This window comes from Halobellus captivus (assembly GCF_003697845.1).
Lineage (GTDB): Archaea > Halobacteriota > Halobacteria > Halobacteriales > Haloferacaceae > Halorubrum > Halorubrum glutamatedens.
The window spans coordinates 55,774-111,938 of record NZ_RDQE01000010.1 but is presented as its reverse complement, the minus strand read 5'-3'; the positions used below and the strand labels follow the sequence as shown (position 1 = coordinate 111,938).

The window sequence follows — 56,165 nt, the reverse complement described above, 5'->3', positions numbered from 1 at the left end:
CCACATCAGCGCGAACATGACCGACCAGAGCCGCAGTGCGGGGTCTCCGAGCCAGTCCTGTCCGAGGAACCCCATCCCGACGATATCGAAGAGCGTGTTGATCGTTCCCATCTCGGGGTTGTACATCCATTGCCAGAACACGCCGGTCACGACGAAAGAGAGGGCGAACGGAAGCAGGAAGACGGTCCGGAACACCCCCTGACCCTTCAACAGGTTGTCCACGATGATGGCGAGACAGAGCCCGACGACCAGACAGACGAGCGTGAACACCACCAACAACACGATCGTGTTCCGCGCCGCGCTCCAGAAGGACGGGTCTTCCAGCATCCGGAAGTACATCTCGAAATCGAAGTTCGAGACCGAGTATTCGGGCCTGACGACCCCCGAGAAGTCCGTCAGCGAGAGGACGAAGTTCCAGAGTATTCCTCCGTACACGAACAGTCCCATCAGGAGGGTCGGTGGGAGCCAGAACGGCATCGATCGGAAGAAGTCGCTCTTCAGATACGATCTCATGCCGTCGTTTTCGGAACGGTAGTCCGGCGACGACGACCGTTCCATCGTGTTCCTGATTTTGGTTAACACACTCATTGATAGGTATATTCAAAGACCATGATAAAAATTCTTCGGAGACTGCTGACTGTCGCTGACGACTCCTACAGCGTCATCGCGTCCATGAGCGCGCCCGCGGTGGCCTCGACGTTTCGGTTATCCATGAACCGGGACATCGCGTTCTTCAGGGAGGTTCCCTGTTGTGGGGACACCCCGTCCCCGTGTGCGAGTGTCAAAACGCCGGTGTCGCTCTGGAAGTCCTCGAACTGCTCTTGCATGAGCGGACTGAACTCGCTGAGGTCGACGTCGGTCCGGCACGGGATCGCACCCTTGGGGTCACAGAAGACACGCTGCGCTTCCGCGCTTCCGACCCACTGCATCCACTTGTCGGTCGCGTCGGGCGTCGGATTCGGTTGGGGGTACGGGAAACCGTCGGTGTTGATGTTGTAGACCCCGTCGGTCCCCGGATACGGCATGTGCTGCCAGTGCTCGTCGTACTCGTACCCGTCCGCGGCGAACAGGTTTCCGGCCGCCCAGTCGCCCTCCATGAGCATCACACCGTTCCCCTCCGGGAGCTTGAGTCGAGCGGCGTCGGATCCGACCGATCCCGCGTCTGGGGTAACGTACTCGAACTGGTCGGCCGTGACTTCCAGGGCGGCCTCGACCTCCGACGTGATGTCCTCGCCGGCCCTGAAGTCCTGATACGTCTGTGCGTCGTACAGGCCGATCAGGTTCGAAGACCAGAGCTGGAGCACGGTCCACGGGGCTGCCATCGACAACGAGAGCGCCGGCGTCTCGATCTGGTCGTCGATCTGGGCGAGCACCTCCACGTACTCGTTCGGATCGGAGATGCTCCCCATGTCGACTCCCGCCTCTTCGACCGAGCTGATGTCCCAGAAGAGGTTGTTGACGCGGTGAATGTTCAAGGGAACGGCAACGTAGGGATTGTCCTCGTTCCCCGCCCGTGCAGAGAGCAGCGGCCCGTCCCGGTAGTTCTCTTCCATGTCGCCCTCGAAGATGTACCCGATGTCCTTGAGCACGCCCGCTTCGACGTAATCCGAGAGGTTCGCCCCCGGCCAGTCCTGCCATGTACTCGGCGGGTTCCCCTCTAGAACTCGGTTCCGAATCACAGCCTGAAGGTTCGTTCCTCCTCCACCGGCCACCGGATTGTCGTTGATCTCGATGTCCGGGTGCTTTTCCTGGAAGCCTTCCTGGAGCGCTTCCATCCCGACCGCCCCGCCGCCGTCGGTCCACCAGTGCTGGAGTTCGAGCGTCGTCGTGCCGCTTCCGTCGTCACCGCCGGAACCGTCGTCGCCGCTCGACCCGTCGTCGCCGCTCGACCCGTCGTCGCCACTTCCACCGTTACCCGTACAGCCTGCAACCGAGAGCGCCCCCGCGGAACCGGCGAGCGTAATATAGTGTCGACGCGACAGGTCAGGTTCGCTATCTTGATCTGACATTGTCTGCCACACTTGTCATGTATTATTCATCATTAATTAACGTTGTGTTCGACTATGGATGCCAACCCCGCCGTGAGATGGTGTTCGGGAGGGACACGCCGGCTACGGGGTGACCGTGTGGACGCTTCCTTCCCCAGTAAACTCCCCGTGAGATCCGGGGAAACTTTAATTCGATACCCATCGACCATACCGGGACGATGTCCACGGATCCATCGGTCGGCGTCGTACAGTGTTGCAAACGAAACGCGCCCGAAGACCTACGCGAGGTACTCGACTGTGACCGTTACTCCCTCCGCGAGACGCTCTGTCTTCAACGCTGTGGCGAGTGTTACGAGACGGGATTCGTCGTCGTGGACGGCACCAAAGTCGAGTTCGACGTCGATCGTCCCCGGGAGACGCTGCCAGCCGAACTACGGAGCGAAACTCGATCCTGATGAACGTCCTGTTCATTTCCATCGACAGCCTGAACCGACACTTTCTGAGATCGTATCGACCGAATTCACCGATCGACATCGAGACACCGAACCTGGACGAGTTCGCGGACCGGGCAGCAGTCTTTGATAACCACTACGCGGGAAGCCTCCCGTGCATGCCCGCCCGTCGTGAATGGCTGACCGGAACCCAAGAGTTCCTCTGGCGTCCATGGGGCCCGATCGAACCGTTCGATACCGTGTTACCGGAGGTCGTACGGAGTCAGAACGTTCTCACCCAGCTCGTCACCGACCACTTCCATTACTTTCAACACGGGAGCAACGGATACCACGAGAGCTTCAACGGGGTCGAGTTCATTCGGGGACAGGAGTACGACCGGTGGAGAACGTCTCCCCGGGATCCGGACGGTGAGTTGCTTTCCCAGCTCCGAAGGGACGGCTCCGGAGCGTCGGACGACCTCAACCTCGACGCGGGTACGGCGAGCGACGAGCCCGACGACCTACGCTTCATGAACCGGGCAGCGTACGCCCGTAACGCGGCGGGGTTCGACGTCGAGTCCGACTTCTTCGCCCCGAAGGTGTTCTCGCGCGCGGCGAATTGGTTGGAGACGAATGAGGAGTGGTCCGACTGGTTCTGTTACGTGGATAGCTTCGACGTACACGAACCGTTCCACGTTCCCGAACCGTATGCCTCGATGTACACCGACGAGGACCCGACGGACCCGGAGCTCCCGATCTGGCCGTACTACGGCCGAACCGACGAGGGTCAGAGCGAACTCTCGGATCGGGAGCTCGCGTTCATTGAGTCCCAGTACGCCGCCGAGCTGACGATGGTCGACGAATGGTTTGGGACCGTCCTTCGAACGCTCGACGACCGGAATCTCTGGGAGAAGACGGCGGTGATACTCACCTCGGATCACGGCTTCTATCTGGGCGAGAACGGGTACGTCGGGAAGCCGTTCGAGGCTCCCGTTCGGAACGAACTCGCACGAACGCCGTTGATGATCTGGCATCCGGGGAGCTCCCGCATGGGGGACCGCATCGACGAGCTCACGGCCGCCGTGGACCTCTTCGCCACGATGGCGGACGTTCTCGGTCTCGAGGTCGATGGGGCACCTCACAGCCGGAGCCTCCTCCCGCTGTTGACGGACGAAGTCGACGACCACCGGGAGTGGGCACTCTACGGATACTGGGGCTCGTCCGTCAACGTTACCGACGGAACGTACACGTATCACCGGCCATGTGACGAATCGACGTCGACCCACTGCTATTCGACGACGATGATGGATTCCGTAGGATGGTTCACGCCGACGAGGCCGAAACACGACGCGGAATCGGGTCGGTTCCTTCCGTACACCGACTGTCCGGTTTGGAAGTTCGAGGGGCCGTCACACGGGCGTCACGAGGAACCTCTCCTGTATGACGTCGAGTCGGACCCATGGCAACGACGGAACCTCGCGGGACGGGAGCCGGAACGGTCCGAGGAGATGCGGTCCCTCCTCGTCGATGCCCTCACGGAGCTGGACGCCCCGGCGAACCAGTTCGACAGGCTTGGATTGGAGAGGCCACGGCCATAGCGTCGGTCTCGGACTCGGTCCCCAAAGCGGCGATCGCTCCGCTCTTGTGTCCGCAACGCGGTGCCATCCCGGACCCCTTCGGGACCCGCGTGCCGGTTCGGTTCGAAACGGACGGGTTCCACCCTGAACAAAGAGCTTATTATTCGTCACTCTGAAAACTGGTTTCATGCCTCTGAACGAGGACGAAATACAGTCGAGACTCCGTGGTGTTTCCGCTGGCCTCCTGACGCCGTTCGACGACGATTCCCGTGTCGAGCACGGCAAGATACGATCCAACGCCCGTTCGCTCCACCAGCAGGGCATCGATTCGTTCCTTTCGGTCGCCAACATCAGCGAGTACCACTCGCTGTCGCGGTCCGAACGGGTCGATATCGCGGAAACGAGCGTTTCGGCGTTGCCGTCGGACGCCTGCGTGCTCGCCGGCGTCGGCGGAGGCACGGACGACGCCATCGAACTGATGGAGGCGTACGAGGAGGTCGGCGTGGACGCAATGATGATCATGCCGCCCCACCACACGTACCTCCACGAACGGGGACTCCTGGAGTACTACTCGGCGCTCGGCGAGGCGGCGGATCGCCCCCTCGTTCCGTACGTCAAGGGGTTCGAACCGTCCGTTGAGTACCTCGCCGATCTGGCCGACATCGACGAGATCGTCGGCATCAAGTACGCGCTAACCGATACGGCGAAACTCGGCGCGGCCGTTGAGGCCGGTCCGAACGACGTCGTCTGGGTGAACGGGCTCGCGGAACCGTTGGCACCCGCGACGTGGGTGGAAGGTGCCGAGGGGTTCTCGGCGGGCGTGAGCAACTTCCGGCCGGAAGTCGGTCTCGAACTGTTCGATGCCCTCTCGCGGGAGGACTGGTCTCGAGCGCGACGGCTCCGCAACGTTTGCCTGCCGTATCAGCAACTGCGCGGCGAGAAAGGAACGAGAAACGACATCCCCGCTGCGGTGAGCATTCCGGTCGTCAAGAAGGGTCTCGAACTCGCTGGCCTCCACGGAGGCGGCGTTCGGGAACCGCTACAGCCGCTCTCGCCGGCCGAGGAGGAGCGCGCGGAGACGCTATATCGCGAGCTGGATGAGGAGATCGGCGACCTGATCGACACGCAGGCCACCGCGTAACCGACCGTCGAGCGCGGGTGCGTCGCTTCTTAGAGATCTACGTGGTTCTCCGTGATTTCGAGGGACGGGTTATCCTCCGCGGTAGCATGGAGTCGGCTCTGTCCTGATCGCGGCGTCTTTGATCAGCGGGAAACGGCTGCTCGCAACCCTCCAGCGAGAAACGAGCCGGACTCCGGTTCCGATCAGGAGAACTTCGTGTTGAGCTCGATGACGTTCGCGGCGCGCGTGACTGCGTCCGCGAGCTCATCGTGGAGCTTATCGTGTGTAAAGCGGCTGGAAGGACCGGTCAGGCTGATGGCCCCGAGTACCGTATCGCCGCTCGTCACGGGCGCCGAGACACACCGTAACCCCTCGATGTTCTCCTCGTTGTCGATGCCATACCCCTGATCACGGATCCGTTCGAGCTCCTCGTACAGCTCGTCTGACGACGTGATCGTTCGCGTGGTCTTCGGTTCGAAGGACGCCTCGGCGACGATCTCCTCAACGCGATCCGCTGGGAGGAACGCGAGGATCGTCTTCCCGAGCGACGTCGAGTAGATGGGCTGTTGGGTGCCGACGCGCGAGGCGGTCTCAACGGAGTTGTTCCCCCGCTCCTTCTCGAAGTACGAGACCATGCCGTGCTCCTCGATGCCGAACTGCGCGATCTCGCCGGTCTCCTCGGCCAGCGTTTCCACCTCCTTGTTGATCACTTCGTAGTTACCCACCTGGCTCCGGACGCGATTCGCCATGTCGAGGAGTCGGAGACTGAGTCGGTAGCCGGTCTCGTCGCGCACGATCATCCGTCGCTGTTCGAGCGTCGACAGGTGATTGTGGATCGTGCTCTTCGAGTGATCAAGCGTCCGCGCCAGTTCACCGACCGTCAACCGATCCTCGTTCTGGAGACGATCGATGATGTTGAGGCTGATCTCGACCGAACGGATCTTTCGGCCCCCTTCGGAGTTCGGATCGGCGTTCATATACTATTCAACAGCCGATCCGTACTTATATGTTCGCCCCAGAGGAACGATCACCACGAATCGAGGACCTTATCGATCCACTCCCGTCTCGACGTTCGGGTGAGTGCGCGGGCCCGAGGCCGGTCCGGCGTCATCGTGTGCTACGGGATCCGTACGCGTTCCCGCCTTGCGAACGGTACGGTACGCGAACGCCGACTCACAGAACACGCCGTTCTTCCGGTATTTACCGTAGAGCTTTACATTCATACTACTGTGATGGATAGTGGCTGGAAGCTTCTGATTGGGTTCGCACGAGCGGAAGTCTACGGAACGGCCGTCGTCGTCGACATGCCGTTTTCCCTTCGGGAACGGCGAGTCAGTATTGACTCCCGAGATCCGGAGAGAGTCCCCCGATCGCCGCGATCCTCGTAGCAGGGGAACGGTCGGGGGCATCCGATCGGAAGCCCTGAACGGCATTCGCCCCGTGACGCTGCCGCTCGCCAGAATCTATTTACTGGTGGCCGATCCACTCGGAGCATGGACGTGCTAGTTACCGGTCCGTACGGGCGTGTCGGCACGGCGATAATCGATAATCTACACGACGAGCCGGAGTACGAGTTCACCTATCTGAACAGATCGGACCGGGATGCGGACCACCCCTACGGGCAGTACGAGACGGTCGTGGCCGATGTGGGCGACTTCGAGGCGATCCGTCCCGCGTTCGAGGACGTCGACGCGGTCATTCACCTCGCGGCTTATCCGTATACCGACGGGACGTGGGACGACATCCTCGAGCCGAACGTCGTCGGAACGTACAACGTCCTCGAAGCCGCCAGGGAAGCTGAGGTCGACTCGGTCGTGTTCGGGTCGACGAACCATGTCATGGGAATGTACGAGGAGGAGTTCGCTCCCGAACTGTACGAACTGGACTTCGACCTAGCGCTGTCTCACGAGGACCCCGTTCGGCCCGATTCCTACTACGGGACGAGCAAGGTCTTCGGCGAGGCCCTCTGCCGTCAATACGTCGAACGGTACGAGTACCCGAAACACTGTTACATGGTGCGAATCTGTTCCGTGAGACATCCCGAGTACGACCACCCGTACGGAGACGCGGAGCGGGCAGTCGACGAGGGAGAGCTCGAACGGGGCAGCGAGGAGTACGACCGTCAGGTACGGCGGATGAAGGCGATGTGGCAGTCCCGGCACGACTTCGCCCACCAGGTGGAGTGTTGTCTACGGGACGAGGATGTGGAATACGGCGTCTTCAACGGAGTCAGCGACAACGACCGGCGATGGTTCTCCATCGAGAACGCCCGACATGACCTCGGCTACGATCCGCAGGACAACGGGGAAGAGTGGGGGGAGCCGCCGAACTGATCGAAGGACGTACCCGCCCTTCCGGGCTGACCGAGAAAACGGTCCCATCGGGACGAAGGCTCCGTTCGAGATATCGGATCGCGTGTCGTCGGATCCACTATCGAAAGACCCATGTGGGTCGCCCAGATGTTCGTATCCATGTCGGAAACCAGTCGAAACTACATCGATGGGGAGTGGGTCGCGGCGTCAACGGGCGAGACGATCGCTGTCCGAAACCCGGCGGAGCCGGACGAAATCGTCGCCGAGTACCAGCAGTCCGGTGTGACGGATGCCGTGGAGGCGGTCGAGGCGGCCGCTGCCGCACAGACCGACTGGGCGGACACCCCCGGCCCCGAACGCGGGCGGATCCTCCGGGAGGCCGCGACGACCCTCGGCCGACGCAAGGAGGCCCTCACTGACCGGCTCATCGCGGAGGAGGGGAAGGCGCGTCCGGAGGCGGCCGGGGAGGTACAGAGGGCGATCGACATCTTCCACTACTTCGGCTCGAAGGCGGCCGACCTGGGCGGGACCCGAAAGGCGTCGAGCGGCCGCGACGTGAACCTCTACACCCGGGAGGAGCCCGTCGGCGTCGCGGCGCTCATCACGCCGTGGAACTATCCGATCGCGATCCCGGCGTGGAAGCTTGCCCCTGCCCTCGCGGCCGGCAACGCGGCCGTCCTCAAGCCGGCGTCGCTCGCGCCCGGGGTCGCGCTCGCCGTCACCGAGGCGCTCGACGAGGCGGGCCTCCCCGACGGCGTGTTGAACGTCGTCACCGGTCCCGGGAGCGTGCTCGGCGACGAACTCGTCGAACACGACGCGGTGGACGCCGTTTCCTTCACCGGCAGCAGCAGCGTCGGCGAGGCGGTGTACCGACAGGCGACGGCGGCCGGCAAGCGGGTCCAGACCGAACTCGGCGGCAAGAACCCGACGGTCGTGACGGCGTCCGCCGACCCCGCGGAGGCCGCCGAGATCGTCGCCGGCGGCGGATTCGGCACGACCGGACAGTCGTGTACGGCCTGCTCGCGCGCGATCGTCCACGAGGACGTCACGGACGACTTCGTCGACGAGTTGGTGAGCCGGGCCGAGTCGATCGACGTCGGCCCGGGCGGCGACCACGAGATGGGCCCGCAGGTCAGCGCCGCGGAGCTGGAGTCCACGCTGGAGTACGTTGACGTGGCCGTCGACGAGGGCGCGACGCTCGTCGCGGGCGGAGGCGTCCCCGACGGCGACGCGGTCGAGACCGGCCATTTCGTGGAACCGACCGTCTTCACCGACGTCTCCTCCGACATGCGGATCGCCCAGGAGGAGGTGTTCGGTCCGGTGATCGCGGTCATCGAGGTGACGGATTTCGAGGAGGCGATCGACGTTGCGAACGGGGTCGACTACGGCCTCTCCGCCAGCGTGGTCACCGACGACCACACCGAGGCCAATCGGTTCGTCGACGAGATCGAGGCCGGCGTCGTGAAGATAAACGAGAAGACGACCGGCGTCGAACTCCACGTCCCGTTCGGCGGCGTCAAACGGTCCTCCTCGGAGACGTGGCGCGAGCAGGGCGACGAGGGCCTCGAGTTCTACACGATCGAGCGGACCGTGTACGACAACTACTGAGCGCCACGACGACCGTCGCCGATCAGATATATAAGATATATATTTTGTGTTCTATTCGTACTGTTAGCCGACCGAAACCACTCTTCGCATCCGATCCATCGAGAAACGCGACCACGCTTCAACCCGATCACGATGGAACCGTGGACGGAGCCGACATCCGACCGGTATTCCATCTAGAGCGCCTGAAACGCCGCTATTTCGTCGAAAATCGAGCGGACGAGCCCTCGTGAATGACTCGGGACGTGGTCGGTAGCGAGCGTTCCCGTCCCACCTCCAAAAACGGAACAGATGCCGTATTAGTGGGTATTGAGACTACTCTAGCGTTCGATGTCATCAGTCGCCCGTTCGGCGACATCGTCGGACGGGATCGAGCGTCGTATCGGAACGAACGGGTACCGTTCTGTCCCCGCCAGAAGTGTGTTTTTTATTATGAATTCTACTATTATTCATTTTTCTTATAGTACTTCGGCGTGGAGGGTAGCCCCGACCACGCTAAGTCGTCCGCGGCCACCGTCGCTCCGCAAGCGAACGTGTCCGCGGCCGTCGGAGTTATGGATCGCACGTTCGATCCTCCGACGTGCCCGCCCTCCCTCTCCCGTCGAACTCGACCCGGTCCGAGACGGTCGCCGTCGCGATCGCGAACCTCCTGCCGCTCGTCGGCGTCGTCGCGCTCGGCTGGAACGCCGCGGCGCTCGTGACGCTCTACTGGTTCGAACTCGGGATCGCCGCGCTCTTCGCCGTCGTCCGCGGACTCTTCGCCGGTCGGCCGAGCGATCTCGACGGGAATGCGTTGGTGTTCGGCGCGCTGGCGTCGAAACCCCTCGCGCTTCCGATCCCTCGGACGGGCGTCCGGATCCACCTCTCCTCCGTCCTGTCGCTCGTCGTCATCGCGCCGATCCTCGCGGCGGCGTGGGTCGTCCTCGGCGGCGTCCTCCTGGGATTCGTCGGGGCCGACTCGCTCTCGTCAGACGCGCTCGAGACGGTCGCGCTCGCGGTCCTCGTCGTACTTCTCTCGGAGGTCGGAACGACCGCCGTCGACTACTTCCACCGCGGCGGCTACCGCGAGGAGAGCGCGGGAACGGCGGTTTCGGGGGTGTTCTTCCGGCTCGCGACGGTGCTCGTCGGCGGGATCCTCACGGTGACGGTCGTCGCGGAGGCGATCGGCGTCGACGGCGACGCGACCGCGACGGAGGCGGCGGATCCGGTCGCGTTCGGCGTGCCGGTCCTCGTCGGCGCGGTGTGCGTCAAGTTCGCGTTCGACCTCGCGGGACTGTACGGCGACCGCCTCGCCGCGATGGACGAGTCCTCCGGGGGACACTTCGGCTGGTCGCGTGAACCGCCCGTCCGCGATCCGATCGAGGACGACCTCGCCGACTCGGGCCGCCGGATCCGTCCGTCACCCGCCGGCCGGTTGTTCGGCGAGCGGATCTCGCCCGTCGCGCATCCCGGGCCGTGGTACCTCTCGGCCATCTGTCTCCTCGTGGGGTTCCTCTTCGCACTCGGGCGGGCGTGGGGAATGGTCGCCGGTCTCGTCGCCGTCGCCGCCGCGGTCCCGTTCGTCGCGGTCGCGGTCGACTCGCTGATCCGGTACGGCGCGGTCGAATACCGCGTCGCCGGCGGCGATGACGCTCACGTCGGCGAGGATGCCCTCGTCGGATACGACCGGGTATGCGGGACGGCCCTGTGGCGGATCGAATCCTGGGATGAGGAAGGTATACGCGTCGAGCACGACCGCCTCGACGATCGGTTCGACACCGCGACGGTCGTCCTCGAGCTGCGGGACCGCGAGGTTCGGCTCCCGCGACTCTCCGACGACGATGTGGACCGGATCCTCGACGTCTTCGACCGTCGACCCGAACGACGGGACGGACGATAACCCCGATATCGATTTTCGTATATCTCGGTTCCCGTATCCGTGGATAACCTATATAACGACCACCCCCGTGGATGGACGTATGACGGCAGGACCACCGATCGAGGAGATCCACTTCGACGACGCACCGAACGTCGACTCGGTTCCGGGCCCGAAGAGCCGGGAACTGCTCGAGAAACAGGAGCGCATCGACAGCAGCGCGGTCGCGTACCCCGAGGACATTCCCGTCGCGTTCGAGTCGGGGAAGGGGGCGACGATCCGCGACGCCGACGGCAACACCTACATCGACATGTTCGCCGGCATCGGCGTGTTGAACGTCGGTCACTCGAACCCGTACGTACTGGAGGCCGTCCGAGATCAGACCGAGAAGCTCGTCCACACGGTCGACTTCCCGACCGAGGCGCGGCTCGACCTCATCGAGAAGCTCGACGAGATCGCGCCGCCCGGGCTTCGCGGCGAGAACCGGGTCGTCTTCGGCGGCCCGACCGGCAGCGACGCGGTCGAGGCCGCGATCAAGCTCGCGAAGTACAACACCGGCGGCGACGGCCTGATCGCCTTCCGCGGGAGCTACCACGGCGCGACCTCCGGCGCGATGGCGCTCACCTCGAACAAGGGGTTCAAGGACGACTACACTCCGCTCCTGCCCGACGTGGTGCACGCGAAGTACCCCTCGCCGTTCATCGACCGCGACGAGTCGGGCGACGCCGCCTCGGTCTGTCCGGTCGACGACGGCGAGTGCTGCCAGTCCTTCTCGTGTGCCCGCGCGCTCAAGGAGGTCGAGGAGATCATCGAGGACCCCTACGGCGGGCTCGCGAACCCCGCCGGCATCTTCGTCGAGCCGATCCAGGGCGAGGGCGGCGTCATCGTCCCGCCCGAGGGCTTTTTGAAGGGGCTCCGCGAGATCGCCACCGAGAACGACGTTCCGCTGATGTTCGACGAGATCCAGAGCGGGATGGGTCGCTCGGGCCAGTGGTGGGCGAGCGAGTGGCACGGCGTCACGCCCGACATCATGACGACCGCGAAGGCGCTCGGCGGCGTCGGCTTCCCGCTGTCGGCGACGATCTACCACGAGGACCTCGACACGTGGGACGCGGGCGGCCACGCCGGCACCTACCGCGGCCACGTCGTCGCGATGCGCGCCGGGAGCCGTGCGATCGAGTACGTCCAGGAACACGACCTGCTGGCGCACGCCCGCGATCTCGGCGAGCACGTCCGCGGTCGGCTCCGGGCCGCGGGCGAGGAGAACGACCGCCTGGGCGAGGTCCGCGGCCGCGGGCTGTTCATCGGTGCGGAGTTCGTCGACGGGAACGGTGACCCCGACGGCGACGCGGTCGAGGCGATCCAGCAGTACTGCTTCGAGCACGGCGTCCTCGTCTGGACGGCCGGCCGCCACGGCAACGTCCTCCGGCTCCTGCCGCCGCTCGTGTTGACCCGTGACTTGGCCGACGCCGCCCTCGACGTGATCGAGGAGGCGATCGACCACGTCACGGCCGAGGCGGCCGCGTCGCGATAGACTCGGACCGTCGGCGAGGACCGATCTCCGACCACCCGATCCCCGACCATCCGATCTCCGACCATCCGATCTCCGACCATCCGATCCCCACTCCGGGCGAACGGTTTCGATCGGCCGAACCGCGGCCGTCGACTGAACCACTTAAGAATCACTTAACTACGTCCGCGGCATATCGCCCGTGAAACGATGTCACACGACGTGCGGAACAGGCTCTCGTCGATCCGTCGGGCGTTCCACAGACATCCGGAGCCCGGCTGGTGTGAGTTCCGCACGACCGCCCGGATCGTCGAGGAACTCGAGCGGATCGGCGTCGACGAACTGGCGATCGGGCGGGAGGCACTCTCCTCGGACCATCGGATGGCCGTCCCGCCGGAGGAGACGCTCACCGAGTGGCGCGACCGCGCGGCCGAGGCGGGCGTCGATCCCGCCCTGCTCGAGCGTCTCGACGGAGGCCACACGGGTGCCGTCGCGACCGTCCGGAACGGCGAGGGACCGACGGTCGGGCTGCGGGTCGACATGGACGGGGTCTCGATCCCGGAGTCGGACGCGGCGGGGCACCGACCGGCGGACGAGGGGTTCCGCTCGGAACACGAGGGGTACATGCACGCCTGCGGTCACGACGCACACGCCACGATCGCGCTCGGAACGCTCGAGGCGGTGAAGGAGAGCGACTTTCGGGGCACGTTCAGGGTCCTCTTCCAGCCGGCCGAGGAGATCGCCGGCGGGGGAAAGCCCCTGGCCGAGGGCGGGTACGTCGACGACGTCGACGAACTGCTCGCGTTCCACCTCGGACTCGGACGGCCGACGGGAACAGTCGTCGCGAACGCGACCCGGCCGCTCGCGATGGCACACATCAACGCGACCTTCGAGGGGGCGAGCGCGCACGCCGGCAAGGAGCCGAGCGGCGGGACGAACGCGATGCAGGCGATGACGACGGCGGTCCAGAACGCCTACGGGATCGCCCGCCACGGCGACGGGCTCACCCGGGTGAACTTCGGCCGCGTCGAGGGCGGGAGCGCGAGCAACGTGATAGCGGAGGAGATCACCCTCGACGGCGAGGTCCGCGGCGAGACCACCGCGCTGATGGAGTACATGCGGACCGAACTCGAACGGGTGTTGTACGCGGCCGCGGAGCTTCACGAGTGTGACGTGGTGATCCGCCGGATCAGCGAGTCGATCCGGGTCGACGGCGACCCGACGCTCGCGGAACTCGTCGAAAGCGTGGCTCGGACGGTGCCGTCCATCGACGAGGTGATCCCCGAGGCTCCGCTGGAGGCGAGCGAGGACGCGACGTTCCTCATGGACCGCGTCCACCGGAACGGCGGGCGGGCGCTGTACCTCATCGTCGGCGCGGACCACCCGACCAGCCACCACACGCCGACGTTCGACCTCGACGAGCGGGCGCTCGACGTCGGGGTCGAGCTCCTGACCGAGGTGGTCTCGACGCTGGGTACCGATCGGCCGTAGCGACCGTCGAGCCGCGAGGGACGGACGACTTCCCCGACCACAACCATTAATCCGCTGAGACCCCGGTTTTCGGGTATGTCCGAAGACGAGCTTCCCCCGTCGCTCGAAACGGCGGCGGACGCCGACCGACCTCGCGGGATCTTGACCCCCTCGGACCGCGATTTCCTCCTCGGTCGCAAGACCGACTACACCGAACACTCCCGGAAACAGAAGCGCAACCGGATCCGCCGGCGGGTTCGCAACGCGGTCCTCGATTTCAGCATCCTGTACGAGTGTCTGGAGGACCGCGACCGAAAGACCGTCTTCGACCCCGACGACGAGGACCGCGAGGCGTACACGCGAGGGATAACCGACATGCTCGCGTTCCTCCATCTGGGGACGATGGGATACGTCACCCCGTTCAAGGACATGCTCTCGGAGGGCGTCGCCAAGTCCGAACAGCGGCTCGCGGGGTCGGACTACCGGATGGTCCGGGTCGAGTTCAACGTCGATCCCGTCGGCCAGATCGACGTCGACGAGGTGATAGCGAAGATCGAAGCCGACGAGTTCGAACGGATAACCGACGAGGAGCTTCGGGCGTTCGTTCGGCTGCTGTCGATGTCCGACGAGTTCGCGCCCGACGACGTTCGCGACGGGATCAAAGCGCGCGTCGACGAGTTCGTCGCGGAGATACGCGAGAGCGAGGAGCGGCGCGACAGGGCCGTCGAGGAGCTGACGACGGGCAAGAGACGCTGAGATCGGCCGACGGACGCCGACGGTCGGCCGACGAACGCCGACGGTCGGCACCGTCCCATCGGGGGTCGTCTCTCGCAGGTTTCGGCTTCGCGTCCCGGGATCGATCCGCGAGGACGCGAGCCACCTGAACTTTTATCGCCTGGCCGTCGTAGGGATCGGTATGAAACACGCCCAAGGCGAACTCCTCTCGATCGACCTGACGGACAGGACGGTCACGACGGAGCCGATAGACGACGTGCTCTCGGAATTCATCGGCGGACGCGGGCTCAACACGCGGCTCGCCTACGAGCGGATCCCGTTCGACGCGGACCCGCTGGGTCCGGAGAACCGGATCTACTTCTCGACGGGGCCGATGCAGTACTCCACGACCTCGTACACGGGACGCATGGCGGCGACGAGCGTCTCGCCGCTCACGAACGGGATGTTCTCCTCGAACGCGGGCGGGTTCCTCTCGCGGAACTTCACCGGGGCGGGTTACGCCGCCGTCGAACTCGTCGGCGCGAGCGACGAGCTGCTCGCGATACACGTCCGCGAGGCCGACGAGGACGGCACCCCGACCGTCGAGTTCGAGGAGGTCCCGGAGCTCGATCAGGCGGAGGTGCCGGCAGTCTCGGAGTACGTCGAGTCGGAACACGGACTGGAACCCGAACACCTGGCGTGTATCGGGCCGGCCGGCGAGAACGCGGTCCGCTTCGCGTCGATCATGACCTCCGAGACGCGCGCGTTCGGTCGGGGCGGACTGGGGTCCGTCCTCGGCGCGAAGGGCGTGAAGGCGCTCACGTTCGACGGCGACGCCGACGCCGAGGTCGACCTCGACTGGCCCGGCGAGGCCGGTGAGGTCCACCGGGAGGCGGCGACCTCGGACTCGATCATGAAACGACAGGGGACCACGAGCGTGACCGAGCTCTCGAACGCGATGGAGGCGCTTCCGACCTACTACTTCTCCGAGCAGTCCTTCGAGGGCGTCGAGGGCATCTCCGGCGACCGCGTCGAGGAGAAGAAGTACAAGAAGGGGACCTGCTCGAACTGCGCGTTCGCGTGCAAGCTCCCGACCCGCGACGAGGAGCGCGGCATCGAGACGGAGGGTCCGGAGTTCGAGACGGTGATGGCGTTCGGCAGCAACGCCGGCGTCGACGAGATGGTGGACGTCATGGCGGCCAACCAGCTGTGTGACGAGCTCGGCATGGACACCATCTCCTGTGGGAACGTGGTCTCGATGTTCCTCGAGAGCGAGGACGAGTTCGGCAACGCCGAGCTCGCCCGCTCCGTGGTCGAGCAGATCGCCTACCGCGAGGGCGTCGGCGACAAGCTCGCGGAGGGGATCCACCGGGCACACGGGGAGTTCGGCGCGGAGGACTGGACGGTGAAGGGAATGACCTTCTCCGCACACGACGGCCGATCCCTCAACGGTCAGGGGCTCGCGTTCGCGACCTCGAACCGCGGGGCCGACCACATGTACGCCGAGTTCTATCCGTACGAATACCCGCTCGTGAGCAAGGAGGACGCCTTCGAGCCGAGCGGACTGGACGGGAAGCCCCCGAAGATCGTCGAGAAGGAGAACCGCAACGCGATCCTCGACTCCGCGGTCATCTGTAAGTTCTCCCGCGGCGTCGTCACCGACGAGCGACTCGCGGCGCTCCTCGACGCCGACTACGAGGAACTGGTCGACACCGGCGGTCGGGTCGTCGAGATGGAGCGCGCGTTCAACAACGCCCGCGGCTTCGACCGCGGCGACGACACGGTTCCGTACACCGACCAGATCGAGGGCTTCGACGAGGGCCTCTCGGAGTACTACGAGATCCGTGGATGGAACGACGACGGAACGGTTCCCGGATACGACGACGGCGTCGTCGGGCGATCGGTCGGGACCGCGGACGACTGATCGCGGTCGTCGGCCGTCGGGATCGAGCCGATCAGGACCGAAGCCGGCCGAAAACGTCAGAATCGAAGCCGATCGCGATCCACGCCCTCGTCGGTTCGATCACGTACGGTCCGTGACGGCGGGCGCGAGGGCGACGTCGCGGAACTCGAAGCGTGCGCCGCCTCCGTCGCCGTCAGCGAGCGAGAGGGACCAGCCGTGCGCGTCGGCCACCTCGGCGACGATCTTCAGCCCGAACCCGGTCCCGTCGGGGTCGGTCGAGACGCCGGCCTCGAACACCTCGCCGCGGAGTTCGTCGGGGATCCCCGGCCCGTCGTCCGCGACGTAGAACCCCGAGCCGTCGGCGAGCGCGCCGACCTCGACGCGGACGTCCTCGCCGCCGTGGACGACCGCGTTGGCGAACAGGTTCTCGAGGGCCTGGCGCAGTCGACTCCGGTCGGCCCGGAACCGGAAGTCGTCCCCGACCGCGAGCGAGGCGTCCGCGGTATCGACGTTCCCCCAACACTCCTCGGCGAGCGCCGAGAGCGTCACGGGTTCGGTCTCGTCGATGGTCTCACCCTGGCGGGCGAGCGCCAGCATGTCCTCAACGAGGGCCTCCATCCGGTCGAGCGCCCGGGCGACGGCGTCGAGCTCCGGCGACTCCTCGTCCTTCTCCTCGAACCGAGCGCGGACCAGATCGATGTTTCCGGCCGCGACGTTGAGCGGGTTCCGGAGGTCATGGGAGACGAGGCTGGCGAACTCCTCGAGTCGGTCGCGCTCGCGGGCGATCTCGTCCTCACGCACCCGGAGCTGTCGTTCGCGTTCGATCCGGACGAACACCATCGTCACGGTCGCCGCCCAGAGGCGCGCGACCGCGAGGTCCGACTCGTCGAAGGCGTCCCGTCGCGTGGAGCCGATGTCGATGACGCCGTAGCGGCCGAGCGGGAGGACGAGCTCGCTTCGGATCGGCGAGTCGGGGTTGTACCGGTCCGGGTCCGCGTGCGTGTCGACGACGTACTCGGGGTCGCCGGACTCGAACACCTCCCAGGAGATGCTCGGCTCGTCGGCGGAGAATCGCGGGTGATCGCCGACGAGTTCGTCGGATTTGTCGGTCCACGCGACCGGTTCCAACGCGTCGCTCTCCTCGTCGTACAGCCAGATCGCCGCGATCGGATGCCCGAGAACGTCCTCGACGTACTCGACGGCCGCGGACGCGGCGAGCTCCCGGTCCGTCGTCTTCAGCAGGTCCTGTGTCGCCTCGTGAAGCGCCTCCAGGGTCCGCGTCCGTCGGTGGAGTTCGGCCCGTTTCGCGCGTTGCTCCTTGACGTCGACCATCGTGACCACGAGATACGGCTCGTCGTCCCGCTCGAACGGTCCGAGGCTGACCGTCACCGGGACCTCGCTCCCGTCGGCACGACGGGCGACGAGTTCGAGACTCGCCGCCATCGACCGCGGTTCCGGGTCGATCACGTATCGATCGAGGCTTTCGCCGGAAGCGCCGCCGTACGGGTCGTAAAGGAGCGATTCGACGTCGGTTCCCTCCAGTTCCGCGGGGTCGTAGCCGAGCACCGACTCGACGCGGTCGTTTCCGGCGTGGACGACGCCGTCGGTGCCGACTATCACGACCGGATCGGGGAGTCCGTCGAGCGCCTCGGGGAACCGGTCCATGGCTACTCCTCCGCCGGTTCGTGAACGTGACCGCACTCCGGACAGCGGACCTCCTCGCCGCGGAGGTCGGCGGAGGACGCACGCACCTCGCGCATCACCTCGCTGATCCGGTCCTCGGCCTCCAGCTCGTCGGCGACCGCGAGGTCGACGCCCTCGACCTCCAGGAGGAACTTCGCGACCTCCGTCACCTCGTACATCATCTCGTCCAAGTCCTCCGCGGTGAAGAAGCCGGACATCGCGCCGTAGAGGAACGTCGCGCCCGCCTTCGTCACCTTCTCCTCGAAGGAGTACCGCGCCTGGTTGACCGCCTGCGGGGTGTACGTGTCGGTCATGAACGGGACGAGCTCGGGAAGGTTCTCGCCGATCTTCGTCATCTCCACGCCGGTCTCGGTGCGGAAGTCCGCGCAGAGCCGGGCGATCGCCCACTCGCGGGCCGTGACGTACGTTCGGTCCCGGAGGAACTCGTTGACGCGCTCGTAGCGCGCGCCGTCCATCTTCTTGAACCGCTCGTACTTACGAACGTCGCGGGGGACGTCTTCGGCGTCGGTCGAAGCGCCGGCCTCCGCATCGCTGTCGGCGGTGTCGACGCCGTCAGTATCGGTGCCCCGAACGCCGCCGTCTCCGTCGCCGCCAGCGTCGCCGCCGGCGTCAGCACCCGCGTCGGCGGCGACGCCATCGGCGGAATCGGAGGCATCAGGGGCATCGACCGCATCGGCTCCGGTGTCGTCGGAGTCGGCGGAGGAGCCGGAAGGTTCGGTCATGTTCCACCACACTCGACGGGCGGATGAAAGGGTTGTGGGTGGCGTCGATCGCTCCCCCGGTCGTCGGATCGCTTTCGGTCCCACCCGGTGTACGGGTCGTTCCGCCGGACGGGACGGAGCCCGCGGGGTCGGAAGCGTCCGGCACGGCGAACCCTTTTGAGACCGGCGCGCGAGGTGGGTGACATGAAGGTACTCTGTGGGATCGGCGGAAGCGACGACTCCCTCCGGGCGCTCGAGCGGACCGTGGACCGTGCCGCGGTCGCCGGCGACGAGCTCACCGTGGCGGTCGTGGAGAACCCGAACTCCGACGCCGACGTGGAGGAGGTCGCGAAGCGGGCCGAGGAGGCGATCGAGGACGCCGGGATCGACGCCGAGATCCGACGCGTCGAGGGCGACCCCGGGAGCCGGCTCGTCGACATTGCCGAACGGGAGGGGTTCGACGAGATCGTTCTCGGCGGCGGACGGACCAGCCCGATGGGGAAGATCACGATCGGGCCGATCGCCGAGTTCGTCCTGTTGAACAGCATGACGTCGGTCACGCTGGTCAGATGAACGATCGACGGTATCCGGAGACGGCGGCCGACCGGTTCGAGCCGCCCCCGATCTCGTTCGTCGACCGGAAGGACCGCGACGTCGAGATACGGGCCTACGACGGGTCGGCGGAGGCCGAGGAGGCGCTGGTGTCGATGTACACCGCCTTCGACCCGTCGGACCGCGCACAGGGGATCCCGCCCGGCGGGGAACCGCGGATCCGCACGTGGCTCGAGGCGATCCTCACCGACGACTGTCTGAACGTGATCGCCTGGTGTGACGACGAGGTCGCGGGCCACGCGACGCTCGTCCCCGACGACGACGCCTACGAGCTCGCCATCTTCGTCCACCAGACGTATCAGGAGGCCGGGATCGGAACGCGTCTCATCCGCGGCCTGCTCGGCCACGGACAGGCCGAGGGGATAGAGAAGGTGTGGCTCACCGTCGAGCGGTGGAACCGCGCGGCGGTGTCGTTATACGAGAAGATCGGCTTCGAGACCTCCAACGCCGAGAGCTTCGAACTGGAGATGGCGCTCCGGTTGAACGAGTCGCCCGACGAGGAGTGACGCGGGAGCGAACGGCGAGTTCCACACTCTCCCTTCGTTACGTGAACGGACCGTCGGTCCGGCGTAGCGACCCGTTTGGCGACACGGACGTCGTTCGATCCGGTCCGATCGACGGACGTCAGCGCGCCGGCGTCGCCTCCTCGGGGATGGCGTAGGGCTGGCCGCACCCGTGTACCTCCAGCGTACAGCCGGGACAGGCGACGTGTTTCTCCCGACGATGCGCGACCGACTGTCGCTGTCGTCCTGGGTCTTCCTCCAATCGGTCCCGCAACTCGTCCGGTAGCTTGCCGAATTCCACGACGGTGCTTCCACAGACTGGACAGTCCATGGTACTAGTTCTCTCCCGAAAGGTAAATAACCGCCTGTCGTCCGGGATCCCTCACGTCCGGGACGCGTCCGACATCGGCGGTGAACGTCCCGCCGTAGGATCCGACACACGGGATCGCAACCGAACCACGTGCGTTTCGCCCGGGAAGCCACGCTTTTACTTCCGGGCGAGGACCCGTTCACATGGACTACCGACGGCTGGGGTCGACGGGAACCCGCGTCTCCGAGCTCTGTTTCGGCACGTGGCGGTTCGGGCGGAGGACCGGGGACGTGCTCGAGACGGACGAGGAGCGGGCACACGAACTGCTCGACGCGTTCGCCGACCGCGGCGGCAACTTCATCGACACCGCCAACGTCTACGGCGACCCCAACGGAACCAGCGAGGAGTACGTCGGGAACTGGCTCGCCGAGCGCGACCGCGAGAAGTACGTGCTCGCCTCGAAGGTGTACTTCGGGTTCGACGACTCCCACCCGAACGGGTCGGGCCTCTCCCGGACCCACATTCGGAACCAGATCGAGGGGACGCTCGACCGGCTCGACACCGACTACCTCGACCTCTACTACATCCACCGATGGGACGAGGGGACGCCGATCGAGGAGACGCTGTCGGCGCTCGACGGCCTCGTCGCGGACGGGAAGGTGAACTACCTCGGCGCGTCGACGATGGCGGCCTGGCAGCTCACGAAGGCACTCTGGGAGTCGGACGTGAACGACTACGAGCGCTTCGAGGTGACCCAGCCGCTGTTTCACGCCGGCTACTACGAGGACGTCGAGGACTACCTCTCTGTCGCCGAGGACCAGGGCCTCGCGGTGTGTCCGTACTCGCCGCTGGCCGGCGGGTTCCTCACGGGCAAGTACACCCGGGCGGACCCCGACGACCCGAAGTCGGTGCGGGCCCCCGACGGCTCCCGCGGGAGCTTCGACGAGCGGTTCGAGCGGTTCTACCTCTCCGAGCGCGGCTGGAAGGTGCTCGAGACGGTCCGGGCGGTCGCCGCCGAGGTCGACGCCACCCCCGCGCAGGTGGCGCTGCGCTGGCTCATGGACCAGGAGGCGTTCACCTGCGTTCCCATCGTCGGCGCGCGCACGGTCGACCAGCTCGAGGAGAACCTCGGGGCGGCCGACGTCTCGATCACCGCCGAGCAACACGACCGGATCACGGACGCCCGGTACGACGAGGACGGCCGCCGGTGGGGTCACTGATCGGCGTCGAGCGGTCGACCCGAGTTCCGTCGGCGGGTTGTTTTTATACCGTGGGCCGCGAACTCGAGACCATGAGCGAGGATGACACGGCGGGAGCGATGTCGGCCGAGGAGTTCCGTTCGCTGACCGACGGGCTGGTGCGGCAGGGCTCCGGCGGCGGCACGACGGTGTACAAGAACGCGGCCGGCGTCGGCTGTCCGAACCCGGAGTGTGACCTCGGCGTGTTCCAGACGCTGTTCGTCAGCGACCACGGCTGGCAGCGGATCGGCGCGACCCGCGACGGGATCGAACTGTGCATCTGTAACACCGAGGACCGCCGACTGGTGTTCATCCACGACGAGTGAGCGATCGACGAACCGGGAACGACGGGGTCGAACCGCCCCGATTCAAGGGCGTCGACGCCGAGGGATCCGTATGAGCGACGAAACCGCCGAACGGAGCGCGGACGGGAGAACCGACGACCAGGGGACGACGACCGACCGGGACGCGGTCCGGCGGAACACCCCCGGACGCGGGATCACGCCGGACGCGGACTCGATCGCGGCGAGCGCGCCCGAGGAGTTCGGACTCGTCCAGGCGTGGTGGGGCGACGGGAAGGGGAAGACGACCGCCGCGCTCGGGATGGGTGCCCGCGCCGCCGGCCACGGCTACCGCGTCCACATGCTCCAGTTCATGAAGGGCGGCGCGGACTCCGTGGAGGCCGTCCGCGGCGAGTACAACGCGATCCGGGCGATCCCCGGGTACTCCTTCGAGAACACCGGCCACTACGGCTGGCACGGGATGGCCGACGGCTCCGCGGACGACGACCACGAGCGGAACGCCCGGGCCGGCCTGGAACGCGCCCGCGAGCTGGTCGACGCCGCCGGCGACGCCGACCTCACGACCCCGATCCCGCTCGACGCGGATCCGGACGCCGGCGTCCACATGCTGATCCTCGACGAGATACTCTACGCCGCGGATCGTGGGCTACTCTCCCCCGAGGAGGTGATCGAGCTGGTCGACGACAAGCCAGACGGGCTCGAACTAGTCCTCACGGGGAGCCACGAGCGCCCGGCGTACCTCGCGGACGATGCCGACCTGATCACCCGGGTCGGCAAGGAGAAACACCCGATCGACGCGGGCCAACGCGCCCGGAAGGGGACGGAGTACTGATGGGGAGCGGGCCGGGCGGGAACGGTCGGTCCGATCCCGCCGGCGAAGGCGCCGACGATCCACGCACGGCCGCCCGAACCCTCCTCGTCGCGGGCACCGCCTCCCACGCCGGCAAGTCGACGGTCGCGGCCGGGCTCTGCCGACACCTCGCGGACGCCGGCGTCGACGTCGCTCCCTACAAGGCCCAGAACATGTCGAACAACGCGCGTGCGGTCCCCGTCTCGCCCGGCACGGGCGTCGACGCGGCGTTCGGCGAGATCGGCGTCTCCCAGTACGTCCAGGCACACGCGGCCCGAATCCCGCCGGAGACGGACCACAACCCGGTCCTGCTCAAACCACGCGGCGACGGCGAGAGCCAGCTCGTCGTGAACGGCCGGGCGGTAACGCACGCCACCGCCGCGGACTACTACGGCGGTCGATGGGAGGAGGCTCGCGAGGCCGCGGCGGCCGCCCATCGGCGGCTCGCCGCCGACAACGACGTGGTGATCGCGGAGGGCGCGGGGTCGATCGCCGAGATCAACCTCCACGACCGCGACCTCGCAAACGTGGAGACCGCCCGGCTGTTCGGGGACCGGGATCCGCCCGGAGAGGCGGAAGCGACCGAGAGCGTGGAACCGTCCGGGAAGGCAGAAATGTCGGAAGGCACGGAGATACTCCTCGTCGCCGACATCGAGCGCGGCGGCGTCTTCGCGTCGCTGGTCGGGACGCTCGAGCTGCTCCCTCCGGACCTGCGGGGCCGCGTCGTCGGCGCGATCATCACCAAGTTCCGCGGCGACCGCGACCTCCTTTCGTCCGGGATCGACGCCTTCGAGGAGCGGACCGGCGTCCCGGTCCTCGGCGTCGTCCCCTACGACGACCCCGGACTCCCCGAGGAGGACAGCGTCGCGCTCCCCGACCCGGGCGAGCGCGCGGTTCGCGGCGCGGACGACGGCGTTTCCGACGCCGACGCGGTGACCGTCGCCGTCCCGCGGCTCCCGCGGATCTCGAACGCGACCGACGTGGAGCCGCTCGCGGCCGAGCCGGGAGTCCGCGTCGCGTACGTCCCGCTCGACGACGACCTCGCGGACGCCGACGCAGTCGTGATCCCGGGCACGAAGAACACCGTCGACGACCTCCGGGCCTGCCGGGAGGCCGGGTTCGACGACGCCCTCCGCGCGTTCGACGGCCCCGTCGTCGGGCTCTGTGGCGGATACCAGCTGCTCGGCGAGCGGATCACGAACGCGGCCGTCGAGAGCGCGGACCCGGACGCGCCCGGCGTGGTCGAGGGGTTCGGGCTGCTCCCCGTCGAGACCGCCTTCTCGAACGAGAAGCGGGTCGCCGCGGCCGAACTCGGGTTGGATCCGGACGGAACCGACCTCGTGGCGTCGATTACGGGTTCAAGTTCCGACGATGAGGCCGCTCTCGACGTCACGGGCTACGAGATCCACATGGGCGAGACGGACCGATCGTCGGCCACAGGTTCGTCGGCGGCGGAACTCGCCACGCCGTTCTCGGATCCGAAAGGGGAGCGAACCGGGACCGCACTCGGCGCGGCCGCCGGCGACGTCCTCGGGACGTACCTCCACGGGCTCTTCGAGAACGACGCCGTCCGGCAAGGGTTCCTGGCGCGGGTCCGCGAGGGTGCGGGAGTCGAACCCGACCCAAGCCGTCCCCCCTCCGCCGGCGTTCGTGAATCTCTCGACGGCGCCCGTGATTCCCCAGGCGACGTCCACGATTCCCACGACGACGCCCGCGAGTTCCATGATGATGCCCGCGACCCCTACGACCGGGCGGCCGACCTCCTCCGCGAACACGTCGACCTCGCCGCGCTGGAGTTGCCGACGAACGCCCCGACACAGGGGCGTTCCCGGTAGGTATTTGGGTCGGCTCGCGTAAACCGTATATAAATGCTCAGCGACGTGATGGAGGACTACCTCAAGGCGATCTACGTCCTCCAGGCCGAGGAGGGCGCGCCCGTCTCGACGTCCGCCATCGCCGAGTACGTCGAGAAGACCCCGCCGTCGGTGACGGACATGCTCGGCAAACTGGCCGACCGCGGACTGGTCGACCGCGAGCCGTACAAGGGAGTGGAACTCACCGCGGAGGGGGAGGCGGTCGCCCTCGAGATCGTCCGGCACCACCGCCTGCTCGAGGCGTTCCTCGCCGACCAGCTGGACTACGACTGGAGCGACGTCCACGAGGAGGCGGACGCGTTGGAACACCACATCTCCGAGGAGTTCGAGCGTCGCGTGGCGGAGGCCCTCAACGACCCCGAGGTGGATCCCCACGGCGACCCGATCCCCGGCGCGGACCTCGAGCCCATCGACGAGGGAAGCGGCCGGCGACTGTCGGATCACCCCGAGGGCGACCGCGTGGTCGTCACGCGGGTCTCGGACCGCGACGACGACGAGCTCGAGTACCTCGCCGACGCGGGGATCACGCCCGGGACGACGGTCGAGGTGGTCGACGTCGCCCCGTTCGGGATGGTCACCGTTCGGACGCCCGCGGGCGAACAGAGCCTCCCGGCCGAGGTCGCCCGCTCGATCCGCGTCGACGACGCCGAATAGTCGACGACTGCGCGTCGTCGTTCCCGCATCGTCGTCCGCGAGGTTTTTCACGCGAACCCTCCTGTGCGTTGACGTGAACACGGTCGCAACGCTCCTCGTCGGGGTGGTCTTCGGGCTCGCGCTCGCGGCCCCGCCGGGCCCGATGAACGCGGTCATCGCCGAGGAGGCGGTCCTCCGCGGGTGGCCGGCCGGCACCCGCGCGGGCCTCGGCGCGGCGACCGCCGACTTCCTCTTTTTCGTCCTCGCGTACCTCGGCGTGGTCTCGTTCGTCCAGTCCGTTCCGCGGCTCCAGACCGCCATGATCGGCGTCGGCGGCTGTCTGATGTGTTACTTCGCGGTCGGCACGGCCCGCGACGCGCGTGCGTCGTTCCGTCCCACCACGGGCGAGGACCCCATGGTCGAGGACGGGAAGGGGTTCCGGAAGGCGCTCGCGCTGGCACTGACGAACCCGTTCCAGGTGCTGTTCTGGCTCACCGTCGGCGTCGGGATGTTGCGCCCCGGCGAACTCGACGTCCTCGCCCCGTTACCGCTCGTCGGCGACGGGCTCGCGGGCGCGCTCGTCGTTTCGACCGGGTCGCCGGCGCTCCTCGGCGGGTTCTTCCTCGGCGTGTTGAGCTGGGTGACGCTCTTTCCCGTGAGCCTCGCCGCGGCCGAGAAGCGGATACAGGCGATCGGGCCGGTCGTCGCCGTCGGCTCGGCGCTCGTGCTCGGCGGGTTCGGCGTCTACTTCCTGTACGACGCCGCGACGGCGGTCCTCGCGTGGTGACGATCCCCGCCTGGTGACGGCTCTCCGAGCCACATGGACAACGGCTTTCACCCGCCGGCGTGAGCGACCCGTATGTTCGAGAAGTCCACGTGGATCAAGCTCCCGCGGAACGTACTCGTGGGTCACGGCGTCCTCGACGACCTCGGGGCCGCGGTCGGCGAGCTCTACCTCACCGGACGGCCCCTGATCGTGACCAGCCCGACGCCGAACGAGATCGCCGGCGACCGGGTCCGCGCGCAGTTCGAGGACCCGGCGACCGCCGTCGTCGAGGAGGCCTCCTTCGACGCGGTCGAGGAGCTCACGGCGACCGCGGAGGCGATCGACCCGGGCTACCTCGTCGCGCTGGGGGGCGGCAAGCCGATCGATATCGCGAAGATGGCGGCCGACCACCTCGGCGTCGGCTTCGTCTCCGTCCCGACGGTGGCCTCCCACGACGGGATCGTCTCCGGCCGTTCGTCGATCCCCGAGGGCGACACGCGCCACTCGGTCGCCGCCGACCCGCCGCTCGCGGTCGTCGCCGACACCACGCTGCTCGCGAACGCCCCTTGGCGGCTCACCACCGCCGGCTGTGCGGACATCATCTCGAACTACACCGCCGTGAAGGACTGGCGTCTCGCCCGCCGGCTCCGGAACGTGGAGTACAGCGAGTACGCGGGCGCGCTCTCGGAGATGACCGCCGAGCTGCTCGTCGAGAACGCCGACATGATCCGGCCCGGGCTGGAGGAGTCGTCGTGGGTGGTCGTGAAGGCGCTCGTCTCCTCGGGCGTCGCGATGTCCATCGCCGGCTCCTCGCGGCCCGCCTCGGGCGCGGAACACCTCATCTCCCACCAGCTCGACCGGATCGCGCCCGGCAAGGCGCTCCACGGCCACCAGGTCGGCGTCGCCTCGATCCTGACCGAGTACCTCCACAGCGGCGAGAACGGCGAGTGGGCCGCGATCCGCGACGCGCTCGGCGAGCTCGACGCGCCGACGACGGCCGCGGAGCTCGGCGTCGACGACGAGGAGCTGATCGCCGCGCTGACCAGCGCCCACGAGATCCGCGACCGATACACGATCCTCCAGGGCGGCATCAACGAGGAGGCCGCGATCGAGGTCGCGACCGCGACCGACGTGATCTGAGGAGGGCCGGTGACGGAACTCGTACCGTTCTTTTCTCGATAGCACGGTGGGGTGTCCATGTATGGGTGGATCACGGATCGCTCGATATAGGTGAGGGAAGCATCGATCCGCGGTGGCGCGCCTCCGAGCGGCCGGAGGCCGCGAGGAGCCCGCGAGGGACGCGGCGAGTGGTGCGAGGTGCGAACGAAGTGAGCACCTCGACGAGCGAGCGGCGAAGCCGCGAGCAACGAGCCGCGAGGCTGGGGAGGTGTGAGGTGCGGAGCCGTGCGGGTTGAGGAGCGGATTCACAGATCGACTGAAGACGACGCCAGCAGACGCCGAGCACCGCGAGGCGTTTCACCGACGGAGCCGTCGAAGACGGCGGAGTCGGCTTTTTCCCTCCAGGGTTTTCGAGGAGCGGTTCCCGAAGCGAACCCAGTGAGCGAGGGAACCCGACGTTCACGAGAGCGCAGCTCTCGTGCAGCCCATCAGAAATCTTCGATTTCTGAGGACGAGAAAAAGGTGGATGTGCAAGCGAGATATAACGGCCGTTCCGAACGGATCGACGCGAACCGGAGGCATGTGGCCCGCACGCGAGAACCCGCGACGTCCTCCGCTTTCCCCCGAACGGACCGTCCTGGCGTACCCGCGTTCGGTATCCACGGACCGATCCGAACCCGGAACCCGAAGACGGATTAGCGTCCCGACCCGACCGGATCGCATGGCAGCCTCCAGCGTGCGTGCCCGCCTCGCGGAGCCGTCCGGCGCGCTCACCGTGCTCCTCACGATCGTCGGCTACGGCGCCGTCGGCGGCGTCTTCCTCGTTCCGGAGTTCCAGGCGCTGTTCCCGGAGTTGACCCGCGACACCGTCGACCTCCTCGCACACGCGATCGCCGCCGTCAACACCGTCACGATCGCCACGCTCTCGCTCGGCTGGTACTGGATCCGCAACGGCGAGGTGAAGAGACACGCGGCCGCGATGACGACCTCGTTCGCCCTCATTCTCGTCTTCCTCGGGATGTACCTCCCGAAAGTCGCCGGCGGCGGAACGAAGTACTTCGTCGGCCCCGACCCGGCCTACTACGCGTATCTGGTCATGCTCGCGGTCCACATCGTGCTCTCGGTCGTCTCCGTGCCGGTCGTTCTCTACGCGCTGCTGCTCGGACTCACCCACTCCGAACGCGAACTCAGGAACGAGCTCCCGCACGCACGAGTCGGCCGGATCGCCGCGAGCGCGTGGCTCCTCTCGCTCGTGTTGGGCGTCGTCACGTATCTCCTCTTGAACCACGTGTACGACTCGACGTTCGAGGCGGCCGAGACGGCAAGCGAGGCCGCGGCCGTCCTCCTCCCGCTCGTTCCGATCGCATAGTTCGAGGCGGCCGTTCCCCTCAGTACGGCCAGTCGCCGATTATCTTCATTCCCGCCGCGAGGTCCTCGTCCTCGAGCTGCGCCGCGATCTCCTCGGGTTCGCGCCGGGCGATCTCGGTGCCGTCGTCCGCCAACTCGACGACCAGTTCGGTCAGCAGGATCGCCTGCTCGCGGAGGTTCCGGACCTCCAGCTTGTCGAGCGTGTCGGCGAAGGTGTGGCCCCACCCTCGTCCCTCGGTCCCGGTCTCGCTCATCACGTGATAGCCCGGGACGCCCTGCTGGACGTACGGCCAGTGGTCGCTGTGGGGGCCCAGCCGCGGGACGGTGCCCGCAGGGTGCTCGAAGCGATCGGCGACGGCTTCGGCGGCGGAATCGAGGTCTTCGAACCCGTGCGTGTAGAACTTCAGCGTCCGGCCGCGGCCCACGCCGTCGTTGTTCACGATCGCCTTGATCTCGTCGTGGTCGCGCTCGGCCGCGTCGTGGCTCGACCCCACCAGTCCGACCTCCTCGGCCCCGTACACCAGACAGTGAACTCGCGTGTCGAGTTCCTCCTCGCGGGCGGCGAGCGCCCTCGCGACCTCGAGGACGACCGCGGTCCCCGCGCCGTTGTCGCCCGCACCCTCGGCGATGTCGTGGGCGTCGACGTGGCTCGTCAGGAGTATCGACTCGTCGGTGTCCGGGCCGAGGTCGGCGTGGACGTTGTAGCTGGTCGCCTCGGGAGCGTCGGCGTCGACCTCGACGGTCACCTCCTCGCCGTCGAAACGCCGGGAGAGCCGCGAGCCGACCTCCTTGGAGACGCCGACGGCGGGGACGTCGCCGATCGGCGACTCCTCGGTTCCGACGCTTCCGGTCGGAGGGAGGCACCCCTCGACGTGGTTCCGGAAGACGAACGCCGCGGCCCCGCCCTCGACGGCGTAGTAGTACTTCTCGCGTCGGTGGATGAACCGGTCGTAGTAGTCGGGGACGTTCGAGGCGGCCATCACGACCTTCCCCTCGATGTCGGCCCGCTCGAAGTCCTCGGGCAGGCCGTAGCCCAGGTCGACGAGTTCGCCCGTGACCTCCCCGGCGGGACTCCGGGGGAGCGCGATGCTGTCCTGTGTCGTATCGCCGGCGTGAACCGCCGACGATCCCCGCGTCCACCCCTGGATGTCGAACGACTCCAGCCGTGCGTCGCGTGCGCCGAGCTCCGCCAACGCGTCGCGCGTCGCCTCCGCGGCGCGACGCTCCCCGTCGCTGCCGGCCATGCGGTTCCCGATGTCGACGAGCGTCTCGAGGTGCGACCATCCCGCGTCGCTCGTGAACGTCTCACCGATCCACGTTGTCATGAGTCACCGATGTAAGCGCCGCCGCTTGAGGGTTCGGGAAGCGGAGAACCCGACCCCTCCGCCGACGACCCGTGACGGCACCGGGCATCGAGTCGGCTTCGGTCGGAACCGGGGGTTTTTCCATCGTCCCGCGCGGAGCCCTCGCGTATGGGAGATCCGGTGTCCCGTGTCGCCGTCGTCGGCGCGGACGAGGCCGTCGCCGACCGCGTTCGGCGCGTCGTCAGCGCGGCCGGCGGGCGGACGGACGAGCCCACCGCCGCGGACGCGGTCCTCGCCGTGGGTGACGAGGCGATCCGGGACGCCGTGGTCGGCGTCACGCGAGGAGACCACGTCGGCAGTAACGCCCCGATCGGCGACCCCCCGATCCTTCCCGTCCGCGAGAGCGGGAGGGCGATCGACTCGGCGGAGTTCAGCGAGGCGATCCGCGGGCTGCTCGACGGGACCGCACGGCGGGTCGAACGGCCCGTCCTCTCCGTCGGGATCGACGACGAGACGAGCCATCGGGCCGCCTTCGACGTCGGGTTCGTCACCGACGAGCCGGCGCGCATCTCGGAGTACGCGGTCGACCTCGGCGACGGTCGGGAGGCCGCGTTCCGCGCGGACGGCGTCGTCGTCGCGACGCCGCTCGGAAGCGACGGCTACGCCAACGCCGCGGGCGGACCGCTGCTGGAGGCCGGAAGCGGGATCGCGGTCGTCCCGATCGCGCCGTTCAGGACCCGGAGCGACGCGTGGGTCGTCCCGGACGGCGTGACAGTCTCGGTTCGGCGGGACGCCGAACCCGTCTCGCTCGTCGTCGACGGCGACCGCCGGGGAACCGTGACTCCCGGGCGGCCGGTTCGGATCGAGGTCGTCGACCGGGTTCGAACGCTCCGATTCCCCCGTCCGTCCCGGTCGGATCCGAGCGCTGATCGGAAAGGTTCTAATAACTCGTGAACGGAGGGATCGGTATGGATCCACTGCAGTTCCTCGTTCCGTTCGGCTGGCTGTCGGCCGTCGGGCCGGCGTTGCCGTACGCGATCCTCGTGATGGCGGTCGCGAACATGGGGACTCGGCACCTCGCACACAGGCGGCACGTCGAACAGGCGAAGGAGGGGGACGCCGTCGAACAGTACGGCCCGCACACCGTCACGAACTTCGGGCTCGCGCTGTTGAGCTTCCTGTTCGCGGTCCATCAGCCGACCGGCGGAACCATCCTCTCGTTCCTCGTCGTGACGATGATCATCGCGGACCTGTTCGAGTTCGAGGCCCGCAACGTCGAGGCCCGCAACGACATGACCGTGGAAGCGCCCAAAAGCGCGATCGTCACCTCCGGTCTCGTGTTGTTATACGCGTCGTACTACTCGCTGTTCTTCCTCGTCGAGGGCTTCTGGAACCAGGCGATCGTGGCCTGAAGCGGACCGTCCCTCTCTCACCGCGCCTATATCACTAATTCGAAGATCGGAAGTCTTCGTCATCGTCAGAGATCTCCGGTTCCCGGCTAGCAGTCGGAATCCATGCCATTGGTGAGATATCCGTGGGAGATACGGAGGGTCTCGTAGACGATCAGGGCATACCTTTCACAGAGAGTCGCCATTCGTGAGTAAACCGAAGGAAGATCTCAGACAACGAGTGGCGCGACACCCAGTACGAAACTCCCGGCTAGGAGTAGACCATATCCGCTGGCAACTAAAACTACCGCACGGTGGGGATGAACGATGGTATCGCTGTGGTGTCCCCTAGCCGCGAAGTATCCGGCCAACGGCAACACTTGGAGTGCATGTAGCCCGACGAAGTGTGCGAGTCGGAAGCCACCGACGACGTGCCAGCCGACGAACGGCACCGTCTGTCCGGCCGCGTCGACGGTTCGAGACTGGATAGCGATCATTACTCCTCCTTCGAACGCACCGACGACGAACAGCCCGATCCCCAGCAGGATGCCCGTAGCGAACGCTGGATGAACGTCAAACTCGGTCCGGCGAGCGCGGACGGCAAGGGCCGCAATAGAGCAAGTCACGACGACGATAGTCACTCCCATTATGACACCGATCGTCCCGTCAAGGGTCGTCGAGCGGTTGAAGTGAGAGCCAACGCCGCGGAGGGCCTGACCACCGATAAGGACGATCTCGATGAGGAAGCCGCCGCCGATGATCATCGACGTGCGGCGCCGAAACTCCTCTTCGATCGAGAGATGGATGCCGAGCCAGCCGAGAGTCGCATTCACGAGCGCGATCGACGCGGCGAACTTCGCAGGTTTGAGCCATGCCGGTTCTCCGTTCACCGTCGTCGGATCGAGAACGATGCCAGCAGTAAAGGCCCCGAACAGTGTCACGTTGATCGCGGCCACGCCGAACAGAATCGCATCACGATGCCGTAACTCTCCGATCGCTGGTACGATTCCTCCCAGTATTGCACGTAGCGCCGGCCGGCGTGTCCCAGCCGGTGAAGAGGCCTCGGAACTCATACACTGATAACACTCGCCCAGCAATGTACGATTGATCCCAACATGTTGGTAGTACTCCAGCAGGAAGGTGATGCTGGTGATTGAAGCTCGGTTCCGTATTAGCCTCCCGCCGGACCTGTACATCACTGACCTGTCGCAGGCGTTTCCTGACACGACCTTCCGCCTGTTATCAGGGGTCAGAACCGGCGATACCGCGAGCGAACTCGGTGAGGCCGTAACCGACACCCCCGACGCGGTCATATCGGGATTTCAAAATCACGACGCTGTCACCGAGTTCGAAGTGTTGGATCGAACCGACGATCGACTGCTCACGACCTACGAGACGGCTGACGTCGACCTCTACGCCTTCATCGAGAACGGGGGATTCCCTCCGGAGTTTCCGATCGAGGTTCGGAACGGACGTTACGAGTTTGACCTCACTGGCACCCGGAACGAGTTCGACCAGTTCCGGAAAACGCTGGAGGAGATCGGCACCGCATACGAACTCCTCTCGAAAGTACATAAAGAACAGTCGGACCGGTTACTCACGCGCCGTCAGGAGGAACTGCTCTCTATTGGCCTCAGGGAGGGGTACTTCGAGGTACCGCGGGCGTGTACGCTGGCTGACCTTGCGGAGACGGTGGGCGTCGACAAGTCGACCGCGAGCGGCATCATCCGCCGCGCGCAGGCGCGTCTGATCGCCTGGTACCTGACCGGTACGAGAGGGGAGTAACGGGTGCCCAGATCCGTCTCCGTTGGGTCATCCTGAAACGAACGAGGAACGGTCCTGCTCCGAAGGGACTCTGGAACGAATACGACTCGAGAACCGTCGCCGGTTCAGTTCGCGGCGTCGGCGTCGTCGCCGATGCTGCTCCGTAGCTCCCGGCTGATCGGGATGAGCACCCAGAAGGTGAGCGGGCCGAGGATCATCAGCCAGTAGAGCACGTCGCCGGTGAGGACCCCGACCTGTCCGTACACCGTCTCGACGCCCTCCGGCGCGTTCACCAGCTGAACGACCTCGTAGTACGAGGGGGTCCGGTACCACGCGCCGAAGGTGATCCAGCCGAGGGCCCCGAGGCTGAACAGGACCAACCCTTTCATGAACTCGTCTGCCATTGTATTACCCTTCGTTGGAGTCCTCTTGAGGCTTTCCCATTCCCTGAGCACGGAACCGCGTCCCGAGGACGTACACCGCCGTTCCGAGCAGTATGGAGCCGACGCCGGCGATGGCGAGCAGCGCCGTCAGCGTGTCCCCGGCGAGACCGATCCCGACGCGGTCGAGCACGAGGAGGACGAGCCGGCGGACGACGCTCACCTGAATCGTCGCGGCGTCGACGAGAACGAAGCCGACCAGGTACGTCACCACGGCCGCCAGCGTCGAGAGCGCGGTGACGGTCTTGTACAACCGGAGCGGAACGACGACCTCCCGACCGTTCGGGCCGACCCGCGGTCCGACGGGCTCGTTCCGCGGGTCCGCCTCGTCGTCGACGGCGATCGGATCACCGGTCCCGTCGACGGCCTGGTGGTCGTCACTCTCCTCGGATGCGTCACGATCGATGTGGCCGTCACGGTCGACGGAGTCGTCGCGGTCGGCTGGATCGTCGGTGTCGGACATGGAGAGAAACGGGACGGAGGTGGATCGTAGTCGACGAGCGTTACTTCGGCGGGCGGAGCATGTAGTAGCGGCGGTTGAGGTCGTACATGTACCCCTCCCGCATCGTCTTCAGGACGGCGTAGGTGATGATCCCGCAGAGCACCGGCAGCAGGAACGTCAGCGTGACGAGCAGGTCGAGCTCGAACGGGAAGAAGTTCTGGATCGCGAGCGCGGCGAGCGTGAGCGACAGCACGACGCCGGTCACGCCGACGGCCGCCCAGAACGGCTCCTCGACCGGCCGGCGCGCGCTCCCCTTGTTGAGGAACGGAACGAGCGCGATGGCGCCGAAGACGATCCCGTGTGCGATGATCCCGAGGAACTCGTTGCCGAGCAGGATGTTCCCGTCGAGCACCGCGAGCTCGGGGTTCAGCGGGTTGAGCTTCAACAGCCCGAACGACCAGTAGAGATACCAGTCGGGGAGGATGATCGCCGGCGTCGACCCGGGATTGGCCGGGTGCCCGAAGTGCGGCGGCATCAACGCCGAGATGAAGATCAGCATGCCGACGAAGAAGCTCGCGATCGCGAGGTTACGGATCGTCTCGTGGGGCCACGCGGGGAAGCCCAACACGTCGCGCTCGACGTACGTCGACTCCGTGCGCAGGTCCTCGTCCTCGCGGCGGGATCGCTCGAAGTACTGATAGGTGAGCTGTGCGAGTCCCTGTGAGTTCTCCTTCCGCTCGCTCCAGGTAGGCGTCTCGTCGTCCGGCGGCACCGTCGCCGGCGGACCGCCGTCGGTGCGCGCTTCCTCGTCGGTTCCACCGTCCGTCATGGGGTCGTTGTCGTCGGTCATTGGCTTAGTGCGGCTCCGCGATCCCCTGCACCCAGACGATGCCGACGTGGAGCGCGATGAGCGACGTCACCACGAACGGCAACACGAACACGTGCAGGATGTACATTCTCACGAGCGTCGCCTGTCCGAGGGTGAACCCGCCGAACAGGAGTTGCGCCGCCCACTCCCCGACTATCGGGGTCGCGAGCGCCATCTCGACGCCGATCTGTGCCGCCCAGAAGGACAGCTGCTTCCACGGGAGGACGTACCCGGAGAACCCGAAGAAGAGGGTCAACCCGATCAGCACGACGCCGAGGATCCAGTTGACCTCGCGGGGCTCCTTGTACGCGCCGGTGAAGTAGACGCGCAGCATGTGGAGGAACACCGCCGCGACCATGAACTGGGCCGCCCAGCTGTGAATGGAGCGAAGCATGAACCCGAACTGGACGTCTTGGAGGATCAGGACGACCGAGTCGTACGCGGCCGTCGGATCACCCTGTGCGGCGGCTCCGGCCGTCGACGGGGAGTAGTAGAACCCTAACATCGCGCCGGAGACCGCCGCGACGAGGTACGCGATGATCGACAACGACCCGAGCGAGTACAGCGGATACCAGTACCAGAACTTGTTGTCGAGGTCGTACTGCTCGGTGTGGCTCTTCGGCATCTGGAGGTTCGCGCGGTAGTACATCGTCTCCAGAAGCTCGAGGTAGTCGACGATCCGGAGCCGTTTGTCGACCCAGATGAGCGTGGTGAGGAACGCAGTCTCGATGACCGTCAGGTCCTGATTTTTGAGCCACGCGTTGTGGTCCATCTCGTCGTTCTTTTTGAGGCTCATTGGTTGATCACTTCTTGTAGTACGGGTACACCGCCCGCTTGACGGTCTCCCAGGCGTCGCCGGTGTCCAGTTCCACGCCGTCCTTCTCCTCCTCTCGGACGTAGAGGTCCTCCCACTTCCGACGCCGCTTCTTGACGATCATCACGTCGGGGAGGAACTCCTTCCGATACAACAACAGTATGAACGCCAGATCCAAAAAGATCAGTGCCAGAAGTGCGCCCATGAACATGTTCCCGGGTTCAGTCGAGGCCCAGGTGAACATGAGTCCGTAGACGAACAGGAAGACGAACACGACCTCGATGATCGTGAGGAGGACGATGGCGATGGCGGCGGCCGTGCTCTCTCTGGCGGGTTCATACCGGTGGATGTCCCCGTACGAGGAGCCGCTCGAACTCATCGACTCCCCCCGTGACCGGTGTGTGCGGACTCGCCGTACTTCAGCGTGTAGAACGTGAATATCATCGTGAGCACGACGCCGATACCGGCGGAGATGCCGACCCAGTGTGCGTGGATCGGCATCCCGACGTCGGCGATGTCCTCGGGCCAGCCGGTGTTCGCGCCGCCCGTCTCGACCGTCGGGACGTCCTCGCCGACGGCGATGCCGGCGTGCATGCCGACCGCGGTGTGCGGGACGCAGTGGTAGTGGGTGATGCCGGCGTCCTCCTCGCTCGTTTCGTACTCGTAGGTGTAGCCCTCCTCGTCGACGGCGTCGCCGCTGTCGAGGGAGGCCGGGCCGCCGTCCTCGACGGTCTGGACGTTGTGTGCGCCGCCGTTTCCGGTCCACTCCCACGTGATCGTCGTACCCGGATCGACCCACAGCTGCGTCGGGTCGAACGCGAGACCGCTGTCGCCGGCGCCGACCTGAACGGTGACTTCGCTCTCGCCGCGAGCGTCCCTGTAACTCCCGAGGTTCCCGTTCGTGACCCCGCTCGGCCACTCCGGTTGCACCTCCTGTGCGGCGGCCGTTCCCGTCGCCCCGGCAGAGGCCGCGACCGCGGCGGTCGTGCCGCCGGCCGTTCGCACGAATTCCCGCCTTTTCATACAGGTTCACTCAGGACGGGGTGCGCTTAAACCCACCGACTATCCTCGATCGGTGGGCGGATAGTAAGGTGGGTTGAAACCCTCGAATTCGGCGTTTTCACCGATCCTCGGTCTCCTCGTTCAGGACCTCCCCGTCGACCGGGACGAACTCCGGTCGCTCCTCCGCCTCCCGGAGCGCGCGCAGCCGGTCGCGGTACTCCTCGGAACGGAACCGATCGGAGAGCCTGGCGTTGGCGACCATCGCGAACAGGAAGAGCCCGACGAGGAGGAATACGGATCCCATCGCGGGGCCGACGATGCTGTCGAGGTCCGTCAGGAACGACGCGCCGAGCAGGGCGACGCCCGCGATCACCTGAACCGCCGCGACGACCTGGATCATCAGGTTGCCGAACTCGCCGGACCCCTCCGGAACCGTGTCGGGATGGGGAAGCGACCAGTCGTCGGGCGGGTCGGCCACGTCGTGCTCCTCCATCGCCGCGAGCGCCACGAGCGGCTCGACGTCCCGGAGCACCGTTCCCCGACCGCTCACCTCGCCGCTCGGCCGGACGATCGCGTACCCCTCGTCGGAGTAGACGAGCACGCGCTCCTCGCCGTCCTCGCGTACGCGCTCGAGAAGCCCGAACACCTCGCGTCGGGCGATCCGCGACTTCAGTTCGGCCTCGACGCGGTCGAGCAGGCGCGGCCCGGTGATCCACGTGTCGGGGTCGAAGGCGGCGTCCCACTCCTCGGCGCTCATCCGGGCCATGTCCGCCGGGCCGAAGTCGTCGAAGTCGTACTCGTCGTCGACCCGATCGCGGAGCTCGGCGAGGTCGTCATCGGCGTCGGCCCCGTTCGGGCTCGGGACGTCCGGGTCCCCCGAGCCCTCCTCGACGGCCCCCTCATCGGGACCGTCCGGCTCCGACCGCGTCGAGGTGTCCTCCATTGCCCGGACGTACGCGCTCGGGACGGTAACTCTTTTTCGTCCGATCCCGAGCCTCGGGAACTCCTGGGAACTCCACGACCCGTCGGCGGATCGGGGAGTTTTACGCACACGGGACCGAAGCGTGGGCCATGGTCGACGAGTCGGTGATCGCGGCGGCGGTGGGGCTGTCCGTAACGGCGAGCCTCCCGTTCCTTCTGTACGGCGCGTGGATCATGATCGACACCGAGGTCGTGACGTGGAACGTGTTGATACGTCATCTGCGGTACATTCTCGTCGGCCTCCTGTTGACGACGGTTCCGATGGTGACGTGGATGATGCCGCGGCTCCTCGGACAGCTCTCCGGCGGGGCCGTCGTCCACGCCTTCTTGGGGCTTCAGGCGTACGCGCTGTTGACGTTCGCGCTCACCGGTATCGTCCGGATCTTCCAGGCCAAACGGGACGCGGACGCCTACGACGACCCCGACGTCGACATCGACGAGCTCCACGAGGACATGGGAAAGTGGCGCGGCCGGCTCCGCGTTGGTGTCGCCGGATTCATGATCCTCTGGCTCTGTGCGTGGGTCTCCGGGCTCTATCGGTTCTACAACCTCCACCTCGGCCAGCTGCTTTGAGCCCGCGCGAGTCGTGACCCGACCGACAGGTTCAATCCCGGTTTGTCCCTACAGGGGGTATCGTGGCAGTTACGTTCGATCTCTTCGGCACGCTCGTGGACGTCGAGTACCCGACGGACCCGGCCGAGGTCGTCGCGCGCGAGCTCGAGTCGCGAGACGTCGCCGTCCCCGACGACTGGCACGTCGCGTACGGCGAGCGGCACGTCGACGCCCCGGACGGCGCGGAGGTCCCCCTCCCGGCGCACGTGGCCGCAGCCCTCGACTCGCGCGGCGTCGACGCCCCGGACAACGTCGTTCGTCACGCCGTCGTCGCCGCCTTCGATCCCGAGGTCACCCGCCGAGAGAACGCGCTGGACGCGGTCCGGACGGCGGCCGACCGCGGTCCGGTCGGGATCTGCTCGAACTGCGCGGTCCCGGAGCTGGTTCCCCGGACGCTGATACGCGCGGGCCTCCGCGGGGAGTTCGACGCGGTCACGACGAGCGTCGGCTGCGGCTGGCGGAAGCCGCATCCGAAGGCGTTCGAGGCCGCGGCGGAGGCGCTCGGCGTCGCGCCGTCGGCGCTGATCCACGTCGGGAACGACTCGACGACCGACGGCGGGATCGTCGAGGTGGGCGGCCGGTTCCTCGACGTGACGGAGATCCCCCTCGACGCGATCGGCGGCGAGCTGGAGGCCGAGCCGTGACGCTCGCGGCGGCCGGCGCGCTCGCGCTCGCCGCCGCCCTCGACCGGACCCTCTCGGAGCCGCCGTCCTCCCTTCACCCCGTGGCGTGGCTCGGGCGGGTCGTCGCCGCGCTCGACGACCGGCTACCCGACTCGCGATCCGTCGGCGTCGCGCTCGCGGTCGTCGCTCCCGTAGCCTTCGCCGCGCTCCTCGCCGCGCCGGTGATCGCGGTCGGATCCGTGTTTCCCGCGTCCGCCGTCCCGACCGCCGCGACAGCGGGAGTCGTCCTCTTCGCCTGCTCGAGCCGTCGGATGCTGCTTTCCGTCGCCGGCGACGTGATCGATCTCGCCGACGGGGACCTCGAGGCGGCGCGCCGCGAGCTGCGCGCGCTCGCGGGGCGGGACGCCGCGGACCTGTCGGCCGCTCACGTCCGGTCCGCGGCCGTCGAGAGCGCGGCGGAGAACCTCGCGGACGGCCTGATCGCTCCCCTCCTCGGGTTCGTCGTCGGGGCGGTCCTCGCCTCGTACGCGGGGCTCCCGCCGGCGGTCGTGCTCGCCGCCGCCGCGGGTGCGGCCGCCTGGGTCAAGGGCGTCAACACGCTGGACTCGATGCTCGGGTATCGCGACCGGCGGGCCGGCTGGGCGCCCGCCCGCCTCGACGACGCCGTCATGTGGCTCCCGGCGCGGGCGACCGCGCTCCTGATCCTCGCGGTCGGCTGGGGGGCAGCCTCGACCGACCCGACCGCGAGCCTCGGACGCGCCCGGTCCGCGGCGCTCGCTCCCGACTCGCCGAACTCCGGCTGGCCGATGGGGTCGCTCGCGGCGGTGCTCGACGTTCGACTGGCGAAGCCGGACGCGTACACGCTGTTGGCCGAGCGCGCGCTCCCGACGACCCCGGAGGCGCGGCGGGGCGTGCGGATCGTGTCGCGGGCCGGGTGGCTCGGCGTCGGCGTCGCGGGGGTGTCGCTGGCGCTGTGACCGGGAGCGATGACGACACCGAGGGCTTCGGAGACGACGGAGACGCGGAGGAGACCGGAGACACGGAGGGCTTCGGAGACGACGAAAATTGGGTCGGCCCACCGGTCCACCCGATCCCCGCGCTTCGCGGCGCGTTCACGTTCCTGACGCGGGTGCCGATGCCAGGTGCCGCTCCCGCGGATTGGCACGCGTTCCGGCGGTCCCCCTGGACGTTTCCGGTGGTCGGCGCGGGGATCGGATCGGTCGCGGGGCTCGCGTTTCTCGCTCCCTCGCCGTGGACCGCCGCGGCCGGCTACCTCGTCGCGCTCCATCTCCTCACCGGCGTCACCCACGCCGACGGGCTCGCGGACCTCGGCGACGCGGTCGCCGCGCACGACCCCGACCGTCGGCTGGCGGTCCTGAAGGACGCCGACCTCGGCGTCGGCGGCACGCTCGCGCTCGGCGTCACGCTGCTCGCCACGACGCTCGGCGCGCTGGCGCTCGCCACCGGGTTCGTCGGCGGCACGGGTAGTGGAGTCGGCGACGCGGGCGGCAGCGTGCTCGTCGGAACCGTCGTGTTCAGGGTCGTCCTCGCCGCCGAGGTCGGCGCCAAGGCGGGGATGGCGCTTCTCGCCTGTCTCGGAACGCCGGCACACGAGGGGATCGGATCCGCGGTGGTCAGCGAGGTCGGGCCGCGGTCGCTGGTGCCGGTCGCGGTCGCGTCCGTCCTCGTCCTGCTCGTGCCGCCGCCCGGCGCGTTCCTGGCGCTCGCGGCCGCGTTGCTCGCGGGTCCCGTCGTCTCCCTCGTGCTCATGGCTCGCGTCCGCCCGTGGCTCGGCGGGGTGAGCGGAGACGTCCTCGGCGCGGCGAACGAGCTCGGGCGGGCGGTCGCGCTCCACGCGGGGGTGGTGGCGTGGACGATCGCGTGACCGGAGACGATCGCGAGGGCCGGACCCTCCCGGCCGTGCTCCTCTGTGGCGGGCGCGGGACGCGTCTCGGCGGCGACGTCGAAAAGCCCCTGGTCGAGGTCGGCGGTCGATCGATGATCGCCAGGGTCCTCGACGCGTTGGCGGACGCCGGCGTCTCCCGCGTCGCCGCCGTCGCGTCGCCACACGCACCCGACACCCGGTACGCACTCGTGTCGGGGCTCGCCGAGGAGGCGACGGTGCCGTGTACCGTCCTGGACGGGAGCGGAGAGGGCTACGTCGCCGACCTCGAGGTGGGACTCTCGGCGGTCGACCGCCCGGCCGTCACGGTCGCGGCCGACCTCCCTCTGCTCCGGGGGCGAGACGTCGAGGCCGCGATCGACGAGGCGATCTCGGCCGGGACTACTCCCGGTGAGACGGCGTCTCCTCCCGACGAGACGGCTTCGCCACGCAACGAGACGATCTCCACTCCCGACGATCTCGTCCGGTCGGTAACGGTCTGCGTACCGGTCGCGTACAAACGTGCGATCGGCGCGAGCGTCGACACGTCGTTCGAACACGACGGGACCGCGGTCGTACCGACCGGCCTGAACGTCGTCGGCGACGGGGCAGATCGGGTCGTCGTCCGCGAGCGGGACTCCGTCGCGGTCAACGTCAACCGGCCGGGGGATCTCGAGCTGACACGCCGGATTCTCCGCTCGTGACCGAGCGGAGGTGGGTTTTTGAGGATCGCGCCGGGATCGATGGCATGGACGCGAAGGCGCTGGACGACATCGGTCGCGTGCCCCACGGCGGGGCCACGGACCCCGGCGTGATCGATTTCAGCGCGAACACGAACCCGGAGACCCCCTCGGGAGTGACGGCCGTGTACGATTCGGCGCTCTCGGCGTCGGGGAGATATCCCGCGGACGACTACGTCGCCTTCCGTGCGGCCGCCGCCGATTACGTCGACTGCGCTCCCCCCGAGGTGATCCCGACCGCGGGCGCGATGGCCGGGATGCGGCTGCTCTTCGCGGTCGCGCTCGACGACGGCGACTCCGCGGTGATCCCCGAGCCGTCCTTCGGCGAGTACGCCCGCGAGGTCCGGCTCCAGGGCGGCCGTCCGATGCCCGTCGCTCACGACGAGGTCCTCGACGTCGACCCGGCCGAGCACGCGCTCGTCGTCGTCTGTACGCCGAACAACCCGACGGGGGAGCTCGTCGACCGGGACAGGTTACTCCGGCTCGCGGCGCGCTGTCGGGACGCCGGGACCACGCTGTTCGTCGACGAGGCGTTCCTCGATTTCACGTCCCAGCCGTCGCTCGCGGGCGAACCCGGCGTCGTCGTCGCGCGATCGCTCACGAAGATGTTCGGCCTTCCGGGACTGCGAGCCGGGTTCCTCGTCGCGACGGGACGGATCCGTGACCGGCTCGACCGCGGGCGGCTCCCTTGGGGATTGTCGACGCCGGCCGCCGCGGTCGGCACGCACTGTCTGCGGCGGACGGAGTTCGTCGAGCGAACGCGCGACCGCGTCGCCGCCGAACGCGAGCGCGTCCGGGAACGCCTCGCGACCGAGTGGGAGGTGTACTCCTCCGACGCGCCGTTCCTCCTCTTCGATGCGGGGAGGGACGGCCCCGACGCGATCCTGGAGGTCGCGAGGGAGCGAGGGATCGTCCTCCGGGACGCCCGGTCGTTCCCGCGGCTCGACAACCACCTGCGTACCGCGATCCGTCGACCGCGGGAGAACGACCGGCTCCTCGACGCGCTCGGCGTATGAGCGGTCGACGTTCCGCGTTCAGTGCGGACGTCATCGACGGCGTCTGTCGGTTCCGTCGGACCGACGGCCCGACACGGTTCCTCTCGACCGGGTTCGACGGCGGGGTCCGCGTCGCCGACGCCGCCTACAACGTGACGGTCCCGGAAGGATGGGACGACGCCGGCCGGCGGGACCTCCGCGAGTACGTCGACGGACGAGTCGACGCGGCGGGGTTCGCCGACGCCGAGAGCGACGGCGCCCCTGCCGACACTCCCGCGCTCCTCACCGGCGTCGACCAGCGACACGGCCGGGTCGCACGGCTTGACGGAGCGACCGTGCTCGCCACCGCGGGGGTCTCGAACCCCGCCGCGCTCCCGCTCCCGGAGGAGAAGATCGATCCCGCCGGCACCCCCGAGGTCGACGTCCGATCCGACGTCGATCCGGACGCGACGCCCCCCGCCGGCACCGTCAACCTCCTCGTCGGCGCGGACCGCCCGCTCGCGCCCGGCGCGCTCGCGAACCTCGTCGCGGTCGCCGCCGAGGCGAAGGCGGCGACGCTGCTCGCGACGGTCGGGTTCCCCGGCACGACGAGCGACGCGGTCGTGGTCGGCTGCCCGCCGGAGCGCGACTCGGACGGGGATGGAGGTGGAGACGGGAACGGACATGGATGTGATAACGGGGGCAGGACCTTCTCGGGCTCCGCCACCGCGATCGGGGCGGCGATCAGGGCCTGCGTCCGCGACGCGGTCCGCGCCTCGCTCGGATCGCGGTACGGGCCGGAGCTCGAGGGGGCTCCGCAGTCGGTCGCGACCGCGGAGTACGGCGTCGTGACCGATCGGTCGGCGACCGTCTCGATCCCGGCCGAACGGGACCACGTCGAACGGGACCCGGCGTCCGGTGACGGGGATCCGATCGACGGCACTGAGTCGACCGGCGGGTAGGTCCCGTCGTCGGGAACGACCCCCGGCTACCCGTCGTCCCACGCCGCGTCGATCCGCCCCTCGGCGGCCAGCTTCTCGAGGTGCGCACGAACCGTCGCCCGCGCGAGGTCCGCCACGCCGGTCAGGTCCTTGTCGTAGGCCGCCTCGAGGACCGCGTCGACGTCGGCCGCGCCGGCCTCGACCGCCGCGAGCACCCGCTCCTCGCGGGCGATCCGGTGGTCGATCAGCCGCTCGCAGGTCGCGTTCGGGTCCTCGATCGTCGGGCCGTGGCCGGGGTACAGCCGGTCGAAGCCGGCGTCGCGCACTCGTTCGAGACTCGCCAGGTACTCGCGGAGGTTCCCCTCGGGCGCCCCGACGACGACGCTTCCCTCGGCGACGGCGAGGTCGCCGACGAGGGCCGCGGTGGCGGGGTCGTCCTCGACAACGAACGCGACGTGGTCGGGCGCGTGCCCCGGCGTGTCGAGCGCGCGGACGCCGGTCGTCCCGAGCGTGTCGCCGTCGCGGAACGTCCCGTCCGGATCGGTCCCGGTCGCGTCGCGGAACCGTTCGACGTGGTCCGCGTGCGCGTGGACGGTCGCGTCCGTCCGGTCCGCGTAGTCGGCGACCGCGCCGACGTGGTCCGGATGGGTGTGCGTGACGGCGATCGCCCCGATCCCGGATCCGTCCGCCGATCCGTGTGACGCCACGGCCTCGTCGAGGTCGTCCGTCCGGACCGCGGGGTCGACGAGGAGGCCGTTCGCGAGGTAGGCGTTCGTCGTTCCCGTCGTCGCGCGGGTGTCGACCGGGAGTTCGACGCGGGTGATCGTCGGCGACGAGGAGACGTCCCCGGCGGGTCCTGGTGACGACATCAGTCCCCGCGACCGAGCGACGATCGGGACGCCGGACCGGGGCCGGACCCGGGACGGTCGCGGCCGGGGATCGGTACCCTCGCGTCGCCGGCGACCGCGAACCGGGAGAGGTCGGCGACGCCGGCGTCGACCGCGTCGATCCCGTCGTACGGCCTCCCCACGACGACGTCGCCCGCCGTGTTCCGATTGATCCCGGGGATCGCGGTCAGCTCGTCCATCGAGGCCGCGTTGACGTCGAGCGGGTAGGGGACGCCCGTCACGGAGCGGTAGCCGTGGTCCGTGATCGCCACGTCGATCGCGGTGCCGAGTTCGCGCTCGCCGGGAACCGCGACGAGCAGGGCGTAGGTGCCGAGCTGTCGGCCGAACGTCTTCCCGTCCTGGTGGTACTCGAGGTGGACGTCCGGCAGGACGGTGCCGGGCGGAACCACCCGGTCGAGCATCGGGTTGTCGATCGTCTCGCGCACCTCGCGCTTGTAGGAGGCGAACCGGTCCTTGTGCTCCTGGGCGATGTCCGCGCCGGTCTCGGCCATCTCGGTGCCGGCGAAGGCCATCACCTGCCGGACGTTGATCCGCCGGAGCATGAGCCCCTCGTCGTAGACGCGCCCGAGGAACCGCTTGTTGTGCTCGTACGTCTCGGGCCGCTCGCCCTTCAGTCCGTGAACGAGGTTGATCCCGGGGAGGAGCTTCGGGAGCCGCGGACTCGCGTCGGGGCCGGTGGAGGGGCCGTACCGCCGGTCGTCGTCCGGGCCCGGGACGCCTCCGGAGTCGCCGGCGGTGGGGTCGCCCGGCCGCCAGCCGCCCTCCTCGTTGACGACGCGGACCGCCTCCAGACACTCCTCGGCGGTGACGAGCAGGTTGTTCTCCTCCCGGACGACGGGGTCCGCGGACTCGAGGCCGAACGCGGCCGTGTCGCCGGGCGTGTTGTGCTCGGCGATGACCCGGATCGCCTCGCGGGACGCCTCGGGGTACTCCACGATCGTCACGGGGTTCATGTTGTCGAGGTGGAGCGTCTCCAGGTCGGGCGCGACCTCGCGGATCCCGCCGTACAGCTCCCGCAACGCGTCGGGGTTCGGGGCCTCGCCGTCGCCGCCGAACGCGAGGATGTCGGCCTGTCGGCCCAGCCGGAAGTGTTTGACCCCCCTGTCCGAGAGCGCGTCCACCTCGTCGACGACCGAGCGCGGCTCGCGGAACGCCGGGTTGCCGTACAGCGGCTCCGTACAGAACGAACAGCGGTAGGCGCAGCCGCGGGAGGTCTCCATCTCGCAGATGAGGTAGTCGGGGTGGTTGGGGTGTTGCTCGACGACGAACGCGCCCTTCGCCGCCCACCGATCGACCTCGTCGTTGTCGCGCATCCGGTTTCCGAACCCCTCGAGCCCGTTCGCGACCAGGTCGTGGGCGGCGGCCTCGACGTCGCCCTTCGCGACGAAGTCGTAGTCGAGGTCGTCGCGCTCCATGTCCTGTGCGCCGGCGTTCTCCTCGCCGACGCCGAATCGGACCGGTCCGCCGAGCAGCGTGACGCCGTCGGCGGTCCAGCCGAGTTCGCGGACCTCGTCGGGCTCGGCGGGCGTCCCGCCGACGTAGTTGCCGGGGACGGTCATGCCGCCGACGTAGACGAAGAGGTCCGCGTCGGCGACGTCGGCGTGTTTGTTCCGGTCGTCGCGCAGTTCGTCGATGGTGTGGTAGGTGATCGACTCCTCGGGGACGCCCGCGTCGACGAGCGCGCCGGCCGTGTACCGCGGGTACGTCGAGACGTACGGCGGCACGCCGAAGTGCGCCGGCTCGTCGACGTACCCGTCGACGATCGTGACGGAGAGATCGGCCGGATCGGTCATGTTGCCCCGTCGTAGACGGCCGAGACGGAAAACGCGTGCGGAACGTGGGGCCGGCGATCCTCAGGATCGATCTCCGAAACGGACGACATCATAGATATTTCGAGAGCGTTTCGACCGCTCGATCGAGCGGATCGTCGCGGACACGACAGACGTACGCCGTCATCAGTCCCGGGCCGAGCGACGCCACCGCGTGTGGCACGATCGAACTGTCCCGTGGCGCTCGTCGATGTCGGTAATCGTCCGTTTCGAGCGGGATGCGCTCGTCGTACCACGTCCTCGTCGTCAATCCCATGACGACGTACTGTCGCTTGTCGAAGGGATGTCGCTCTGTGTTGACGACGACCCACGGACGGGTCGTGTCGTCTCCCTCCTTGAACGGATCCGGGGCAAGAACGACGTGGCCTCGCTCGAGGTCGTCGAAGCTGGGTTTCGGGGCGCTCACTCGTCGCGCCCCGTCTCATTCCGTGCTGCGGCCAACCACTCCTCACGACTCTCGGGACCGAGTTCCTCGTCGAGAAACCCCGCGGTCGAGGCGAACGTCATCGCGTTCCGAACCGCGTCGAGGTCGCCGATGGCCCAGTAGGGCTCCCGGTGTCGAACTAGATCGCGGTCCGCGAGCCGTTTCAACACCGGGTGGATCGAGTTCTCGTTGATCCCGGTCGCCTCGGCGATCTCGACCGCCTTGTACGCCTTGTCACGATTGTGGATCAGGAATCCGATCACCCGTTCCGCGTTCGTCTCCCGCTCGTCCGGATCGTGTGAGTCGAACTCGTCGATACCGATGGGCATGCTTCGAGGATCGTCGGTTCGATATATAAATGTATGTCTGTATTCTTGTACTAGTATATCTATTTCGTCGGATCCCTCCGACCGTTTATGACCGATCGGGGCGAACGATCGCGTATGTCCCCCCGTCGTGCAACCCTCCTCCTGTACGTCTCGCTCGGACTGTTCGCCGCGCTCGCACTCGCCCGGGTCATCGAGTCCGGCTCGGTCCCGTGGCTCCTCGTCGCCGCCTCCGCGCTCGCCGTCGCCGTGCTCGCGGGCCCGGTCGCCTGGCTCGCCCGTGATCGACTCCCGGCGGCGCGACGCGCGGTCCTCTTCCGGATCGCGTTCCTCGGTGGGGCGACCCTCTTCACGCTGTATCTCGGCGTCTCGCTGGCGTTCGGCGTCCCCTTCCTGTTCGTGTCGGACGGCGTCCTCCTCGGCGTGATCTGTGGAACCGCCGTCGTCCTCCTCGCGGAGCGGACCGTCGTTCCGGAGCGGCTCCGAGGGTCCGGAATCTGAGGGGGACTCGGGTTCGAAGGAGACCGGCGTCCGGATCGCCGGCCCCACGTCGTTTAAGCCCTCGCCGACACAAGGGACCGGTAATGCCATCCACGATGGAGGTCAAATGCGAGAGCGACGACTGCGAACTCGACATGTTCGAGAACCACTACACCTACGACCTTCCCGACGACCACGCCGTCACGGACCTGACGTGTCCGTACTGCGGCGGGACCGACCTGTCCGAGATCGAGGTGTAGCCTTGTGACGCGCATCGTCGACACCGGGCGCTCGGTCCTCCGCGGGGCGCTCGAGCGTGTGGGACGCGGCTGGAGCCGGATGCAGGAGCGCCGCCCGCTCTCCTCGGACCTCCTCGAGAGCGACGACGCCTACCTCGTCGTCTTCGACGCGGCCGGCGTCCACGGCGAGGACGTGGACGTGACGTTCCTCGACCACACCGTCGAGGTCCGACTCGACCGCTTCCGCGACTTCTACGACGGCTTCGACGTGGTGTTCCCCGGCCGCGGGCTCACCCTCTCGGGCAGCGCCGAGCTTCCCGCCGACGCCGACGTGACTCCCCACGGCGCGAACGCGACGCTCACCCGGAACGGCACGCTCCAGGTCGAGATCCCGAAGGACGGCGCGGCCGAGACGGTCGACGTCGTCGAGGAGGGCGAAGGGTCCGCCGCCGGGGACGCCGAGTCCGACGACGCATAGTTCGGCCGGACTGCGGCCCCCCTCTCGATATCAGCGGTTCCGTACCGACATCCCTTCCTCGATCTCGAACGTCTCGTCGCCCTCGAACCGGTCCGGATCGAAGGCCTCGACCCACGGCGAGCCGTCGTCGCCGACCGCCGCGCCCGACAGCGAGGCGAGGACGCCCTCGGCGAGGACCTCCCCGGTCGCCGGCGCGCGCATGAACCCGTGCCCCTGCCAGCCGGCGGCGACGAAGACGCCGTCGGCGACGGGGCCGAGAAGCGGGTCGCCGTCGGGCGTCGCCGTACAGAGGCCGGCCCACGCGCGCTCCACCTCGGGGTCGTAGGCGGCGCGCTCGCGGAGCGCCGCCGAGACGTTCTCGACGAACCAGTCGTCGCCCTCGCGGTCGTACGCGTCGGGGTCGGCCTCGAACGGCTCGGTGCCGTCGCCCGCCAACAGTCCGGTCGGGTGCGGACGGAAGTAGACGCCGGCGGTCGCGTCGTACGTCATCGGCCCGTCGTATGCGACGCGGCTCGTCAGCGCCTGGACGCGGTACGGCTTCACCGGCACCGCGATCCCGGCGGCTCCGAGGAAGCGCTCGGTGTGTGCGCCGACCGCGACGACGACCGCGTCGTACGCGCGCTCCGCGCCGTCGACGCGGAGCGTCGCGCCCGCGTCAGCGACGGGTTCCACCTCGCTTTCGGTCTCGATCGTCACCCCCTCGCGGGCCGCGCGCTCGCCGAGCGCGACGACGTAGCTTCCCGGGTCGGCCCACCCCGCCCCCTCGCCGACCGCGGCGACCGCGAGGTCGTCCGTCGAGAGCGGGAACCGCTCGCCGAGCGCGTCGGGCTCGACGACCGAGACGTCCCGGCCGTGCTCGCGCATTCGGTCGACCATCTCCGGCACCGCCCCGGCGTCCTCGTCGCCCTCGCGAACCGCGATGACGTACGGACACGGGGTGAACTCGAAGCCGGGCAGCGTCCGATCGAACCCGCGGAACCGCTCCATCGCGCGCGCGCCGATCGCCGCGTCGACGTCCTCGGCGTAGGCGTCGTAGAGGACGCCTGCCGCCCGTCCGGACGCGCCGCTCGCGAGATCGTTACGTTCGAAGAGCGTCACCGTCGCGCCGCGCGCGGCGAGGTCGTGAGCGGCGGTGACGCCGACCGCACCGCCGCCGACGACCGCCACCGCGGGATCCGAGGGCTCCGCGCCGTCCGAAGGGTTCGAGTCCGTCATCGACGACCCTTCTCGAAGCGTCGATAAAAACGGTCCGGCGGCTGCGGGAACGAGGTTCCTACGACAGGAACTCGTCGATCCCGCGGGCGGGGTAGCCGACGACGCGGTCGACGCCCGCCTCCCGGAGCTCCGCGACGCGCTCGCGGACGGTCTCCGGCGACCCGACGAGCGCGAAGTCGCGTGCGGCAGCCGAGAGGACCTCGCGGGTCCGTCCCGTGGCTGTCGCGTCCGTCGGGGGTGTCCCGCCGTTCGCGTCGCCCCCGTCGGGGAGCGCGCGGGCGACCGGTCGCCGCCGGGAGACGTACGCGCCGACGCCGTCGAGGACCGCGTCCTCGTCGTCGGTCAGCACGGTCGGCGCGTAGACGGCTATCTCGCCGTCGAACCCGGCGGCACGGAGCGCGCGAGCGTCCCGGTCGGTCGACCGCGAGAGCAGTTCGTACTGCGTCCCGCCGGCCGCGAGCGCGAGCCGTTCGACGCCCTCGGTCCCGACCCAGGCGTCCGGGGCGGCCTCCCGGGCGGCCCCGAACCGCGGGGCGATCGCGCGGGACGCCTCCGACTCGTCGAGGTACGCGCCGTGACCGGCGACGAGCAGCCGTCGGGCTCGGTCCGGGATGCGGTCGAGCAGCGAGTCGTCGCCGAGCGGGTCGAAGCCGTCGGCGCGGACCGGCGTGGTGACGTACAGCGACTTCGCGTCGGCGATCGCCTCGAGCGTCGCGGCGTCCGGGAAGTGCTCTCGACCCTCGTAGTCGATCGCCACGCGGTCGACCGGGAGGTCGACCGCCCGGGAGACGTCGCACTCGGCCGGCTTCAACGCGGCCGCGTCGATCCCGGCGCGAACCATCGGGCCCGCGTCCTCCGGGACCTCCCGGTCGGACGTCCCGTGGTCCTCCCCGGTGGCCTCGCTCTCGCTACCGGTCAACATCCCGTTACACCCCACGTCGATCGGCGAGCGACCGTCGCCCGCGCTGTCCTGTCCGTGCTCACGTAGAACTCCTCGTTACGATCGCGGAACGCGATCCATCGCCTGTGCGGCCATGACGGAGACACGTACCGCGTCGGCCGAGTTAAAGCCGTCGGCATGCGGCAACGATCGCACTCGAGGATCGGAGGGCTCGACCCGGTGACGCCCGTGTCCCCGGCCCGGTTATCCGTCTCGAGACCGTTGTACGCCCATGAACCAACTCGTCGACGGCGAGTGGCGGACCGGCGCGTACGAATCGACCGACGAGGAGGGTGCGTTCCAGCGCGGGGAGACCACCTTCCGGAACTGGATCGCCGGCAGCGACGTGCCCGACCACGTCGACGCCGAGCCCGACGAGCGGTTCCAGCCGGAGGCGGGCCGGTACCACCTCTACGTCTCGTACGCCTGCCCGTGGGCCCATCGTACGTTGCTGGCGCGGTCGCTGCTCGGCTTGGAGGACGCCATCGGCGTCAGCGTCGTCGACCCGTGGCGCGGCGAGGACGGGTGGCAGTTCTCCCCGGAGAAGGAGGGGTGTACCCCCGACCGGATCCACGGGAGCGACTACCTCCGCGAGCTGTACGTCGCGGCCGACCCCGACGCGACCTGCCGGGTGACCGTCCCCGTCCTCTGGGACACGGAGGAGGACACGATCGTCAACAACGAGTCCCGGGAGGTCCTGCGGACGTTGACCACCGCCTTCGACGACCTCGGCAACGACGTCTCGCTGTTGCCCGGCCCCGACGACGACGCGACCGTCGCGGACGTCGACGAGACGGTCACCGAGATCTACGAGCCGGTCAACAACGGCGTCTACCGCGCCGGCTTCGCGACCTCGCAGGCGGCCTACGACGACGCCGTCGACGACCTGTTCGGCGCACTCGACCGGTGGGACGAGCACCTCGCTGAGAACCGGTATCTCGTCGGCGACTCCCTGACGGAGGCAGACCTCTGTCTGTTCACCACCCTGATCCGCTTCGACCAGGTGTATCACACGCACTTCATGTGTAATCGGCAGTACGTCCACCAGTACGACCACCTCTGGCCGTACCTGCGCGACCTGTACACCACCCCGGGCGTCGCCGACACGGTGAACATGGCCCACATCAAGGAGCACTACTACACGACCCATCCGGACGTCACTCCGAGCGGGATCATCGCTCGCGGCCCCGACCTCGACTGGGAGGCCCCGCACGATCGTGACCGGCTCGCCGGATCGCCGCCGACGCCCCGCGCCGACGACTGAGCGGAGACCGGGTCCTACCTCCCGTCGCCTTCCTCCTCCCCGAGCGTCGCCTCCAGCCCGAGCCCGACGCGGGATCCGTAGCGGTCCCAGACGACCACCAGCGACGGCACCAACACGATGGAACAGAGGTACGCGTAGAACACGCCGAGCGCGAGGAGCGCCCCGAACTCCTGGATCAGCGGGATCACGGCGAGCCAGAGGACGCCGAGGCCGGTGACGGTGGTGAGCATGCTCCCGGTGAGCGCGCCGCCGGTCCCGCCGATGGTGACGTCGAGCGCCTCCTGGAGCGGCATTCCGGCCTTGTACTCGTCGACGAAGCGGTGGACGAAGTGGACGGTGTAGTCGACCCCGAGCCCGATGGAGACGGAGAGGATCGGCGCGTTGATCGGCGTCAGCGGGATGTCGAGGACGTACATCGACCCGGCCAACAGCCCGACGGTCGCCAGCACGGGGACCAGGTTGAGCGCGCCGTACACCGCCTTCCCCTCCAGATACCGGTACGAGAGCATCAGGAACGCCGCGGTGAGGACGAACGCGGCGATCAGGCTCCGAACCGCCGAGTCGAGGAGCAGGTCGATCACGGCCTCGTTGACGACGAGCTGCCCCGTCGCGACCGCCGTGAGCGGGGTACGCTCGGCGAGCTCGCGGACGTCAGCGACCGCCTCCGCGTCGTCAACCCCCGGCCGGATCGTGTAGTCGATCCGGGCGCTGCCGCGGTCGGCGGCGATGTACCCGCGCGCCTGCCCCTCCGCCGAGGAGTCGAGCAGCGCGTCGTACACCTCGTCGACGTTGCGGTCCGGGACGCCCGTGCCGAGCCGGTCGTTGCGCTCGACCAGCCGGCGGAACTCGGGGTCGCTCTCGGCGCGATCCTCGATCACGGTGACGATGCTCGTACTTCGGGCCCGCCGCTCGTCGGTCGTCTCGAAGGTGTCGGGCGGGTTCCGCGTGGTCCGATCGATGAGTTCGAGCGAGTCGTCGTCACGGACCGACTGGTCGACGTACAGCGTCACCGACCCCACGAAGCTCTGGTCGAACTCCTCCTCGAAGAGGGTGAGCACGTCGAGGAACGTGTAGTCGGTCGGCGCGAGCGGCTCGGGGAGCTGGCTGTACGTCTCCAGGCGCCCTTCGTCCGGGAAGAACGCCTCCTCGGAGAACTCGGTGTCGACGCCCGTCCCGTACGCGCCGCCGAGTGCCCCGCCGAGGAGCACGACGACCACAACGAGGACCGGCGCGATCCGGGAGAGGTCGACGCCGACGTGGAGGACGGCCCCGAGCCGCGATCCGCCTGTCCCGAGCGGCGTGGACCCGAACTCGGGGATCGGGAGCCGGTCGCGCGCCCGGTCGACGAGCACCTTCGCTGCGGGGAGGTAGACGCCGAAGACCAGGAGGGTGAAGACCATCCCTACGGCGGCGACGATCCCGAAGTCACGGTTCGGATCGAACGGGCTCACGACGTTGGCGATCAGGCTCACGACGGTCGTGATCGTCACGAGCAGGAACGCGATGAACAGCTGGTCGGTCGTCGTCCGCATCGCGTCGCCGATGCCTCCGCCGTCGAGCCGCTCCTCGCGGTACCGGTTGATGATGTGTATCCCGAAGTCGATCCCGACCGCGACGAGAAGCGGGAAGACGGTGATGAGCGAGTCGGAGAAGGGGATCCCGGCGTATCCCATGAACCCGAACGTCCAGAGGACGGATATCCCGAGCGCGGAGAGCCCGAGCGTCATGTCGATCGGGTCGCGGTAGGCGAAGAGCAGGAACAGCAGGATCAACACGAGCGCCGCGGGGAAGACGATGATCGCGGTGTCGGTCAACAGCGCGTTGATCTCGCTCTGGAGGATCCCGTCGCCGAACAGGATCGCGTTCTCGCCGGCCTCCATGCCGGGAACGGAGTCGACGACCTCGACGCTTCGGACCTGGAGGGTCTCGACCCGGGCGGTCGTCGCCGCGTCGGGCACGTCGTAGGTGACGCCGACGATCGCGGCCCCCGCCCGCTGTGCGGTCGGGTTGTAGTCCGTCGACACCTGCGCGGCCACCGCGCCGGACTCGTCCGCGGCCTCGATCGCCGCCGCCAGCTCCCCCGGCGTCGCCTCCGCGACCGCGTCGCGCTGTTCGCCGGGCGTCTCGGCCGACGGGTCGAGCCGTCTCGCGATCGCGTTCGCGTGGCTCGTCGTCGACGCGATCCGTAACGTCGAGCGCGACTCCAGCCTGTCCTGCGTCTCGAGGATCCGCACGAGCGCGTCCCGCGAGAGGACGTCGTCCCCGGTGACGATCACCTGCGCCGAGGTGGCCGAGCCGCCGATCGAGGACTCGAACTCCTCGTCGATCTCGTCGAGCGCCTGCTGGGCCGGGATGTCCTGGGTGAACTGGTCGGCCCCCGCGGACGTCGAGATCGCCGTGACGCCGCCGAGCGCGACGACGCTCACGAGCAGGAACGCGGCGATGACGGCCACCGGGCGGTTCGTCGCGAGTTCGTCGACGCGCTCGACGACCCGATCGGCGGCGGTCACGGTCGCCCCCGCGGTCGTCGCGGTCGTGGTCGTCGCTGTCGCCGCCTCCGCGGAGCCCGATGCGGGTCGAGTCCGGTCGTCGGATGCGAGTCGGGCCCGGTCATCGAGTGCAGGTCGAGTCCGGCCATCGCGTCACTGTCGCCCGCGATACCAGACCGCCCCCCCGACGAGCACGACGAGGACCAGGACCCCGAGAACGATCGTGGCGATCGAGGGGCCCCCGCCGTCGTCGACGGGTTCGGACACGTCGACCGGGTACTGCGTCACGTCGGAGATCCGGTCGTTCCCGCGCTCGTCGTCGTACCGGAAGTCCAACTCGACCGGATACGTCCGGGCGCCCGCGCTTCCGGCGGCCGACACCTCGAACCATATCTCGGTCGAGTCGCCGGGCTCGAGCTCGTCGACGAACGCCTCGTCCTCGACGGTCGAGATCGGATCGTCGGCGTACAACCCGGCGTTGATCGACGAGAGCGTCTCGGGACGCTGGTTGGTGATCTCGAAGGTGATCCGTCGCGTCTCGCCGGCGGGGATCGTCGGGTCGTCCGCCTCGATGGCGAACTCCGGTCGACGCGGAGCCACCTCGATCCGTGCGGTCGACTCGTCGGTCAGCGTCGCGTCGTCGCCCGCGTACTCCACGGTGAACCGGACCTGTCGGGGGCCGGGGTCGGCCTGCCCGCTCACGTCGGCGTCGAACGAGAAGTCCGTGGACTCCCCGGGTGCGAGTTCCGGGAGCGCGTATCGGTTCTCGCCGAGCGTCACCCGGGTGCTCTGCGGTTCGGCCACGATCACCGCCTCGTCAACGGTCCGCGGACCGTCGTTGGTGAGCGTCCCGTCTATCGATCCGGCGTATCCAACCTCGAGGGTCGAGTCGACGCCGTCGACCGCGAACGACTGTCCGGGACCCACCTCGATCCGGGCGGTCGACTCGTCGGTCGCCGTGCGGTCCCCGCTCCCGTGTTCGACGGTGAACCGGACCTGTCGCGGGCCGGAGTCGGCCTCGGGGGTCACGTCGGCGTCGAAGGCGAAGTCCGTCGACTCGCCGGGTTCGAGGTCCGGGAGCGCGTACCGGCTCTCGGGGAACGTCACGCCGGGGCTCGTCGACTCGGCGACGAGGACGGCGTCGTCGACCGAAAGCGGCCCGTCGTTGGCCACCGTTCCGGTGACGTTCCCCGAGTGACCCACCTCCAGGCTGCCGGCGACGCCGTCGACCGCGAACCGCTGTTCGGGGGTCGGCGTGACGCCGACCCGCGAGGACGGGGAAGTGACCTCCGCCCCGTCGCCGTCGCGGTACTCGACGTTCGAGCGGAGGACGTAGGTCCCGCCGACGAAGTCGGACGCGACCGACGAGTCGAACGCCACGGTCCGGTTCTCGCCGGGTTCCCAGTCGCCGACGAACACGTCCGGCGGGCCGTTCGCGCCCAGCGCGACGCCGCTTCCGGAGGCGCTCCCGGTGACGACCGCGTCACGGGCGGTCTCGTCGCCGACGTTCCGCAGCGTCGCGTTCACCGTACCGGTCCCCCCGACCTGCGCGTCGGTGTCGGCGTCGACGATCGCGAACCGTGCCCCGTCGTCGACCACGACGGTGACGTCGAACTCCTCGGTCCGGGAGGAGTCGTAGTGGTTGCTCCCGTTGGGAACGATCGTCCGGGTGTACCGGTAGCGGACCGTCACGTCGAGTTCGTACTCGCCGTCCGCCGCGTCGTCGGGCACGGCGACGTCGATCGGGACCGAGGTGGGCGTCCCGGTCGGCACGTCGCCGACGGCGACCTCGCCGGTCGTCACCTCGATCGGGTCGTCCTCGTCCTCGGCTTCCGCCTCGAGCCGGAGGCTCCGCGCGGTCGTCACGCGCGGGTCGAGGTCGCTGCCGATGTCCATCTCGCCGGTGTTGAGGAGGTCGACGGTGATCGTCGACTCGCCGCCGGTCGGAACCGTCGGCTGTGAGAGGTACGTCTCGAGGTCGGGTTCGCCGCGGACCTGACCGCCCGCCTGTCGGATCGCGTCGCCGCCGCCCGCGTCGCCGCCGGAGGCCTCGACCGAGAGCGCGCTCGGCGCGTCCGGACGATCGACGGAGGCCGTGTCCGTGGTCGCCGTCTCCGCGGCGACGCCGGCGAAGCTCCCGGCGGCGACGAGGAGTGCGACGGAAACGACGACGGCGACGGCCGTTCGCCCGCTCGGCGGCGTCACCGCTCACCTCCGACGTCGGAATATCGATGAGAAGAGCTCCGGAGAACGAAGTCCCGAAACGTGAGAGTCGTACGCGGCCGGAGTGGGAGAGCGGGGCCGGAAGCGGGAACCGCCAGCGTGACGTCGCG

57 protein-coding genes (1 of these 57 running past the window's edge) are annotated in these 56,165 nt (G+C 68.2%); 34 read left to right on the top strand and 23 right to left on the bottom strand.

Features of this window, described 5'->3' with window-relative positions:
• A protein-coding gene (locus EAO78_RS12650; protein WP_122106196.1) for a carbohydrate ABC transporter permease crosses the window boundary here: on the bottom strand, positions 1–588 show its 5' portion. It extends 381 nt beyond the left edge of the window; the window shows 588 of its 969 coding nt (coding positions 1–588); its start codon is at positions 586–588; its stop codon lies beyond the left edge, outside the window.
• Between the two features lie 65 nt (positions 589–653).
• Positions 654–2,009 (bottom strand): ABC transporter substrate-binding protein, encoded by a 1,356-nt coding sequence (locus tag EAO78_RS12645; protein WP_122106195.1) that lies wholly within the window; start codon positions 2,007–2,009, stop codon positions 654–656.
• A gap of 197 nt (positions 2,010–2,206) precedes the next feature.
• On the opposite strand from EAO78_RS12645, the gene EAO78_RS12640 reads away from it, so the two are divergent.
• From EAO78_RS12640 to EAO78_RS12630, 3 genes are all read left to right on the top strand, one after another.
• The gene (locus EAO78_RS12640) at positions 2,207–2,443 is read left to right on the top strand and encodes a DUF1450 domain-containing protein (RefSeq protein WP_122106194.1); all 237 of its coding nucleotides are present in this window, start codon (positions 2,207–2,209) and stop codon (positions 2,441–2,443) included.
• Complete coding sequence (locus EAO78_RS12635; RefSeq protein WP_122106193.1) at positions 2,443–4,017, top strand: sulfatase-like hydrolase/transferase; 1,575 nt, start codon at positions 2,443–2,445, stop codon at positions 4,015–4,017. The genes EAO78_RS12640 and EAO78_RS12635 overlap by 1 nt, the downstream gene beginning before the upstream one ends.
• 166 nt (positions 4,018–4,183) lie before the next feature.
• Positions 4,184–5,137: a dihydrodipicolinate synthase family protein gene (locus tag EAO78_RS12630; RefSeq protein ID WP_122106192.1), complete on the top strand. Its 954-nt coding sequence runs from the start codon at positions 4,184–4,186 to the stop codon at positions 5,135–5,137.
• A gap of 182 nt (positions 5,138–5,319) precedes the next feature.
• Here EAO78_RS12630 and EAO78_RS12625 read toward each other — a convergent pair whose 3' ends face one another.
• On the bottom strand, positions 5,320–6,093 hold the full coding sequence (locus EAO78_RS12625; RefSeq protein WP_122106191.1) for an IclR family transcriptional regulator: 774 nt from the start codon (positions 6,091–6,093) through the stop codon (positions 5,320–5,322).
• Positions 6,094–6,609: 516 nt separating this feature from the next.
• Here EAO78_RS12625 and EAO78_RS12620 point away from each other — a divergent pair.
• The 7 genes from EAO78_RS12620 to EAO78_RS12590 all read left to right on the top strand — a co-directional run bounded on the left by EAO78_RS12620 (position 6,610) and on the right by EAO78_RS12590 (position 16,506).
• Positions 6,610–7,449 (top strand): NAD-dependent epimerase/dehydratase family protein, encoded by an 840-nt coding sequence (locus EAO78_RS12620; RefSeq protein WP_122106190.1) that lies wholly within the window; start codon positions 6,610–6,612, stop codon positions 7,447–7,449.
• A gap of 138 nt (positions 7,450–7,587) precedes the next feature.
• Complete coding sequence (xacF, locus tag EAO78_RS12615; protein ID WP_122106255.1) at positions 7,588–9,036, top strand: 2,5-dioxovalerate dehydrogenase; 1,449 nt, start codon at positions 7,588–7,590, stop codon at positions 9,034–9,036.
• Positions 9,037–9,613: 577 nt separating this feature from the next.
• Positions 9,614–10,912, top strand: a complete 1,299-nt coding sequence (locus EAO78_RS12610) for a DUF6498-containing protein (RefSeq protein WP_122106189.1) — start codon at positions 9,614–9,616, stop codon at positions 10,910–10,912.
• Between the two features lie 79 nt (positions 10,913–10,991).
• Positions 10,992–12,422: an aspartate aminotransferase family protein gene (locus EAO78_RS12605; protein WP_122106188.1), complete on the top strand. Its 1,431-nt coding sequence runs from the start codon at positions 10,992–10,994 to the stop codon at positions 12,420–12,422.
• A gap of 186 nt (positions 12,423–12,608) precedes the next feature.
• The gene (locus EAO78_RS12600; RefSeq protein ID WP_122106187.1) at positions 12,609–13,889 is read left to right on the top strand and encodes an amidohydrolase; all 1,281 of its coding nucleotides are present in this window, start codon (positions 12,609–12,611) and stop codon (positions 13,887–13,889) included.
• A gap of 75 nt (positions 13,890–13,964) precedes the next feature.
• A complete protein-coding gene (locus EAO78_RS12595) occupies positions 13,965–14,624 on the top strand; it encodes a hypothetical protein (protein ID WP_122106186.1) in 660 nt (219 codons plus the stop codon).
• Between the two features lie 160 nt (positions 14,625–14,784).
• Positions 14,785–16,506, top strand: coding sequence for an aldehyde ferredoxin oxidoreductase family protein (locus tag EAO78_RS12590; RefSeq protein WP_122106185.1), 1,722 nt, complete (start codon positions 14,785–14,787; stop codon positions 16,504–16,506).
• Positions 16,507–16,605: 99 nt separating this feature from the next.
• Here the strand turns inward: EAO78_RS12590 and EAO78_RS12585 are convergent, their stop codons facing one another.
• The gene (locus EAO78_RS12585; RefSeq protein WP_122106184.1) at positions 16,606–18,150 is read right to left on the bottom strand and encodes a GAF domain-containing sensor histidine kinase; all 1,545 of its coding nucleotides are present in this window, start codon (positions 18,148–18,150) and stop codon (positions 16,606–16,608) included.
• Between the two features lie 2 nt (positions 18,151–18,152).
• Positions 18,153–18,911 (bottom strand): DUF5806 family protein, encoded by a 759-nt coding sequence (locus EAO78_RS12580; RefSeq protein WP_122106183.1) that lies wholly within the window; start codon positions 18,909–18,911, stop codon positions 18,153–18,155.
• 183 nt (positions 18,912–19,094) lie between these two features.
• Here EAO78_RS12580 and EAO78_RS12575 point away from each other — a divergent pair, with 183 nt between their 5' ends.
• Positions 19,095–19,463, top strand: coding sequence for a universal stress protein (locus EAO78_RS12575; protein WP_122106182.1), 369 nt, complete (start codon positions 19,095–19,097; stop codon positions 19,461–19,463).
• Entirely contained in the window at positions 19,460–20,008 is a 549-nt protein-coding gene (locus EAO78_RS12570; RefSeq protein WP_122106181.1) for a GNAT family N-acetyltransferase, read from the top strand. The genes EAO78_RS12575 and EAO78_RS12570 overlap by 4 nt, the downstream gene beginning before the upstream one ends.
• Positions 20,009–20,126: 118 nt before the next feature.
• Here EAO78_RS12570 and EAO78_RS12565 read toward each other — a convergent pair whose 3' ends face one another.
• On the bottom strand, positions 20,127–20,336 hold the full coding sequence (locus tag EAO78_RS12565; RefSeq protein ID WP_122106180.1) for a hypothetical protein: 210 nt from the start codon (positions 20,334–20,336) through the stop codon (positions 20,127–20,129).
• 182 nt (positions 20,337–20,518) lie between these two features.
• Between EAO78_RS12565 and EAO78_RS12560 the strand changes: the two genes are divergently transcribed.
• From EAO78_RS12560 to EAO78_RS12525, 8 genes are all read left to right on the top strand, one after another.
• Positions 20,519–21,535 carry an aldo/keto reductase gene (locus tag EAO78_RS12560; RefSeq protein ID WP_122106179.1) on the top strand — a complete coding sequence of 339 codons (1,017 nt, stop codon included), beginning with the start codon at positions 20,519–20,521 and terminating at the stop codon, positions 21,533–21,535.
• A 71-nt stretch (positions 21,536–21,606) separates the two neighbouring features.
• Positions 21,607–21,879 (top strand): DUF7385 family protein, encoded by a 273-nt coding sequence (locus EAO78_RS12555; protein ID WP_122106178.1) that lies wholly within the window; start codon positions 21,607–21,609, stop codon positions 21,877–21,879.
• 70 nt (positions 21,880–21,949) lie between these two features.
• Entirely contained in the window at positions 21,950–22,687 is a 738-nt protein-coding gene (locus EAO78_RS12550; RefSeq protein ID WP_122106177.1) for a cob(I)yrinic acid a,c-diamide adenosyltransferase, read from the top strand.
• Complete coding sequence (locus EAO78_RS12545; RefSeq protein ID WP_122106176.1) at positions 22,687–24,540, top strand: cobyric acid synthase; 1,854 nt, start codon at positions 22,687–22,689, stop codon at positions 24,538–24,540. The genes EAO78_RS12550 and EAO78_RS12545 overlap by 1 nt, the downstream gene beginning before the upstream one ends.
• 33 nt (positions 24,541–24,573) lie before the next feature.
• On the top strand, positions 24,574–25,233 hold the full coding sequence (locus tag EAO78_RS12540) for a metal-dependent transcriptional regulator (protein WP_122106175.1): 660 nt from the start codon (positions 24,574–24,576) through the stop codon (positions 25,231–25,233).
• Positions 25,234–25,306: 73 nt separating this feature from the next.
• Positions 25,307–25,999, top strand: coding sequence for a LysE family translocator (locus EAO78_RS12535; protein WP_122106174.1), 693 nt, complete (start codon positions 25,307–25,309; stop codon positions 25,997–25,999).
• Positions 26,000–26,071: 72 nt separating this feature from the next.
• Positions 26,072–27,118: an NAD(P)-dependent glycerol-1-phosphate dehydrogenase gene (locus EAO78_RS12530; protein ID WP_122106173.1), complete on the top strand. Its 1,047-nt coding sequence runs from the start codon at positions 26,072–26,074 to the stop codon at positions 27,116–27,118.
• Positions 27,119–27,818: 700 nt separating this feature from the next.
• Positions 27,819–28,466, top strand: a complete 648-nt coding sequence (locus tag EAO78_RS12525) for a DUF420 domain-containing protein (protein WP_122106172.1) — start codon at positions 27,819–27,821, stop codon at positions 28,464–28,466.
• 19 nt (positions 28,467–28,485) lie between these two features.
• Here the strand turns inward: EAO78_RS12525 and EAO78_RS12520 are convergent, their stop codons facing one another.
• Positions 28,486–29,790 (bottom strand): M28 family peptidase, encoded by a 1,305-nt coding sequence (locus EAO78_RS12520; RefSeq protein ID WP_122106171.1) that lies wholly within the window; start codon positions 29,788–29,790, stop codon positions 28,486–28,488.
• 147 nt (positions 29,791–29,937) lie between these two features.
• On the opposite strand from EAO78_RS12520, the gene EAO78_RS12515 reads away from it, so the two are divergent.
• Both EAO78_RS12515 and EAO78_RS12510 read left to right on the top strand, forming a co-directional pair.
• Positions 29,938–30,723 carry an NAD(+)/NADH kinase gene (locus EAO78_RS12515; RefSeq protein WP_122106170.1) on the top strand — a complete coding sequence of 262 codons (786 nt, stop codon included), beginning with the start codon at positions 29,938–29,940 and terminating at the stop codon, positions 30,721–30,723.
• A 14-nt stretch (positions 30,724–30,737) separates the two neighbouring features.
• The gene (locus EAO78_RS12510) at positions 30,738–31,181 is read left to right on the top strand and encodes a DUF7313 family protein (RefSeq protein ID WP_122106169.1); all 444 of its coding nucleotides are present in this window, start codon (positions 30,738–30,740) and stop codon (positions 31,179–31,181) included.
• A gap of 206 nt (positions 31,182–31,387) precedes the next feature.
• Here EAO78_RS12510 and EAO78_RS12505 read toward each other — a convergent pair whose 3' ends face one another.
• Complete coding sequence (locus EAO78_RS12505) at positions 31,388–32,230, bottom strand: hypothetical protein (protein ID WP_238987690.1); 843 nt, start codon at positions 32,228–32,230, stop codon at positions 31,388–31,390.
• 70 nt (positions 32,231–32,300) lie between these two features.
• Here EAO78_RS12505 and EAO78_RS12500 point away from each other — a divergent pair, with 70 nt between their 5' ends.
• Positions 32,301–32,942 (top strand): helix-turn-helix domain-containing protein, encoded by a 642-nt coding sequence (locus tag EAO78_RS12500; protein ID WP_238987689.1) that lies wholly within the window; start codon positions 32,301–32,303, stop codon positions 32,940–32,942.
• 104 nt (positions 32,943–33,046) lie between these two features.
• Here the strand turns inward: EAO78_RS12500 and EAO78_RS12495 are convergent, their stop codons facing one another.
• From EAO78_RS12495 to EAO78_RS12465, 7 genes are all read right to left on the bottom strand, one after another.
• On the bottom strand, positions 33,047–33,325 hold the full coding sequence (locus EAO78_RS12495) for a DUF7314 family protein (protein ID WP_122106168.1): 279 nt from the start codon (positions 33,323–33,325) through the stop codon (positions 33,047–33,049).
• 4 nt (positions 33,326–33,329) lie between these two features.
• Positions 33,330–33,704, bottom strand: a complete 375-nt coding sequence (locus EAO78_RS12490; RefSeq protein WP_379748341.1) for a DUF7315 family membrane protein — start codon at positions 33,702–33,704, stop codon at positions 33,330–33,332.
• A gap of 160 nt (positions 33,705–33,864) precedes the next feature.
• A complete protein-coding gene (locus EAO78_RS12485; protein WP_122106167.1) occupies positions 33,865–34,653 on the bottom strand; it encodes a cytochrome b family protein in 789 nt (262 codons plus the stop codon).
• A gap of 4 nt (positions 34,654–34,657) precedes the next feature.
• Positions 34,658–35,467, bottom strand: coding sequence for a cytochrome b (locus EAO78_RS12480; protein ID WP_122106166.1), 810 nt, complete (start codon positions 35,465–35,467; stop codon positions 34,658–34,660).
• 7 nt (positions 35,468–35,474) lie between these two features.
• On the bottom strand, positions 35,475–35,864 hold the full coding sequence (locus tag EAO78_RS12475) for a DUF7318 family protein (RefSeq protein ID WP_122106165.1): 390 nt from the start codon (positions 35,862–35,864) through the stop codon (positions 35,475–35,477).
• On the bottom strand, positions 35,861–36,508 hold the full coding sequence (locus tag EAO78_RS12470) for a halocyanin domain-containing protein (protein WP_122106164.1): 648 nt from the start codon (positions 36,506–36,508) through the stop codon (positions 35,861–35,863). Before EAO78_RS12470 ends, EAO78_RS12475 begins: the two co-directional genes overlap by 4 nt.
• A gap of 97 nt (positions 36,509–36,605) precedes the next feature.
• Positions 36,606–37,430, bottom strand: coding sequence for a DUF7319 domain-containing protein (locus EAO78_RS12465; RefSeq protein ID WP_122106163.1), 825 nt, complete (start codon positions 37,428–37,430; stop codon positions 36,606–36,608).
• A 128-nt stretch (positions 37,431–37,558) separates the two neighbouring features.
• Between EAO78_RS12465 and EAO78_RS12460 the strand changes: the two genes are divergently transcribed.
• The 7 genes from EAO78_RS12460 to EAO78_RS12430 all read left to right on the top strand — a co-directional run bounded on the left by EAO78_RS12460 (position 37,559) and on the right by EAO78_RS12430 (position 43,261).
• Entirely contained in the window at positions 37,559–38,041 is a 483-nt protein-coding gene (locus EAO78_RS12460; protein WP_122106162.1) for a DUF7321 family protein, read from the top strand.
• Positions 38,042–38,103: 62 nt separating this feature from the next.
• Positions 38,104–38,724 carry an HAD family hydrolase gene (locus tag EAO78_RS12455; RefSeq protein WP_122106161.1) on the top strand — a complete coding sequence of 207 codons (621 nt, stop codon included), beginning with the start codon at positions 38,104–38,106 and terminating at the stop codon, positions 38,722–38,724.
• Entirely contained in the window at positions 38,721–39,680 is a 960-nt protein-coding gene (locus EAO78_RS12450) for a CobD/CbiB family cobalamin biosynthesis protein (protein WP_122106160.1), read from the top strand. Before EAO78_RS12455 ends, EAO78_RS12450 begins: the two co-directional genes overlap by 4 nt.
• Positions 39,681–39,793: 113 nt before the next feature.
• Positions 39,794–40,588: an adenosylcobinamide-GDP ribazoletransferase gene (locus EAO78_RS12445; protein ID WP_275263198.1), complete on the top strand. Its 795-nt coding sequence runs from the start codon at positions 39,794–39,796 to the stop codon at positions 40,586–40,588.
• Entirely contained in the window at positions 40,585–41,289 is a 705-nt protein-coding gene (locus tag EAO78_RS12440) for an NTP transferase domain-containing protein (RefSeq protein ID WP_238987687.1), read from the top strand. Before EAO78_RS12445 ends, EAO78_RS12440 begins: the two co-directional genes overlap by 4 nt.
• A 44-nt stretch (positions 41,290–41,333) precedes the next feature.
• Positions 41,334–42,341, top strand: coding sequence for a threonine-phosphate decarboxylase (locus EAO78_RS12435; protein WP_122106159.1), 1,008 nt, complete (start codon positions 41,334–41,336; stop codon positions 42,339–42,341).
• Positions 42,338–43,261, top strand: coding sequence for an adenosylcobinamide amidohydrolase (locus EAO78_RS12430; RefSeq protein ID WP_122106158.1), 924 nt, complete (start codon positions 42,338–42,340; stop codon positions 43,259–43,261). The genes EAO78_RS12435 and EAO78_RS12430 overlap by 4 nt, the downstream gene beginning before the upstream one ends.
• Before the next feature lie 26 nt (positions 43,262–43,287).
• Here the strand turns inward: EAO78_RS12430 and EAO78_RS12425 are convergent, their stop codons facing one another.
• From EAO78_RS12425 to EAO78_RS12410, 4 genes are all read right to left on the bottom strand, one after another.
• Positions 43,288–44,109 (bottom strand): MBL fold metallo-hydrolase, encoded by an 822-nt coding sequence (locus EAO78_RS12425; protein WP_122106157.1) that lies wholly within the window; start codon positions 44,107–44,109, stop codon positions 43,288–43,290.
• Positions 44,109–45,941, bottom strand: a complete 1,833-nt coding sequence (locus EAO78_RS12420) for a radical SAM protein (RefSeq protein ID WP_122106156.1) — start codon at positions 45,939–45,941, stop codon at positions 44,109–44,111. The genes EAO78_RS12425 and EAO78_RS12420 overlap by 1 nt, the downstream gene beginning before the upstream one ends.
• Before the next feature lie 88 nt (positions 45,942–46,029).
• Complete coding sequence (locus tag EAO78_RS12415; protein WP_122106155.1) at positions 46,030–46,383, bottom strand: type II toxin-antitoxin system PemK/MazF family toxin; 354 nt, start codon at positions 46,381–46,383, stop codon at positions 46,030–46,032.
• Positions 46,380–46,730, bottom strand: coding sequence for a TrmB family transcriptional regulator (locus EAO78_RS12410; RefSeq protein ID WP_122106154.1), 351 nt, complete (start codon positions 46,728–46,730; stop codon positions 46,380–46,382). The genes EAO78_RS12415 and EAO78_RS12410 overlap by 4 nt, the downstream gene beginning before the upstream one ends.
• Before the next feature lie 114 nt (positions 46,731–46,844).
• Here EAO78_RS12410 and EAO78_RS12405 point away from each other — a divergent pair, with 114 nt between their 5' ends.
• The 3 genes from EAO78_RS12405 (at position 46,845) to EAO78_RS12400 (ending at position 47,924) form a co-directional block, all read left to right on the top strand.
• Complete coding sequence (locus EAO78_RS12405) at positions 46,845–47,228, top strand: hypothetical protein (RefSeq protein WP_122106249.1); 384 nt, start codon at positions 46,845–46,847, stop codon at positions 47,226–47,228.
• Positions 47,229–47,311: 83 nt separating this feature from the next.
• Positions 47,312–47,467: a DUF7559 family protein gene (locus EAO78_RS18195; RefSeq protein ID WP_203227878.1), complete on the top strand. Its 156-nt coding sequence runs from the start codon at positions 47,312–47,314 to the stop codon at positions 47,465–47,467.
• Positions 47,468–47,471: 4 nt separating this feature from the next.
• The gene (locus tag EAO78_RS12400; protein ID WP_122106153.1) at positions 47,472–47,924 is read left to right on the top strand and encodes an Hsp20/alpha crystallin family protein; all 453 of its coding nucleotides are present in this window, start codon (positions 47,472–47,474) and stop codon (positions 47,922–47,924) included.
• 30 nt (positions 47,925–47,954) lie between these two features.
• On the opposite strand, the gene EAO78_RS12395 is transcribed toward EAO78_RS12400, so the two are convergent.
• Entirely contained in the window at positions 47,955–49,139 is a 1,185-nt protein-coding gene (locus tag EAO78_RS12395) for an NAD(P)/FAD-dependent oxidoreductase (protein ID WP_122106152.1), read from the bottom strand.
• A gap of 58 nt (positions 49,140–49,197) precedes the next feature.
• Entirely contained in the window at positions 49,198–49,980 is a 783-nt protein-coding gene (locus tag EAO78_RS12390; RefSeq protein ID WP_122106248.1) for a DUF7388 family protein, read from the bottom strand.
• 331 nt (positions 49,981–50,311) lie between these two features.
• On the opposite strand from EAO78_RS12390, the gene EAO78_RS12385 reads away from it, so the two are divergent.
• Positions 50,312–51,343: a glutathione S-transferase family protein gene (locus tag EAO78_RS12385; protein ID WP_122106151.1), complete on the top strand. Its 1,032-nt coding sequence runs from the start codon at positions 50,312–50,314 to the stop codon at positions 51,341–51,343.
• 14 nt (positions 51,344–51,357) lie between these two features.
• Here the strand turns inward: EAO78_RS12385 and EAO78_RS12380 are convergent, their stop codons facing one another.
• Both EAO78_RS12380 and EAO78_RS12375 read right to left on the bottom strand, forming a co-directional pair.
• On the bottom strand, positions 51,358–53,853 hold the full coding sequence (locus tag EAO78_RS12380) for an efflux RND transporter permease subunit (protein WP_122106150.1): 2,496 nt from the start codon (positions 53,851–53,853) through the stop codon (positions 51,358–51,360).
• A 132-nt stretch (positions 53,854–53,985) separates the two neighbouring features.
• The gene (locus tag EAO78_RS12375) at positions 53,986–56,037 is read right to left on the bottom strand and encodes a COG1361 S-layer family protein (RefSeq protein ID WP_122106149.1); all 2,052 of its coding nucleotides are present in this window, start codon (positions 56,035–56,037) and stop codon (positions 53,986–53,988) included.
• Between the last annotated feature and the right edge of the window lie 128 nt (positions 56,038–56,165).

Coding starts and splice junctions, on each gene's coding strand:
- EAO78_RS12570 (WP_122106181.1), top strand. CDS start 19,460: ATGAACGATCGACGGTATCCGGAGACGGCGGCCGACCGGTTCGAGCCG.
- xacF (WP_122106255.1), top strand. CDS start 7,588: ATGTCGGAAACCAGTCGAAACTACATCGATGGGGAGTGGGTCGCGGCG.
- EAO78_RS12540 (WP_122106175.1), top strand. CDS start 24,574: ATGCTCAGCGACGTGATGGAGGACTACCTCAAGGCGATCTACGTCCTC.
- EAO78_RS12575 (WP_122106182.1), top strand. CDS start 19,095: ATGAAGGTACTCTGTGGGATCGGCGGAAGCGACGACTCCCTCCGGGCG.
- EAO78_RS12475 (WP_122106165.1), bottom strand. CDS start 35,864: ATGAGTTCGAGCGGCTCCTCGTACGGGGACATCCACCGGTATGAACCC.
- EAO78_RS12630 (WP_122106192.1), top strand. CDS start 4,184: ATGCCTCTGAACGAGGACGAAATACAGTCGAGACTCCGTGGTGTTTCC.
- EAO78_RS12595 (WP_122106186.1), top strand. CDS start 13,965: ATGTCCGAAGACGAGCTTCCCCCGTCGCTCGAAACGGCGGCGGACGCC.
- EAO78_RS12635 (WP_122106193.1), top strand. CDS start 2,443: ATGAACGTCCTGTTCATTTCCATCGACAGCCTGAACCGACACTTTCTG.
- EAO78_RS12430 (WP_122106158.1), top strand. CDS start 42,338: ATGAGCGGTCGACGTTCCGCGTTCAGTGCGGACGTCATCGACGGCGTC.
- EAO78_RS12510 (WP_122106169.1), top strand. CDS start 30,738: ATGGATCCACTGCAGTTCCTCGTTCCGTTCGGCTGGCTGTCGGCCGTC.
- EAO78_RS12605 (WP_122106188.1), top strand. CDS start 10,992: ATGACGGCAGGACCACCGATCGAGGAGATCCACTTCGACGACGCACCG.
- EAO78_RS12420 (WP_122106156.1), bottom strand. CDS start 45,941: ATGACCGATCCGGCCGATCTCTCCGTCACGATCGTCGACGGGTACGTC.
- EAO78_RS12580 (WP_122106183.1), bottom strand. CDS start 18,911: ATGACCGAACCTTCCGGCTCCTCCGCCGACTCCGACGACACCGGAGCC.
- EAO78_RS12435 (WP_122106159.1), top strand. CDS start 41,334: ATGGACGCGAAGGCGCTGGACGACATCGGTCGCGTGCCCCACGGCGGG.
- EAO78_RS12410 (WP_122106154.1), bottom strand. CDS start 46,730: ATGCCCATCGGTATCGACGAGTTCGACTCACACGATCCGGACGAGCGG.
- EAO78_RS12590 (WP_122106185.1), top strand. CDS start 14,785: ATGAAACACGCCCAAGGCGAACTCCTCTCGATCGACCTGACGGACAGG.
- EAO78_RS12505 (WP_238987690.1), bottom strand. CDS start 32,230: ATGAGTTCCGAGGCCTCTTCACCGGCTGGGACACGCCGGCCGGCGCTA.
- EAO78_RS12405 (WP_122106249.1), top strand. CDS start 46,845: ATGTCCCCCCGTCGTGCAACCCTCCTCCTGTACGTCTCGCTCGGACTG.
- EAO78_RS12520 (WP_122106171.1), bottom strand. CDS start 29,790: ATGACAACGTGGATCGGTGAGACGTTCACGAGCGACGCGGGATGGTCG.
- EAO78_RS12425 (WP_122106157.1), bottom strand. CDS start 44,109: ATGTCGTCACCAGGACCCGCCGGGGACGTCTCCTCGTCGCCGACGATC.
- EAO78_RS12480 (WP_122106166.1), bottom strand. CDS start 35,467: ATGAGCCTCAAAAAGAACGACGAGATGGACCACAACGCGTGGCTCAAA.
- EAO78_RS12485 (WP_122106167.1), bottom strand. CDS start 34,653: ATGACCGACGACAACGACCCCATGACGGACGGTGGAACCGACGAGGAA.
- EAO78_RS12500 (WP_238987689.1), top strand. CDS start 32,301: ATGCTGGTGATTGAAGCTCGGTTCCGTATTAGCCTCCCGCCGGACCTG.
- EAO78_RS12460 (WP_122106162.1), top strand. CDS start 37,559: ATGGTCGACGAGTCGGTGATCGCGGCGGCGGTGGGGCTGTCCGTAACG.
- EAO78_RS12565 (WP_122106180.1), bottom strand. CDS start 20,336: ATGGACTGTCCAGTCTGTGGAAGCACCGTCGTGGAATTCGGCAAGCTA.
- EAO78_RS12470 (WP_122106164.1), bottom strand. CDS start 36,508: ATGAAAAGGCGGGAATTCGTGCGAACGGCCGGCGGCACGACCGCCGCG.
- EAO78_RS12560 (WP_122106179.1), top strand. CDS start 20,519: ATGGACTACCGACGGCTGGGGTCGACGGGAACCCGCGTCTCCGAGCTC.
- EAO78_RS12620 (WP_122106190.1), top strand. CDS start 6,610: ATGGACGTGCTAGTTACCGGTCCGTACGGGCGTGTCGGCACGGCGATA.
- EAO78_RS12390 (WP_122106248.1), bottom strand. CDS start 49,980: ATGGTTCGCGCCGGGATCGACGCGGCCGCGTTGAAGCCGGCCGAGTGC.
- EAO78_RS12465 (WP_122106163.1), bottom strand. CDS start 37,430: ATGGAGGACACCTCGACGCGGTCGGAGCCGGACGGTCCCGATGAGGGG.
- EAO78_RS12530 (WP_122106173.1), top strand. CDS start 26,072: ATGTTCGAGAAGTCCACGTGGATCAAGCTCCCGCGGAACGTACTCGTG.
- EAO78_RS12625 (WP_122106191.1), bottom strand. CDS start 6,093: ATGAACGCCGATCCGAACTCCGAAGGGGGCCGAAAGATCCGTTCGGTC.
- EAO78_RS12640 (WP_122106194.1), top strand. CDS start 2,207: ATGTCCACGGATCCATCGGTCGGCGTCGTACAGTGTTGCAAACGAAAC.
- EAO78_RS12525 (WP_122106172.1), top strand. CDS start 27,819: ATGGCAGCCTCCAGCGTGCGTGCCCGCCTCGCGGAGCCGTCCGGCGCG.
- EAO78_RS12585 (WP_122106184.1), bottom strand. CDS start 18,150: ATGGACCGGTTCCCCGAGGCGCTCGACGGACTCCCCGATCCGGTCGTG.
- EAO78_RS12545 (WP_122106176.1), top strand. CDS start 22,687: ATGGGGAGCGGGCCGGGCGGGAACGGTCGGTCCGATCCCGCCGGCGAA.
- EAO78_RS12495 (WP_122106168.1), bottom strand. CDS start 33,325: ATGGCAGACGAGTTCATGAAAGGGTTGGTCCTGTTCAGCCTCGGGGCC.
- EAO78_RS18195 (WP_203227878.1), top strand. CDS start 47,312: ATGCCATCCACGATGGAGGTCAAATGCGAGAGCGACGACTGCGAACTC.
- EAO78_RS12550 (WP_122106177.1), top strand. CDS start 21,950: ATGAGCGACGAAACCGCCGAACGGAGCGCGGACGGGAGAACCGACGAC.
- EAO78_RS12515 (WP_122106170.1), top strand. CDS start 29,938: ATGGGAGATCCGGTGTCCCGTGTCGCCGTCGTCGGCGCGGACGAGGCC.
- EAO78_RS12395 (WP_122106152.1), bottom strand. CDS start 49,139: ATGACGGACTCGAACCCTTCGGACGGCGCGGAGCCCTCGGATCCCGCG.
- EAO78_RS12385 (WP_122106151.1), top strand. CDS start 50,312: ATGAACCAACTCGTCGACGGCGAGTGGCGGACCGGCGCGTACGAATCG.
- EAO78_RS12555 (WP_122106178.1), top strand. CDS start 21,607: ATGAGCGAGGATGACACGGCGGGAGCGATGTCGGCCGAGGAGTTCCGT.
- EAO78_RS12645 (WP_122106195.1), bottom strand. CDS start 2,009: ATGTCAGATCAAGATAGCGAACCTGACCTGTCGCGTCGACACTATATT.
- EAO78_RS12600 (WP_122106187.1), top strand. CDS start 12,609: ATGTCACACGACGTGCGGAACAGGCTCTCGTCGATCCGTCGGGCGTTC.